General features: G+C 69.4%; 49 protein-coding genes (2 of these 49 running past the window's edge). 20 read left to right on the plus strand and 29 right to left on the minus strand.

All coding sequences use genetic code 11. The features are described from left to right. Positions 1-902: the 3' portion of an amidohydrolase family protein gene (locus ACQ3HB_RS01515; RefSeq protein WP_430917085.1), read on the plus strand. The gene continues 25 nt to the left of window position 1, outside the view; only the last 902 of its 927 coding nucleotides appear in the window; its start codon lies off the left edge, out of view; its stop codon occupies positions 900-902. A gap of 19 nt (positions 903-921) precedes the next feature. Here the strand turns inward: ACQ3HB_RS01515 and ACQ3HB_RS01520 are convergent, their stop codons facing one another. After that, positions 922-1755 (minus strand): alpha/beta fold hydrolase, encoded by an 834-nt coding sequence (locus ACQ3HB_RS01520; protein ID WP_430917087.1) that lies wholly within the window; start codon positions 1753-1755, stop codon positions 922-924. Between the two features lie 106 nt (positions 1756-1861). Here ACQ3HB_RS01520 and ACQ3HB_RS01525 point away from each other — a divergent pair, with 106 nt between their 5' ends. Next, positions 1862-2452, plus strand: a complete 591-nt coding sequence (locus ACQ3HB_RS01525) for a TetR/AcrR family transcriptional regulator (RefSeq protein WP_430917089.1) — start codon at positions 1862-1864, stop codon at positions 2450-2452. Positions 2453-2648: 196 nt separating this feature from the next. Here ACQ3HB_RS01525 and ACQ3HB_RS01530 read toward each other — a convergent pair whose 3' ends face one another. From ACQ3HB_RS01530 to ACQ3HB_RS01545, 4 genes are all read right to left on the minus strand, one after another. Continuing rightward, the gene (locus tag ACQ3HB_RS01530; RefSeq protein ID WP_430917091.1) at positions 2649-3722 is read right to left on the minus strand and encodes a substrate-binding domain-containing protein; all 1074 of its coding nucleotides are present in this window, start codon (positions 3720-3722) and stop codon (positions 2649-2651) included. Positions 3723-3831: 109 nt separating this feature from the next. Further along, positions 3832-4860 carry an ABC transporter permease gene (locus ACQ3HB_RS01535; protein ID WP_430917092.1) on the minus strand — a complete coding sequence of 343 codons (1029 nt, stop codon included), beginning with the start codon at positions 4858-4860 and terminating at the stop codon, positions 3832-3834. After that, entirely contained in the window at positions 4857-6554 is a 1698-nt protein-coding gene (locus tag ACQ3HB_RS01540; protein WP_430917094.1) for a sugar ABC transporter ATP-binding protein, read from the minus strand. Before ACQ3HB_RS01540 ends, ACQ3HB_RS01535 begins: the two co-directional genes overlap by 4 nt. Next, positions 6551-7633 (minus strand): NAD(P)-dependent alcohol dehydrogenase, encoded by a 1083-nt coding sequence (locus tag ACQ3HB_RS01545; RefSeq protein ID WP_430917096.1) that lies wholly within the window; start codon positions 7631-7633, stop codon positions 6551-6553. Before ACQ3HB_RS01545 ends, ACQ3HB_RS01540 begins: the two co-directional genes overlap by 4 nt. Positions 7634-7834: 201 nt before the next feature. On the opposite strand from ACQ3HB_RS01545, the gene ACQ3HB_RS01550 reads away from it, so the two are divergent. After that, positions 7835-8791, plus strand: coding sequence for a sugar-binding transcriptional regulator (locus ACQ3HB_RS01550; protein WP_430917098.1), 957 nt, complete (start codon positions 7835-7837; stop codon positions 8789-8791). A gap of 202 nt (positions 8792-8993) precedes the next feature. Here ACQ3HB_RS01550 and ACQ3HB_RS01555 read toward each other — a convergent pair whose 3' ends face one another. Further along, on the minus strand, positions 8994-10454 hold the full coding sequence (locus ACQ3HB_RS01555) for a rhamnulokinase (protein WP_430917100.1): 1461 nt from the start codon (positions 10452-10454) through the stop codon (positions 8994-8996). A 91-nt stretch (positions 10455-10545) separates the two neighbouring features. Further along, complete coding sequence (locus ACQ3HB_RS01560; RefSeq protein WP_430917102.1) at positions 10546-11349, minus strand: SDR family NAD(P)-dependent oxidoreductase; 804 nt, start codon at positions 11347-11349, stop codon at positions 10546-10548. Positions 11350-11660: 311 nt separating this feature from the next. Here ACQ3HB_RS01560 and ACQ3HB_RS01565 point away from each other — a divergent pair, with 311 nt between their 5' ends. The 7 genes from ACQ3HB_RS01565 (at position 11661) to ACQ3HB_RS01595 (ending at position 20664) form a co-directional block, all read left to right on the plus strand. Then, positions 11661-12419 (plus strand): DeoR/GlpR family DNA-binding transcription regulator, encoded by a 759-nt coding sequence (locus tag ACQ3HB_RS01565; RefSeq protein ID WP_430917103.1) that lies wholly within the window; start codon positions 11661-11663, stop codon positions 12417-12419. Between the two features lie 239 nt (positions 12420-12658). After that, positions 12659-14800: a bifunctional aldolase/short-chain dehydrogenase gene (locus ACQ3HB_RS01570; RefSeq protein WP_430917105.1), complete on the plus strand. Its 2142-nt coding sequence runs from the start codon at positions 12659-12661 to the stop codon at positions 14798-14800. Next, entirely contained in the window at positions 14797-16296 is a 1500-nt protein-coding gene (locus ACQ3HB_RS01575) for a rhamnulokinase (protein WP_430917106.1), read from the plus strand. The genes ACQ3HB_RS01570 and ACQ3HB_RS01575 overlap by 4 nt, the downstream gene beginning before the upstream one ends. A 9-nt stretch (positions 16297-16305) precedes the next feature. Then, positions 16306-17319: a 2-hydroxyacid dehydrogenase gene (locus ACQ3HB_RS01580; protein ID WP_430917108.1), complete on the plus strand. Its 1014-nt coding sequence runs from the start codon at positions 16306-16308 to the stop codon at positions 17317-17319. Between the two features lie 167 nt (positions 17320-17486). After that, on the plus strand, positions 17487-18407 hold the full coding sequence (locus ACQ3HB_RS01585; RefSeq protein ID WP_430917110.1) for a FadR/GntR family transcriptional regulator: 921 nt from the start codon (positions 17487-17489) through the stop codon (positions 18405-18407). 61 nt (positions 18408-18468) lie between these two features. Beyond that, positions 18469-19785 carry an alpha-hydroxy acid oxidase gene (locus ACQ3HB_RS01590; protein ID WP_430917112.1) on the plus strand — a complete coding sequence of 439 codons (1317 nt, stop codon included), beginning with the start codon at positions 18469-18471 and terminating at the stop codon, positions 19783-19785. A 231-nt stretch (positions 19786-20016) separates the two neighbouring features. Next, the gene (locus ACQ3HB_RS01595; protein ID WP_430917114.1) at positions 20017-20664 is read left to right on the plus strand and encodes an NAD(P)-dependent oxidoreductase; all 648 of its coding nucleotides are present in this window, start codon (positions 20017-20019) and stop codon (positions 20662-20664) included. A 66-nt stretch (positions 20665-20730) separates the two neighbouring features. Here ACQ3HB_RS01595 and ACQ3HB_RS01600 read toward each other — a convergent pair whose 3' ends face one another. The 5 genes from ACQ3HB_RS01600 to ddaH all read right to left on the minus strand — a co-directional run bounded on the left by ACQ3HB_RS01600 (position 20731) and on the right by ddaH (position 28041). Then, the gene (locus ACQ3HB_RS01600; protein ID WP_430917115.1) at positions 20731-21495 is read right to left on the minus strand and encodes a polyprenol monophosphomannose synthase; all 765 of its coding nucleotides are present in this window, start codon (positions 21493-21495) and stop codon (positions 20731-20733) included. 5 nt (positions 21496-21500) lie between these two features. Beyond that, positions 21501-23117, minus strand: coding sequence for a glycosyltransferase family 39 protein (locus tag ACQ3HB_RS01605; protein ID WP_430917116.1), 1617 nt, complete (start codon positions 23115-23117; stop codon positions 21501-21503). A gap of 223 nt (positions 23118-23340) precedes the next feature. After that, entirely contained in the window at positions 23341-25680 is a 2340-nt protein-coding gene (locus tag ACQ3HB_RS01610; protein WP_430917118.1) for a glycoside hydrolase family 3 C-terminal domain-containing protein, read from the minus strand. Positions 25681-25873: 193 nt separating this feature from the next. Next, positions 25874-27103: an ornithine--oxo-acid transaminase gene (rocD, locus tag ACQ3HB_RS01615; protein ID WP_430917750.1), complete on the minus strand. Its 1230-nt coding sequence runs from the start codon at positions 27101-27103 to the stop codon at positions 25874-25876. A gap of 38 nt (positions 27104-27141) precedes the next feature. After that, complete coding sequence (ddaH, locus tag ACQ3HB_RS01620; protein WP_430917119.1) at positions 27142-28041, minus strand: dimethylargininase; 900 nt, start codon at positions 28039-28041, stop codon at positions 27142-27144. 162 nt (positions 28042-28203) lie between these two features. Here ddaH and ACQ3HB_RS01625 point away from each other — a divergent pair, with 162 nt between their 5' ends. Further along, a complete protein-coding gene (locus ACQ3HB_RS01625) occupies positions 28204-28641 on the plus strand; it encodes an Lrp/AsnC family transcriptional regulator (RefSeq protein ID WP_422781892.1) in 438 nt (145 codons plus the stop codon). A gap of 107 nt (positions 28642-28748) precedes the next feature. Next, a complete protein-coding gene (locus tag ACQ3HB_RS01630) occupies positions 28749-29102 on the plus strand; it encodes a GntR family transcriptional regulator (RefSeq protein ID WP_430917121.1) in 354 nt (117 codons plus the stop codon). A 101-nt stretch (positions 29103-29203) separates the two neighbouring features. Here ACQ3HB_RS01630 and ACQ3HB_RS01635 read toward each other — a convergent pair whose 3' ends face one another. The 10 genes from ACQ3HB_RS01635 to ACQ3HB_RS01680 form a co-directional block, all read right to left on the minus strand. Further along, positions 29204-32992, minus strand: coding sequence for a proline dehydrogenase family protein (locus tag ACQ3HB_RS01635; protein WP_430917123.1), 3789 nt, complete (start codon positions 32990-32992; stop codon positions 29204-29206). A 162-nt stretch (positions 32993-33154) separates the two neighbouring features. Continuing rightward, the gene (locus ACQ3HB_RS01640; RefSeq protein ID WP_430917125.1) at positions 33155-34141 is read right to left on the minus strand and encodes a DNA-3-methyladenine glycosylase family protein; all 987 of its coding nucleotides are present in this window, start codon (positions 34139-34141) and stop codon (positions 33155-33157) included. Between the two features lie 146 nt (positions 34142-34287). After that, positions 34288-34845: an acyl-CoA thioesterase gene (locus ACQ3HB_RS01645; protein ID WP_430917126.1), complete on the minus strand. Its 558-nt coding sequence runs from the start codon at positions 34843-34845 to the stop codon at positions 34288-34290. Positions 34846-35010: 165 nt separating this feature from the next. After that, positions 35011-35667, minus strand: a complete 657-nt coding sequence (locus ACQ3HB_RS01650; RefSeq protein WP_430917128.1) for a GntR family transcriptional regulator — start codon at positions 35665-35667, stop codon at positions 35011-35013. A gap of 119 nt (positions 35668-35786) precedes the next feature. Continuing rightward, on the minus strand, positions 35787-36920 hold the full coding sequence (locus tag ACQ3HB_RS01655) for a bifunctional 2-methylcitrate synthase/citrate synthase (protein ID WP_430917129.1): 1134 nt from the start codon (positions 36918-36920) through the stop codon (positions 35787-35789). A gap of 200 nt (positions 36921-37120) precedes the next feature. Further along, positions 37121-38020: a methylisocitrate lyase gene (prpB, locus tag ACQ3HB_RS01660; RefSeq protein ID WP_430917131.1), complete on the minus strand. Its 900-nt coding sequence runs from the start codon at positions 38018-38020 to the stop codon at positions 37121-37123. Continuing rightward, positions 38020-39543 carry an MmgE/PrpD family protein gene (locus tag ACQ3HB_RS01665; RefSeq protein ID WP_430917133.1) on the minus strand — a complete coding sequence of 508 codons (1524 nt, stop codon included), beginning with the start codon at positions 39541-39543 and terminating at the stop codon, positions 38020-38022. Before ACQ3HB_RS01665 ends, prpB begins: the two co-directional genes overlap by 1 nt. Positions 39544-39563: 20 nt before the next feature. Then, positions 39564-40364 carry a GntR family transcriptional regulator gene (locus ACQ3HB_RS01670; RefSeq protein ID WP_430917134.1) on the minus strand — a complete coding sequence of 267 codons (801 nt, stop codon included), beginning with the start codon at positions 40362-40364 and terminating at the stop codon, positions 39564-39566. A gap of 143 nt (positions 40365-40507) precedes the next feature. After that, positions 40508-40933, minus strand: a complete 426-nt coding sequence (locus ACQ3HB_RS01675; RefSeq protein WP_430917136.1) for a helix-turn-helix domain-containing protein — start codon at positions 40931-40933, stop codon at positions 40508-40510. A 180-nt stretch (positions 40934-41113) separates the two neighbouring features. Next, the gene (locus ACQ3HB_RS01680) at positions 41114-42124 is read right to left on the minus strand and encodes a zinc-binding alcohol dehydrogenase family protein (protein WP_430917138.1); all 1011 of its coding nucleotides are present in this window, start codon (positions 42122-42124) and stop codon (positions 41114-41116) included. 71 nt (positions 42125-42195) lie between these two features. Between ACQ3HB_RS01680 and ACQ3HB_RS01685 the strand changes: the two genes are divergently transcribed. Continuing rightward, the gene (locus ACQ3HB_RS01685; RefSeq protein ID WP_430917140.1) at positions 42196-42606 is read left to right on the plus strand and encodes a winged helix-turn-helix transcriptional regulator; all 411 of its coding nucleotides are present in this window, start codon (positions 42196-42198) and stop codon (positions 42604-42606) included. 167 nt (positions 42607-42773) lie between these two features. Here the strand turns inward: ACQ3HB_RS01685 and ACQ3HB_RS01690 are convergent, their stop codons facing one another. The 5 genes from ACQ3HB_RS01690 to ACQ3HB_RS01710 form a co-directional block, all read right to left on the minus strand. Further along, positions 42774-43598 (minus strand): SDR family oxidoreductase, encoded by an 825-nt coding sequence (locus tag ACQ3HB_RS01690; protein ID WP_430917142.1) that lies wholly within the window; start codon positions 43596-43598, stop codon positions 42774-42776. Next, the gene (locus ACQ3HB_RS01695; protein WP_430917144.1) at positions 43595-44572 is read right to left on the minus strand and encodes an enoyl-CoA hydratase/isomerase family protein; all 978 of its coding nucleotides are present in this window, start codon (positions 44570-44572) and stop codon (positions 43595-43597) included. The genes ACQ3HB_RS01690 and ACQ3HB_RS01695 overlap by 4 nt, the downstream gene beginning before the upstream one ends. Positions 44573-44724: 152 nt before the next feature. Continuing rightward, positions 44725-45504, minus strand: coding sequence for an SDR family NAD(P)-dependent oxidoreductase (locus ACQ3HB_RS01700; protein WP_430917146.1), 780 nt, complete (start codon positions 45502-45504; stop codon positions 44725-44727). A gap of 68 nt (positions 45505-45572) precedes the next feature. Continuing rightward, positions 45573-46754 (minus strand): thiolase family protein, encoded by a 1182-nt coding sequence (locus ACQ3HB_RS01705; protein ID WP_430917148.1) that lies wholly within the window; start codon positions 46752-46754, stop codon positions 45573-45575. A 104-nt stretch (positions 46755-46858) separates the two neighbouring features. Beyond that, positions 46859-48328 carry a DHA2 family efflux MFS transporter permease subunit gene (locus ACQ3HB_RS01710; protein ID WP_430917150.1) on the minus strand — a complete coding sequence of 490 codons (1470 nt, stop codon included), beginning with the start codon at positions 48326-48328 and terminating at the stop codon, positions 46859-46861. 66 nt (positions 48329-48394) lie between these two features. On the opposite strand from ACQ3HB_RS01710, the gene ACQ3HB_RS01715 reads away from it, so the two are divergent. Next, a complete protein-coding gene (locus tag ACQ3HB_RS01715; RefSeq protein ID WP_430917152.1) occupies positions 48395-49000 on the plus strand; it encodes a TetR/AcrR family transcriptional regulator in 606 nt (201 codons plus the stop codon). Positions 49001-49139: 139 nt separating this feature from the next. Then, a complete protein-coding gene (locus ACQ3HB_RS01720; RefSeq protein WP_430917153.1) occupies positions 49140-50885 on the plus strand; it encodes a hypothetical protein in 1746 nt (581 codons plus the stop codon). A 70-nt stretch (positions 50886-50955) separates the two neighbouring features. Here ACQ3HB_RS01720 and ACQ3HB_RS01725 read toward each other — a convergent pair whose 3' ends face one another. After that, positions 50956-51534, minus strand: coding sequence for a TetR/AcrR family transcriptional regulator (locus ACQ3HB_RS01725; RefSeq protein ID WP_430917155.1), 579 nt, complete (start codon positions 51532-51534; stop codon positions 50956-50958). Between the two features lie 89 nt (positions 51535-51623). Here ACQ3HB_RS01725 and ACQ3HB_RS01730 point away from each other — a divergent pair, with 89 nt between their 5' ends. Then, positions 51624-52742 carry a zinc-binding alcohol dehydrogenase family protein gene (locus tag ACQ3HB_RS01730; RefSeq protein ID WP_430917157.1) on the plus strand — a complete coding sequence of 373 codons (1119 nt, stop codon included), beginning with the start codon at positions 51624-51626 and terminating at the stop codon, positions 52740-52742. Between the two features lie 153 nt (positions 52743-52895). Here ACQ3HB_RS01730 and ACQ3HB_RS01735 read toward each other — a convergent pair whose 3' ends face one another. Beyond that, a complete protein-coding gene (locus tag ACQ3HB_RS01735) occupies positions 52896-53429 on the minus strand; it encodes a YbhB/YbcL family Raf kinase inhibitor-like protein (protein ID WP_430917159.1) in 534 nt (177 codons plus the stop codon). A gap of 243 nt (positions 53430-53672) precedes the next feature. Here ACQ3HB_RS01735 and trhO point away from each other — a divergent pair, with 243 nt between their 5' ends. The 4 genes from trhO to ACQ3HB_RS01755 all read left to right on the plus strand — a co-directional run. Beyond that, positions 53673-54608, plus strand: coding sequence for an oxygen-dependent tRNA uridine(34) hydroxylase TrhO (gene trhO, locus ACQ3HB_RS01740; protein ID WP_430917161.1), 936 nt, complete (start codon positions 53673-53675; stop codon positions 54606-54608). A 142-nt stretch (positions 54609-54750) separates the two neighbouring features. Further along, positions 54751-55311, plus strand: coding sequence for an SRPBCC family protein (locus ACQ3HB_RS01745; protein WP_430917163.1), 561 nt, complete (start codon positions 54751-54753; stop codon positions 55309-55311). 72 nt (positions 55312-55383) lie between these two features. Next, a complete protein-coding gene (locus tag ACQ3HB_RS01750) occupies positions 55384-56337 on the plus strand; it encodes an L-lactate dehydrogenase (RefSeq protein ID WP_430917165.1) in 954 nt (317 codons plus the stop codon). Positions 56338-56455: 118 nt separating this feature from the next. Continuing rightward, a protein-coding gene (locus tag ACQ3HB_RS01755; protein ID WP_430917167.1) for an ABC transporter ATP-binding protein crosses the window boundary here: on the plus strand, positions 56456-56756 show its 5' end (the start). 680 nt of this gene lie beyond the right edge of the window; the window shows 301 of its 981 coding nt (coding positions 1-301); it begins with the start codon at positions 56456-56458; its stop codon lies beyond the right edge, outside the window.

Raw genomic sequence — 56756 nt, forward strand, 5'->3', positions numbered from 1 at the left:
TGCACGTCTGGGATCCCGACCTCCTCCACTACGCCTGGCTGGCGGACGTGCCGGCGCTCGACCGACGGATGGCGTTCACCGAACTCGCCGAGTCGCGGACCGCGGAACACGCGACCGTAAGCACTCAGCCCGTCGACGCGTCCGTGTTCGTCCAAGCCGACTGCCGCGATGACGAAGCGCTCGCGGAGGTCGACTGGGTGACGTCGATCGCGGTCGCCGGAGGCCCCGACGCCGGAGCCGACCTCCCCGAGCACGCCCCGATCACCGGCATCGTCGCGCACGCAGCGCTCGAACGGGGCGACGCGGTCTCCGCCCACCTCGACGCACTTCGCGAGCGCCCGCTCGTCGTCGGCGTCCGCCGTCTCCTGCAGTCGGAGCGGCTCGGCTTCAGTCGCGAGAACGGCTTCATCGCCGGCGCCCGCGCACTCGCCGATCGCGGCCTGACGTTCGATGCCGGGGTGACCGAGGACCAACTGGGCGATGTCACGGCGTTGGCCGATGCGGCACCGGATCTCCGCATCGTCCTCGATCATCTCGGGAAGCCCCAGCTCGGGGCGGGCCGGTCGGACGAAGCCCGGTCGGCGGGCCTGGCACGCTGGCGCGCGTGCCTCGCCGAGCTCGCGCAGCGCCCCAACACCTGGTGCAAACTGTCCGGCCTGCCGTCCCAGTGGCCCGATGTCTCCTGGACTCCGGCCGATCTCGAACCGTGGCTCGACACCGCGTTGGAACTCTTCGGAGCGCACCGATGCCTGTGGGCGAGCGACTGGCCCGCATCATCGATGCAGACCGGGTACGACCGATGGCTCGCGTTCATCACGGAGTGGTCGGCGTCGCTCTCACACGCCGAGCGCGATGCGATCCTCGGCGGCAGCGCGACGGACGTCTACCGCCTGCCGCGCTGAGCGCTCCGGCCGCGCAGGACTACTTCGCGAGGAACCCGAGCAGCACCTCGTTGACCTCGCGGTGGTGGGTCCACAGCATGCCGTGCGGGGCTCCGTCGATCTCGACGTACTCCGCGGACGGCAACGCCGCAGCGAACACGCGACCCGTCGCATCGATCGGGAGGATCCGGTCCGCGGTGCCGTGCACGATGAGCGAGGGCACGTCGATCGCCGCGACATCGCTCCGGAAGTCGGTCAGCCAAGTCGGCTGCGCCCACACGGACGCATAGGGCGATGCGTTGTAGGCGAGCTGCTGGTTGGCACGCAGCGCCTCGTCGCTCAGACGACTGCCGAGATTCTCGTCCGTGTTGAAGAAGTTCTCGAAGAAGCTCGTGAAGAAGGCGTAGCGGTCGTCGGTGACGGCGGCGAGGAGGCCGTCGAAGACGTCCTGGGGAACACCCGTCGGGTTGTCGTCGGTCTGCAGGAGGTAGGGCTCGAGCGATCCGAGGAAGACAGCCTTCGCCACGCGGTCGGAACCGTAGCGGCCGAGGTACCTGCCGACTTCACCGGTGCCCATCGAGAAGCCGACGAGGACGGCGTCGCGCAGGTCGAGCTGGTCGATCACGGCCTTCAGGTCGGCCGCGAAGGTGTCGTAGTCGTAGCCCACGGTGGGCTTGCTCGATGCGCCGAAGCCACGACGATCGTAGGTGATCACGCGGTAGCCGGCATCGAGGAGTGCAGCGGTCTGCTTCTCCCACGACGACCCGTCGAGCGGGTAGCCGTGCACGAGGACGACGGGCTGACCCGATCCGTGGTCTTCGACATACAGCTCGATGGGCGTGCTGTTCTCGGTTCCGACGGTGATGGTGGACATGGTGGATTCCTCTCGAAGTGATTCCTGAATGTGATGAGAACGAGCGTTCTCATCACTGATCACCACTCTAGAGAACGCTCGTTCCCAATGCAAGTACACTGAATCCATGAGCACAACACCCGTTGCGGATGAAGTCGCGGTCTCCCCGCTGCGCACAACGATCATCGACACCGCCGACCGTCTCTACTACGCGCGCGGCATCCAGGCCGTCGGGATGGACGAACTCCGCACGGCCGCCGGCGTCTCGCTCAAGCGCCTCTACGCCGAGTTCCCGAGCAAGGAGGAAATCGTCCTCGCCGTCATGCGGCATCGGCACGAACTCTGGACCGCCGGCGTGAGCGCACTCGTCGACGAGGCCGAAACGCCCAGGGACCGGCTGCTCGCGATCTACGACTACCTCGCCGGTTGGTTCAGCGAGGACACCTTCCGCGGCTGCGGCTTCATCAACGCGTTCGGCGAGATGGGCTCCGTCTCCCCTGCCGTCGCGGCGATCGCCCGGGAGCACAAGGCGTCGTTCCAGGCGTACGTCGCCGAGCTCGCCGCTGACACGGGCGCGGGCCCAGAACTCGCACCGCAACTCGCGATCCTCGCGGAGGGCGCACAGACGACGGCAGCGATCACCGGCACCCCGGAGGCGGCAACGCAGGCCCGTCGCGCCGCCGAGATCCTCATCGACGCCGCCACGACCCGCAGCTAGCTGCTGTTCACAACTCAGGAGCGTTGCGGCGCGTCGCCCCCGACATGCCGATGCCGGAGCGCGACACGCCGAGGCCGTCCTGAGTTGTGAACAGACCGAACACGAGCAACGCCCACAACACGAACGGCGGGACCGACGCGATGTGCGCCGGCCCCGCCGATTCTCCGGTCCCGCAGGACCTCAGAACTCAGAACCGCTACTTCTGGCCCGGAAGACCCTCGTTCGCGATGTCGCCCGTCTGCAGGTTGTCGTTCGTCATCTTCGTGAGGCCCTTGAGGAAGTCCTCGCGCTTCGACACGACGTGCTCGATCGCCTGGTCGACGTTGTCCTTCGTGATGGCGGGCATCAGGTAGACGGGGTTCTTCTTGACGTCGTCGCCACGGACCACGGCTGCCGCATACGCGACGCCGGCCGACAGCTCGACGGTGCCGTTCTGCAGCGAGGTGCCGATGAAGTCACCGCTCTTGACGGCCGCGAGACCGTCCGCGATGCCGTCGATGCCAACGATCGGGACTCCGGTCTTGCCGGCCTCCTTGAAAGCCTGCAGGGCGCCGAGGCCCATGTCGTCGTTCTGTGCGATGACGCCGGTGATGTCGTCGCCGAACGCCGAGATCCAGTTCTTCACCTTGTTGACGGCCTCGTCGCGCTTCCAGTTCGCGGTGTCCTTCGCGAGGACCTTCACGTCCGGGTACTTCGCGAGCACGTTGTCGATGCCCTTGCCGCGGTTGAGTTCACCGGAGCCGCCGAGCGGACCCTGGAGGATGATGACGTTGCCCTTGCCGCCGATGGCGTCCATCATCATCTGCGCTTCCTGCTCGCCGGCCGCGACGTCGTCCGGCTGCACGGAACCGGTGAGGTCCTTGCTGTCGAGCGATGCGTTGACGTCGAAGAACGGGATCTTCGCCGCCTTCGCTGCAGCGATCTGCGGCTGCAGCGAGTCGGCCTGCACGGGGATGACGACGATCGCGTCGACGCCGGCGCTCACGTACTGGTCGATCTGGCTGGCCTGCGTGTTGACGTCGAGTCCCGCGGAGTTCCACAGGATGTCGATGTTGTTCTCCTTGGCGTAGGTGTCGATGCCTTCCTTGCCCTCGGTCACGAACGACGACATGTCGTAGACGCTGACACCGATGGTGAGGTGCTTCTGGCCGCTGGCGTCGGTGCTGCCCGCGCCGGCGCTGGGGTCGCCCGCTCCGCAGCCGGAGAGGCCGAGCGCGAGGACGCCGGCGGCTGCGATGCCGCCGAGCCACATGGTCCGGTTCTTCTTCATGGGGATCTCTTTCCTGTGTGCAATGGGGGTGTACTCGGTGGTGCCCTTCGACAGGCTTGTGGACCGGTCCCGGCCGCTGCCTGTCGAAGGGCGCGACCGGGACCGGAAATTATCGACGTCGCTTGTTGGACCAGACGTCGACGGCGACGGCCGTCACGATGAGCGCACCCTTGATGACGTCCTGCCAGTAGGCGGGGACGGTGAGGATGTCGAGGCCGTTGTTGAGGGTCTGGATGAGGAGCAGGCCGAGGGCCGTGCCCCACACGCTGCCGCGACCGCCGAGGAGGCTCGCGCCGCCGATGACGACGGCGGCGATGGCGTCGAGTTCATAGCCCTGGCCGAGGTTCGGTGCTCCGAGGGTGACGCGGCTCGCGAGCATCACGCCGGAGATGCCGGCGAGGACGCCACTGATCGCGTAGACGCTGAAGAGCGTGCGGCCGACCTTCACACCGGCGATCTGGGCTGCGATGGGGTTGCCGCCGACCGCGTAGACGCGCATGCCGTATGCCGTGCGGCGCATGATGATCGCGAAGCCGATGATGCCGACGATCATGAGGATGACGGGGAGCGTGAGGCCGAAGATCTGCGTGTTCGCGATGCTCGAGAACGCGGGCGGCAGGCCCGTGATCGGCGCACCGTTCCCGGCGACGTAGGCGAACCCGGATGCCGCGGTGAGCATCCCGAGGGTCGCGATGAAGGGTGGCACCTTGATCACCGAGACGACGAAGCCGTTGATGGCGCCCGCGAGGAGGCCGACGCCCATGCCGGTGACGAGGGCGAGCCAGACCTGGTCGGGGAACGCCTTCGCGGTGATGCTGCCGTAGACGGCGGCGACCGCGATGACACTGCCGACGGACAGGTCGATGCCACCCGTGAGGATCACGAGGGTCTGGCCGAGCGCGATGAGGGCGAACGGAGCCGCGGCGATGAGGATCGTCGTGAGGTTCTCAGGGGTCCCGAACCGCGCGCTCCGGTAGAGGAAGAACGCGATGATGAGGAGCATCACGATGACCATCGCGTAACGGATGGCCAGGTTGCCGAACCAGGCGCCGCTGAAGCGCCTGGTCTCGCCCGGGAGGAGGCCTACGGCCTGGCCGGCGGGCACCGCCTGGTCGATGTCTGGGGCTGTCTTCGTCATGAGCGAGCGCTTTCTGGGTGCTGTTCGTCGTGCTGGGGGGATGTGGGTGGAGCTTCCGGTCCCTGAGCCTGAGCTTCCGGTCCCTGAGCCTGAGCTTCCGGTCCCTGAGCCTGAGCTTCCGGTCCCTGAGCCTGTCGAAGGGCAGGGGTCATGCCGGACGCGAGCCGGAAGATGCGATCCTGCACCGTAGGGTCGGCCAAATCAGCCCGTTCCAGTTGCGCGACGACCGTCTGCTCGCGCATCACGAGGGCGCGGTGCGAGAGGCTGAGGATCTCGGGGAGGTCGCTCGACGCCATGATGACGGCCATGCCGGACGCGCTGAGCTCGGTGATGATCCGGTAGATCTCACTGCGGGCGCCGACGTCGACGCCGCGGGTCGGTTCGTCGAGGAGGAGGACGTCGACTTCGTCGGTGAGCCAGCGCGCGAAGACGACCTTCTGCTGGTTGCCGCCGGACAGCGTCTCCATCTCCTGATCGAGTCCGCGGCTGCGGAGGCTGACGGATCTCATGCTCGCGCCGATCGCGTCCTTGCGGCTCTTCCCGTGGAGCCAGCCGAGGGTGCTGAACTTGCCGAGCCGCGGGAGGGTGCCGTTTGCGAGGATGCTCATCGAGAGCACGGCGCCTGCACCCTTGCGGTCTTCGGGGACGAGGGCGATGCCGGCGTCGATCGCGGCCGACGGGTTGCCCGTCCGCACGTTCTTCCCCTTGACCGTGATCGTGCCGGCCGTGACGGGTCTCGTCCCGAAGATCGCCTCGACGAGTTCCGTCCGGCCCGCGCCCACGAGGCCCGCGAGGCCGACGATCTCGCCGCGCTTCACGTCGAGGTCGAGCGGGGCGCCTGCTGGAGCGACCGCGAAGCCGCGGAGGCTGAGGACGGTCTCGGTGCCGGCCGGCGGCAGCTCGGGGAACAGGTCCTCGAGCTCACGGCCGATCATCGCGGTCACGATGTCGTCGTCGCTCAGGTCCACGAGCGCTTCGTCGAGGACGAGCCCGCCGTCGCGCAGGACGACGACCCGGTCGGCGATCTCCCGGATCTCCTCCATCTTGTGCGTCGTGAAGAGGATGGAGACGCCTCGGTTGCGCAGCTGTCGCATCACGCCGATGAGCCGCGCGACCTCGCGTTCGGCGATGGCGCTCGTCGGTTCGTCGAGCAGGAGGACTCGGGCGCCCGTGTTGGTCGCTTTGACGATCTCGACGATCTGGCGGAGACCGACCGGCAGGGAGCCCATGCGCGTGGTCGGCTGGATGTCCACGCCGAACGCGTCGAGGAGTTCGCGCGCCGTGCGGATCATCCGCTTGCGGTCGAGGAAGCCGAGCCGGTTCCGCAGTTCGCGGCCGAGGAAGATGTTCTCGTACACGGTCGTGTCGAGGACCGATGCGAGCTCCTGCGGGACGATCGCGATGCCGAGCCCGACCGCCGCGTTGGGGTTGCCGGACGGCAGTTCCTGCCCGCGGACGAGCACACGACCCTCGTCCGGCTTGTACTGGCCGGAAGCGATCTTCATCATCGTGGATTTGCCGGCGCCGTTCTCTCCGGAAAGCGCCGTGATCGTCCCGGGCTCCAGCGAGAGCGAGACGCCTTTCAGGACGGGGACGCCTCCGAAGGACTTCCGGAGGTCGACGCACTCGAGCATGACGGGCGCGTCGGAGGGCGCCGCGGCCTGCTCGTCGAGCGCGTTCGGGACGGCGTTCATCGTGACGGCACCACCATGCTCTTGAGGGTTGCGGGCGAGGATGCGGATTCGAGGGCGGCTTCGACGTCGTCGAGACCGAAGTGGCCGGTGACGAGGGCGTCGAGGTCGACCTTCCCGGAAGCGACGAGCGCGATCGCGGTGGGCCAGGTGCCCGCGTAGCGGAAGACGCCCGTGACGATGAGTTCACGGTTCTGGATGGTCGAGACCGGGAGGCTGACCTCGTCGGCGCCCATCCCGACGAGCACGGCGATGCCGGCGCCGCGGAGCGCCCCGATGCCCTGCTTGACCGCGATGGGTGAACCGGAGGCGTCGATGAACGCGTCGAACTCGGCGGTCGGGATGCCGTCGGCGATGGGATCGATCACGCGCGTCGCTCCGAAACGGAGAGCGACGTCGCGACGTTCTGCGACGGGATCGCTCACGACGATATCGGTCGCACCGAACGCTCGCGCGACCTGTGCCGTGACGATGCCGATGGGGCCGGCGCCCGCGATCAGCACGCTCTTCCCAGGGCTCACCCCCGCTTTCCTGCACGACCAGATGCCCACCGAGAGCGGTTCCATGAGCGCAGCCGCGTCATCGGAGATGCTGTCGGGGACCGCGTGCGCGAAGTCGTCCTGGATGACGGCGTATTCGGCGAACGCGCCGTGGATCGGTGGCGTCGCGTAGAACTCGATGCGCTCGCACAGGTTGTACTGGCCGGCCTTGCAGAATCGGCAGCGGCGGCACGGGTGCTGCGGTTCGATCGAGACGCGCTCGCCGATGCGGGCCGCGTCGACGTCGGAGCCGACCGCGACGATCGTGCCGGAGGCCTCGTGCCCCAGGATGAGCGGCTCCTCGACGACGAAATCGCCGATGCGGCCGTCGTGGAAGTAGTGGACGTCGGAACCGCAGACGCCGACGGAGGCGATGCGCACGAGCACCTGGTCTGCGTCGAGCGCGGGGACCGCGACGTCCGCGACGGTCAGTTCGCGCGTCCGTTCGAGGATGCTCGCCCGCATGTTCGCGGGTGCGGTGCCGGTGTGTGCGGTGCCGACTGGTGCGGTGCCGGTCGGTGTGCTCGTCGCCGGTGTGCTCATTGCGGTGTCCCTTTCGCGGCCTGGGCCGCCTGCCTCGGTGGAGGAGCGGTCGCACCGGGCTGGAGCGCCGGTGCTCACGGGTCACTCTAGAACAATTTCACGAATGTGATGCACCTGCGCTCAGATGAGCGGGTAGAGTGGAGCAAGCGTCCATCACGTGACGCGCAACACGACGACGTGTCGAACAGAAGCGGGGAACACATGGGGCCAGACGAACGAGTACGGATCGCCTACGCGGCGAAACGCCACTACGTCGACGGATTGAGTCGCGTCGAGATCGCCGACGAACTCGAGGTCTCACGCTTCAAGATCGCCCGCATGCTCGAAGCGGCGCGCGAGCACGGCATCGTCACGATCACGATCGAACCGCACGCCTCCGTCGACCTCGACCTCTCCATCGGCCTCCGCGACCGCTTCGGACTGGGTCGGGCCCTCGCCGTCATCACGCCGGAACAACGACCGGAGACCATCCAGGACCGGCTCGGCAGCGCCGCGGCGGAACTCCTCAACGAGATCGTCGTCGACGGCGACGTGCTCGGCCTCACCGCCGGCCGCACCCTCACCGCGACCGCCTCGCACCTCACGACCCTCGCCGACTGCGAGGTCGTCCAGCTCGCGGGCGTCGCAGCGGCCACCCCGGAGAACGGCGTCGAGGTCATGGGCAAGTTCAGCCGCGTCTCGGGCGGGCGGGCCCACGCGATCTTCGCGCCGCTCGTCGTCGACAACGCCACGACGGCGCGCGCCCTGCGCAGCGAACCGGGGATCCGGAACACGATGCGGCGCTTCGCGTCCGTCACGAAGGCCGTCGTCGCCATCGGGAGCTGGAATCCGCCGGACTCGCAGCTCTACGAGAGCGCCCGACAGGTCGGGATCCTCGACCAGCTCCTCGCGAAGGGCGTGCAGGCGGAGATCTGCGCGACCCTCATCGACCGCGACGGCAATGTCGTCGACGGCATCGAGGACCGCTCGATCGCGATCGCGACCGACCAGCTGCGGATGATCCCGGAGGTCATCGCGGTCGCCGGAGGCACGCTCAAGACCGCCGCCGTCGCCGCAGCGCTCCGCTCGGGACTCGTGACGTCGCTCATCACCGACGTCGCACTCGCCCAGCGACTCCTGAGCGAGCCTGAGCACGGCTCGGCGCGCCTCCGTCGCTGACCCCGCCCGGCCGCTGAGCCCGCCGAAGGTCCCGGCCGCTGAGCCCGCCGAAGGTCTCGGTCCCGGAACCCGCCGAAGGGCCCGGTCCCTGAGCCTGTCGAAGGGCCCCTTCCACCACAACTCCTTCAATCCGGCGACCACGATCAGCCATACCCCCGGAATTCCGGGCTTCCCGATCTCGAGCACGTCCGATTCGAAGGAGTTATGCGCGATCCCGAACGGTGGCGCCTGGGAAGACGACGGGCGGGAAACTCCGCCGCACGAGGTCGCGCAATTCGGCTATTCCGCCGTCGATCGCACCGATCGACCGCGCCTGCACCATGAGGTTGCCGATCGCCGTCGCCTCGGAGGGGCCGGCGAGCACGGGCAGACCGGCGCGCTCGGCGACCATCGTGCAGAGGAGCGCGTTCTGCGATCCGCCGCCGACGATGTGGATGGCACGGATGCGCTTCCCGGCGAGTTCGGCGGCCTGCAGGGCGACCCCGGCGAACGTCTCGGCGAGGCTCTCGACGATGATCCTGACCAGTCCAGCACGGTCCTGCGGCACCCGGCCGCCTCGCTCGACGAGCTGCGCACGCACTCGGTCGAGCATCGATCCCGGGCCGACGAACACCTGTGATCGCGGGTCGATGAGCACGTCCGCCGGGGCGAGCGCACCCGCGGCGGCGAGCAGCGCATCGGCTTCCCCACCGTCGCCTGGGCGCCCGACGCCCCACTCGCGGAGGCACTGATTGAGGATCCACAGCCCCGCGGAGATGTTGAGGAAGCGGTTGCGACCGTCCACGCCGCCCTCGTTCGTGAACCCGGCGAGCCGCGCCGCCTCGCTGAGGACGGGCGACCGGGTCTCGACGCCGACGAGACTCCACGTGCCGGAGGAGACGAACGCCACGTCATCGTCCGTCGTGGGGATGGCGGCGACCGCGGACGCCGTGTCGTGCGTCGCGACCGCGGTGACGGCGGTCCCCGCATCGATCCCGAACGCTGCAGCGGCCGCGCCAGTCACGTCGCCGTAGCCGCTGCCGGTCGCGATCACGGGTGCGAAGAGCCGACGTGGCAGCCCGAGCTCCTCGAGCAGACGGTCGTCCCAGCTCCTCGTCCGCCAGTCGACGAGGCCCGTGGTCGAGGCGTTCGTCCACTCCGATGCGACGACGCCCGTCAACCGGAACGCGATGGCATCCGGGAGGAGGAGCATCCGATCGGCGAGTTCGAGGACGCCCCTGTCCCGGTCGGCGACGAGCTGATATCTGGTCATGAGCGGGATGGCGCACTGCCCGGTCCGCTCGAAGAGTTCCCGCTCGGCGATGCGGTCGTGGACCTCGTGGAACGCCGTCAGGGTGCGCGGTTCACGCTGGTGATAGGGCGGTTCGAGGAGGCGGTCGTCGCGCAGGAGCGCGTAGTCGCTCGACCACGAGTCGATACCGATCGACGCGAACCGGTCGTCGCCGCGCAGCTCACGGAGCCCTGCGGCGGCATCGATGATGAGTCGATCGAGGTCCCAGTGCAGTTCACCGCGCTCGACGAGCGGTACGTTCTCGAAGCGACGGAGCCCCTCGATCGCGATCACGTCCGGTCCGACGCGGCCGGCGACCACTCGACCGCTCGACCCGCCGAAGTCCAGGGCCGCGACGCGCACCGGCGTTCCTGGGCGACCCGTGTTCGGCATGGCTCAAGCGTAGCCGCGCCGACCCCCGTCCCCTGAGCCCGTCGGCTGTCCCCTGAGTCCGTAGGCCCCGTTCCCCGAGCCCGTCGAAGGGCTAGACCACCGTGTAGCCGCCGTCGATCCGGAAGCTCTGCCCCACGACGTACGCGGAGCGATCGCTCGCGAGATAGACGACGAGGTCGCCGAGCTCTTCCGGCTGTCCCATCCGACCGGACGGGATCTTCGAGACCCACGTCTCGGCCATTTCGGGGTTCTCCGCCACGAAATCGCGTGTCATGTCGCTCGCGAAGTAGCCGGGGGCGATCGCGTTCACGCGAATCCCGAGCGGCAGCCATTCGATCGCGAGGCTGCTCGTGAGCATCGACACGGCCGCTTTCGAGGTGTTGTACGCGGCCTGCGTCTGGGGGATGTTGACCGCGAACGCGGACATCGACGACACGTTGACGATGCTCGCGACGCCGCGGTCCTCTCCCGGGCGGCCGGCGTTCGCGGCGACGAACGCCCGCGCGAAGGTTCGCGAGGCGAGGAAGGTGCCGGTCACATTGACCTCGAAGAGACGGTTCCAGTCGGCGACCTCGGTGTCGATGGCGGGCGCCCCGAGGGTCATGCCCGCGCTGTTCACGAGGATGTCGGCCGCGCCGAATCGTGCCGAGACGGCGTCGAACGCGGCGGAGACGGATGCTTCGTCGGTCACGTCGACGTGCACGCCGATCGCTTCGGCTCCCGTTTCGGCGGTGAGCCGGTCCGCAGCGGCGCCGACCGTGTCGAGACGGTCGAGGAGGGCGACGGATGCCCCGGATTCGGCGAGCGCTCTCGCCATGGCGTAGCCGAGTCCTCGCGCTCCGCCGGTGATCACGGCGATCCGCCCGGCGAGTACGGCTTCAATCATCGTTGACATGCCCTCAGTGTAGACACTTCGCTCATTCGACTCAGAAGCCCGCTCGTTTGAGCGCCTGTGCACGAAGAGATGTTCACAACTCAGGAGCATCCCGGCGTGTCGGCGTCATCTGGCCCCGCTCGAGCGCGACACGCCGCATCCCTCCTGAGTTGTGAACACGCCCGCAGATCGGGTGGCGAATGCGACGATGTGACATTCTGTTGGAACGCACACCATCGGACGTGGGCGGGGCAGAGCGGCTGCAGCGCGGAGCTGACAGCGGTCCCTGACCGAACGACGACACCAGGCACGACAGGCAAACGAGGATCACGATGGCGACGACCGGCACACTCGGGGCTGAGGACCGCCGCGCGCACCTGACGGTGATCCTCGAACGCGACGGCGCCATCCGCCTCGACGACGCAGCGCAGGAACTCGACGTCTCCTCGATGACCGTCCGCCGCGACCTCGCCGACCTCGAGACCGCCGGCATCCTGCGCCGAGTGCGCGGGGGCGCCATCCCGACCCTCCGGCCCAAGACGTTTACGGAGCGATCTGCGACAGGTGTCCGCGAGAAGGGGATCATCGCCGAGAAGGTCCGCTCGCTCATCCCCACCGACGGCGCGATCGCGGTCGATGCGTCGAGCACGGCTGGCGGCATCGGTCGCCTCCTCGGCGATTCCGCCCTCACGGTCGCGACGAACTCCTACCCGAACTTCCTCCTGGCGGGCGCGAACCGCGACGTCACAGCGATCCTCGTCGGCGGAGAGGCGGAGTCGCGCACGGACAGCTTCATCGGCCCGATCGCCTGCCAGGCCGCCGCATCGCTGCTCTACCGCCGCTTCTTCTTCTCCGCCGCGGCGATCGATCCCGTGATCGGCAGTTCCGAGGTGACGCTGGAAGAGGCGCAGGTCAAGCAGGCGTTCGCCCGCGCGTCCGATGAGACGGTCCTGCTCGCAACGTCCTCGAAGCTCGGGCAGCGGGCGATGGCCGTCGGCTTCCCACTCGACGGCATCGACCTCCTGGTGACCGAGCTCGACCCTTCCGACCCGCTCCTCGATCCCTACCGCGCGGCCGTCGACCTCCTCTAGCCGCCCCTCCCGCACAAGAGTTCCCACCACAGCCTCCGGCCGACCCCCTCCCTGTTCACAACTCAGGAGACGTGCGGCGCGTCGCGGCCGAATCGCCGCCGAACCGGCGCGACACGCCGGGATGCTCCTGAGTTGTGAACATCCGGGCCGTAATTCGTCATTGCAATGCGTGTTACTTCTTGTGATACTTAACACGAACCGACATGACGGGCGCCGCGTGCGCCGACGAAGGAGTACGAATGTCCGGCACCCCCGCGACCCCCGCCGCCGACGGAACCGCAGCGAGCGGCTCCGCAACGAGCAGCTCCGCAGCGAGCAGCACCGCAGCGAATACCACCGCAGCGAGCACCAACCCGACCGCCGCGGAACTCATCGCCCGCAGCAACCGTCTCGGCAGCGATGCCAAGAACACGAACTACGCGGGCGGCAACACCTCCGCCAAGGGCACCGCGATCGACCCCGTCACGGGCGAGCCGGTCGAGCTCCTCTGGGTCAAGGGCTCCGGCGGCGACCTCGGCACCCTGACCGAATCCGGTCTCGCCGTCCTCCGCCTCGACCGTCTCCTCGCGATGCAGGACGTCTACCCCGGCGTCGAACGCGAGGACGAGATGGTCGCGGCCTTCGACTACACGCTGCACGGCAAGGGTGGCGCGGCCCCCTCGATCGACACCCCGATGCACGGCCTCGTCGACGCACCGCACGTCGACCACCTGCACCCCGACTCCGGCATCGCGATCGCGACCGCGGCGGACGGCCCCGAGCTGACCGAGGCCATCTTCGGCGACAAGGTCGTGTGGGTCCCGTGGCGCCGCCCCGGCTTCCAGTTGGGTCTCGACATCGCCGCCATCAAGCAGGCGAACCCGCAAGCGATCGGCACGATCCTCGGCGGCCACGGCATCACCGCGTGGGGCGACACCTCCGAGGAGTCGGAGGCGAACTCGCTCTGGATCATCGACACGGCCGCCGCGTACATCGAGGCCAACTCGAAGCCGGAGCCCTTCGGTCCTGCGCTCGACGGCTACGCGGCCCTCCCCGAAGCGGAGCGCCGTGCGAAGGCCGCCGCCCTCGCCCCCACGATCCGCGGCATCGCCTCCGCGGACAAGCCCGTGGTCGGCCACTTCACCGACAGCGATGTCGTCCTCGACTTCCTCGCCAGCGCCGAGCACCCGCGCCTCACCGCCCTCGGCACGAGCTGCCCGGACCACTTCCTCCGCACGAAGGTCAAGCCGCTCACGGTCGATCTGCCCGCGACGGCGACCGTCGAGGAGATCATCGAGCGCCTCGGCACCCTCCACGAGGCGTACCGCGAGGACTACCAGGCCTATTACGACCGCCACGCGACCCCCGAGAGCCCGGCGATCCGCGGTGCCGACCCGCTCATCGTCCTCGTCCCCGGCGTCGGCATGTTCAGCTTCGGCAAGGACAAGCAGACGGCCCGTGTCGCCGGCGAGTTCTACGTCAACGCGATCAACGTCATGCGCGGCGCGGAAGGGCTGTCCACCTACTCGCCCATCGACGAGGCCGAGAAGTTCAACATCGAGTACTGGGCGCTCGAGGAGGCGAAGCTGCAGCGCCTGCCGAAGGCGAAGCCGCTCGCGACCCGCATCGCGCTCGTCACGGGGGCCGCATCCGGCATCGGCAAGGCCATCGCGACACGTCTCGCGGCGGAAGGTGCGGTCGTGGTGATCGCCGACCTCTCACTCGAGAAGGCGCAGGCCGCCGCCGCAGAACTCGGCAACACGGACGTCGCGATCGGCATCGCCGCCGACGTCTCGAACGAAGCAGCCGTCCAGGCCGCGATCGATGCCACCGTGCTCGCCTTCGGCGGTCTGGACCTCGTCGTCAACAACGCCGGGCTCTCGCTCTCCAAGTCGCTCCTCGAGACGACCGAGGCGGACTGGGACCTGCAGCACAACGTCATGGCGAAGGGCTCGTTCCTCGTCTCGAAGGCGGCGGCGCGCGTCCTCATCGATCAGAAGCTCGGCGGCGACATCGTCTACATCTCCTCGAAGAACTCCGTCTTCGCCGGTCCCAACAACATCGCCTACTCGGCCACGAAGGCCGACCAGGCGCACCAGGTGCGCCTGTTGGCCGCGGAGCTCGGCGAGTACGGTGTGAAGGTGAACGGGATCAATCCGGACGGCGTCGTCCGCGGCTCCGGCATCTTCGCCTCCGGGTGGGGCGCCAACCGCGCCAAGACCTACGGCATCGATGAGCAGGATCTCGGCGCGTTCTACGCGCAGCGCACGATCCTCAAGCGCGAGGTCGTCCCGGAGAACGTCGCGAACGCGGTGTTCGCGATCTGCACGCCGGACTTCAGCCACACGACCGGCCTCCACATCCCTGTCGACGCAGGCGTCGCAGCGGCCTTCCTCCGATGATCGACGGCACGAGCGGAGCATCCCGAGTGAACACGGCAGGCACGACCGGCATCGTCGCGGCCGTCGACCTCGGCGCGACGAGCGGCCGGGTCATGCTCGGCCACGTCGGCCCGGGAGAGCTCCGCCTCGTGCCCGTCGCACGGTTCCCGAACACCCCCGTCCGCACGCCGGACGGGCTGCACTGGAACATCCTCGAGCTGTACCGATCGGTCCTCGCGGGGCTGGGTTCCGCGGCCAGGCAGGCTCCCGATCTGCGCAGCATCGGCATCGATTCGTGGGCGGTCGACTACGCGCTCCTGCGGAACGGTCGGATGCTCGGTTCGCCCTTCCACTACCGGGACGAGCGGACGACGGCCGGCGTCGAGGCCGTTCACGAGACCGTTCCGTTCTCGGAGCTGTACCGGGAGAACGGCCTGCAGCACCTGCCGTTCAACACGCTGTACCAGTTCGCCGCAGAGCGGGCCGATGGGCTGCTCGACGTCGCGGACACGGCGCTCCTGATCCCGGACCTCATCGCCAATTGGCTGACGGGGGCGCGGGTCGCCGAGGCGACGAACGCGTCGACGACGGGCCTGCTCAGGCTGCCCGGGGCTGACGACGGGGCCGCCTCCCCTGCGTGGAACACCGAACTCATCGAGCGCCTGGGCCTCCCCGCCTCACTCCTCCCGCCCGTCGTTCGTCCCGGCGAACGCATCGGCATGCTCCTCCCGGCCGTGGCTGCAGACCTCGGCCTCCCCGGCACGACCCCGGTCACCGCCATCGGCTCGCACGACACCGCATCGGCCGTGGTCGCCGTCCCGATGACCTCGCCCGACGCCGCGTACATCTCGTGCGGCACCTGGGGTCTCGTCGGGGTGGAGCTCGAACACCCCGTCCTCACGGAGGCGAGCCGCGAGGCGAACTTCACGAACGAGGGCGGCGTCGACGGACGCATCCGCTTCCTCCACAACGTCATGGGCCTGTGGCTCCTGAGCGAGTCGGTCCGGACGTGGGAACGCGACGGCGAGACGATCGACCTCCCGGCACTCCTCGCCCAGGCGGCGGCGTACGGCGACGACGTGCCCGTCTTCGACGTCGACGATCCGCGATTCCTCACCCCCGGCGATCTGCCGGCCCGCATCGCCGCGTACCTCGGCGAGCGCGGGCAGAGCGCCCCCTCGTCCCGGGCGGGCATGGTGCGCTGCATCATCACGAGCCTCGCCGATGCCTTCGCCCGCGCCGTGCACACCGCCTCAGAGCTCTCGGGGGTGGACGTGCGCACGATCCACATCGTCGGCGGCGGCTCACAGAACACGCTCCTCTGCCAGCTCACCGCGGATCGCGCCGGGATCCCGGTCGTCGCGGGGCCCGTCGAGGCGACCGCACTCGGCAACGTGCTCGTGCAGGCACGCGCCGTCGGCATCCTCGCAGGCTCCCTCGAAGCGCTCCGCGACCTCGTGGTCCGAACGGTCACACCGACCAGGTACGCGCCGCGCGTGACCCAGGCGAAACGGTAGCGTCGTCGCATGACTGAGCAGCAGGCCCCCGCCTTGTCCCCGTCCGCCTCCCCGTCCGCCTCCGCACCGGCATCGGCATCCGCACCGGCACCGGCATCCGCAGATCCACGTCTCGTCGTGAGTGTGCCGTCTCAAGCGTTGCGCGATGCCGTCGGCACGGTTCCGGACGGCGTCGAGCTCCTCGTCTGGGATCTCGCCTCCGCGGCCCCGCGCGATGCGATCGACCTCGTCGTCCCGCCGTACATGAGCAGCGACAACCCGCTCGGTCGACTGGACGGCGTGCGGACCCGGCTGGTGCAGTCGCAGTCGATCGGCTACGACGGCGTCGAGCCGCTCCTCCCCCGCGGCACCGTGTTCGCCAATGCGGCGAGCGTCCACGAGGCGTCGACGGCCGAGCTGGCCGTCGGGCTCATCCTCGCCTCCCAGCGCGGCATCCCGGACTTCGTGCGTGCCGCCGAGACGGGCACGTGGGCGTTCGCGCCGCGGCAGAGCCTCGCCGACCGCCGCGTGCTCCTCATCGGGTACGGCGGCGTCGGAGCTGCGATCGAGGACAGGCTCCTGCCGTTCGAGGTCGAGGTGACGCGGGTGGCCTCGCGGGCCAGGTCCGACGACCGCGGCCCGATCCACGGCATCGACGAACTGCCCGATCTCCTCCCGGACGCGGAGATCGTCATCGTGGTCGTCCCGCTCACGGAGCACACGTCGGGTCTCGTCGACGACGCCTTCCTCGACGCTCTTCCGGACGGCGCCCTGCTCGTGAACGTGGCTCGCGGGCCCGTCGCCGACACCGATGCGCTCGTCAGGCATGCGACGTCCGGTCGGATCCGTCTCGCACTCGATGTGACGGATCCGGAGCCGCTTGGATCAGACCACGCGCTCTGGAGCTTGCCGAACGTCCTGATCTCACCCCACGTCGGCGGCGCGACGAGTGCGATGCTGCCGCGGATGGGTCGGCTCGTCAGCCGTCAGATCGCGGCGCTGCTGGCGGGCGAGGAGCCCGAGAACATCGTGCTGCGGACGTAGGCGCGCGGGCCGGAGCCGACCCGGAATCGGCCCGGCACGACCCAGCAATCAGGGGTTGCGGGCGCAATCAAACACGATAGGATTTGTGGTCTGACCACAGGTCGGGGCACCGGTCGAACACCGGTCCCGCCCCGGGTCCGACCACACCAACGACGGAGGGAACCACCATGAACGCGGAGCCGCGCGCCTGGGAGACCGTGCTTGCCAGCATCGAGTCCGACCTCCTCACGGGTGCGCTCCGCCCCGGCGACCGCCTCCCCGGGGAACGCCAACTCGCGACCGACCTCGGCGTCGGCCGCTCGAGCGTCCGCGAAGCGATCCGGGCCCTCGAAGTCCTCGGGCTCATCCGCACCCACACGGGGTCCGGTCCCACCGCCGGCGCCATCATCGTCGCGACGCCCTCCGGCGGGATGGCGACGCTCATGCGCCTCCAGGTCGCCGCGCAGGGCTTCGCCGTCCGCGACGTCGTCGACACCCGCCTCATCCTCGAGACCGCCGTCGCGCACAGCCTCGCGGCGGCGCATCGCACCCACGGGGCCCACAGGGCCGAAGGGGCCGGAGATGCCGGAGGGGCCGGAGCAGACGGGGTTGGGACGGGCGGGGCAGACACCGATGACGCCGACGCGCTCCCCGACGAGATGACGGGCTCCGCCACGAGCGTCCTCGGCGCCCGCTCCTCCGACCAGGGTCCCGACATGAGCCGGCCCGCTGAACTCCTCGCCGCGATGGACCAGCCGAACCTCACGGAGGCCGAGTTCCTCGCGCTCGACGCCGCCTTCCACGTCTCGCTCGCCGAGGCGGACGGCAACCAGGTCATCGTCGCGACGATGTCCGGCCTCCGCACCTCCATCGAGAGCTACGTCCTCGCGGCCGTCCCCCGCCTCGCGTCGTGGACCGACGCCGTCGAGCGCCTCCGCACCGAGCACCGCGACATCATCGCCGCGATCGAATCCGGCGACACCGTCCTCGCGCGCGCCACCGTCCGCGATCACATCGTCGGCTACTACACGGCCGCCAACCTCCCCCTCCCTACCTCCACCCCCACCACCCCATTCCCTTCTGCCGAGGGGTCACACATTGCGGGTTGAGCACGCTCAGACCCACAATGTGCGACCCCTCGGCAGATGAATTCAGAGAAAGTCAGAGAAGATGGCCATCGAACGTCGAGTACCGAAGCTGCACGATCTGCTGCCGCTCATGCAGTTCAAGAAGCCCGAGTTCAACGCGCGGAAGCGTCGACTCGCGGCAGCCACGACGATCGCGGACCTCCGCACGATCGCCAAGCGCATCACGCCCACCGCCCCCTTCGACTACACCGATGGCGCGGCCGAGGGCGAGATCTCGCTCGCCCGCGCACGCCAGGCGTTCCAGGACATCGAGTTCCACCCGAGCGTGCTCAAGAACGTGGCCCACGTCGACACCGGCTGGGACGTCCTCGGCGAGCGGGTCGCGCTGCCGTTCGGCATCGCCCCGACCGGTTTCACCCGCATGATGCAGACGGAGGGCGAGCGCGCCGGTGCGTCCGCAGCCGCCGCGGCCGGCATCCCCTTCACCCTGTCCACCATGGGCACGACCTCGATCGAGGATGTGCAGGCAGCAGCCCCGGGCGGACGCAACTGGTTCCAGCTCTACATGTGGAGCGAGCGCGAGCGGTCGATGGCCCTCGTCGATCGCGCCGCGGCGGCCGGCTACGACACCCTCGTCGTCACGGTCGACACCCCCGTCGGCGGTGCACGCCTGCGCGACGTCCGCAACGGCATGACGATTCCGCCGTCGCTCACCCCGAAGACCATCATCGACGCGCTCCCCCGTCCGGCCTGGTGGATCAACTTCCTCACGACCGAGCCCCTCGCGTTCGCGAGCCTCGACCGCTGGTCCGGCACCGTCGCGGCGCTCATCGACACGATGTTCGATCCGACGGTCGGGCCCGACGAGGTGAAGTACATCCGTGAGCAGTGGAAGGGCAAGCTCATCGTCAAGGGCGTCCAGTCCGTCGCCGACGCGAAGCTCGCCGTCGACCTCGGCGCCGACGCCGTGCAGCTCTCGAACCACGGCGGCCGTCAGCTCGACCGCGCCCCGATCCCGTTCCACCTGCTCCCGCACGTCGTCCGCGAGATCGGCAAGGACGCAGAGGTCCACCTCGACACGGGCATCATGAACGGCGCCGATGTCGTCGCTTCCGTCGCCTTGGGCGCTCGGTTCACCTTCATCGGCCGCGCGTACCTGTACGGCCTCATGGCCGGTGGCCGCGAGGGTGTGGACCGTACGATCCAGATCCTGTCCTCGGAGATCACGCGCACGATGAAGCTCCTCGGCGTCTCGTCCCTCGAGGAGCTCGAGCCGCGTCACGTCACGCAGCTCTCGCGCTTCACGACCCTGCAGCCGACCGCCGAGACGCTCGCCGCCGTCGCTGCGCCGGCCCGGAAGCCCGCGGCACGCAAGCCCGCGGTCGCCGCGAAGGCCTAGCCGCACACTCCCCACCCCGAAACCTCCGTTTTCGTGCAAGACGTGCCCTCGAGAAGGGCTGTATTGCACGAGAACGGAGGTTTCGGCGTTGGCGGCGGTGAGATCGATTCCACGGGTGAGGGTTTCCCCCGATGACCAGCGCCCCGGCCTCGACGACGATGGAAGGAGCAGTGTCGATCGGCAGTCCCAGCACCGAATGTGCCTGTGCTCGCACCCCAGGAAAGGAGCGTCTTGGCACATCTTCTCGTGCTCGGCGGCAGCGGCCGCACCGGGCGCCTCGTCCTCGAGGAAGCGCTCCGCCGCGGTCACTCGGTCACGGCGCTCGTCCGCGACGCCGGCCGGGTCGTGCCAGGCGAACGACTCACGGTCGTGGAGGGATCGCCGCTCGATCCTGAAGCGGTCGACGCCGCCAGCCGTGGAGCGCAGGCCGTCATCGTCGCCCTCAGCAACGGCAGCGCCGAGACGAGCCCGCCCGATCTCGTCACCGCATCCGTCCAGACCCTCACCGACACGATGCGCTCCCGCGGCATCCGCCGGGTCGTCCTGCTGTCCGCCCTCGGTTCGGGAGACTCCATCGGCAGCGTCCCGGCCCCCCTGCGCTGGGCGACCAGGATCATGCACCTCGGCACGGTCTACCGTGACCACGCCCACGCGGATGCGGATCTCCGCAGCTCCGGCCTCGACTGGACGATCGTCCGCCCGACGGTCCTCTCACCGAGCACTCGTCGTCGCCCGGTCGTCGCCGTGCAGGCCGGTCACTGGCCGACCTCGATCCGCATCAGTCGGACCGATGTCGCCGACTACCTCCTCGACGCCGTCGAGAACGACGCGCTCATCGGCGCCGCCCCCGTCATCTCCTCGGGGACCGCGGCGGACTGAACGGACACGGCGTCGCCTGCAGCAGCACGGGCAGCCGATGCCGCGAGAGCCGCAGCCGCAGCCGCGCTAGTCCGCTTTGGTGGCGATCGGCGCAGTCGAGGTGCTCTGCCGCCCGAACCGGGCCGGAAGGCCGCGCAAGCCCCATCCGGTGACGCGGATCATGGCCTCGACGACGATGCCCGTGGACATCTTCGACGTGCCGTAGACGCGCTCGGTGAAGGTGATGGGCACTTCGACGATGCGGAGGCCCTCTGTATAGGCGTGCCAGAGCATGTCGACTTGAAAGCCGTAGCCGTGGCTGTGCACGCTGTCGAGCCGGATGCGATCGAGCGCGTCGGCCGAGAACACCCGGTAGCCGCCCGTGATGTCCTTGACGGGGATGCCGAGCACCACGCGGGCGTAGCTGCTCCCGGTCCGGGAGATGGCTTTGCGGTGCGCCGGCCAGTTGACGACCGATCCGCCTGGCACCCACCGTGAACCGAGCACGACGTCGGCGCCATCGGACGCGGCGAGGAGCGCTGGGAGCTCTTCCGGTGCGTGCGATCCGTCCGCGTCCATCTCGACGAGCGTCGTGTATCCGCGTTCGAGGCCCCACGCGAAGCCTGCCTTGTACGCGGCCCCGAGACCTTCCTTACCTGCCCGATGCACAACGGACACGGCGGGGTCCGCGGCCGCGAGGCCGTCCGCGATCGCCCCGGTGCCGTCCGGCGAGTTGTCGTCGACGATCAGAACGTCGACGTCAGGAGTCGCGACGCGAACCCGTGCCACGATCCGCTCGACGTTCTCACGTTCGTTGTAGGTGGGGATGATGACCACCGTGGTACTTGTCATGCGTCCTATCCTCGAGTCATTTCATAGAGTACCGTCCGGTGCAGATGCACTTCGTGCGCGATGCTGAACCCCGCTGCTTCGAAGGCCGGGAGGATCTCCGCCTGCTGCTCGGGGGTCTTCGTGAACGACGGCGTCGCGATCGAGAGCCACACGGTGTCGTACCCGTCGACCAGATCGGTCGAGTCCGCGGCGGGAACCGCGACGTCCCACAGCCCGTCGGTGTCCTGGAACGGCGTGACGAGACCCACATCGACGAGGCCCGCGAACGCCTCCGGGTACATGTACTTCGCGAGGCGAGGCTTCCGCGACGCCCGCGTGTTGTCGTCGAAGACGATCGCCTGACCGGGCTTCGCCTGCTTGGCGATGACAGATGCGACGGACGCCCAGTCGGTTCCGCCGTTCTTCGCGAACGGCTCCCGCTGTCCCACCCAGGTGGGGATCGCCGCGGCGAGCACGGCGGCGGCGAGGACCGGGACGAGCCACTTCGCGCGCACCGTCCGCGCGATCGCGACGATGCCGACGGCGATGAGGATCGCGACGGCCGGTGCTGTGAAGGAGAGGTAGCGCGGCGAGTAGAGCGGTGTGAAGCGGTCGCCGATCGCGAGCAGCACCGTGGGGATGACGAGCCAGGCGAGGCCGACGACGAGCAGCGACGGGAGGCGCCTCGCCGCGGGACGGAACAGTGCGACGAGCTTCGACGGCTGCACGCGTCCGGCGCGGTGACGCAGCAGGACGACCGCCCCGATCACGGCGCCGGCCACGATGAGGGTCCACGAGATGATCGCGAGCGGCTTGTTGTCGAACCAGGGGCTCACGAAGATCCCGACGACGTTGAAGCTGGACCGGCTCGCGAGGAAGGCGATCTGCTCACGCTCCAGGTAGGAGATGATCACGACGGGCAGAGCGATGAACGCGCCCGATCCCAACGCGATGCCGGCGCGCAACCACGTCTGGCGGTCGGTCCGCATCACCAGCGCAACGACCCCGAAGACGAGGATGAAGAGGCTCGAGTAGATGAAGAGTGAACAGGCGAGGGCGAACAGCGCCCCGAAGGCGACCCACGGCATGATCCGTCGTTCACGCGCGGAGACCAGAGCGATGAACGCGACCATGAGCCAGACGACGAGCGCGATCGTCATGGCGTAGGAGCGAGCCTCCATGCCCATGTAGGTCACGCGCGGCAGGATGATGAACACGCCCGCTGCGACGAGCCCGACGGTGCGTCCGGCGAGTTTCGTGGCGAGGAGCGCGACGCCCATGGTCGCGATGCCGATGGCGATGGCGCTCGGGAACCGGACCGAGAACGGCGATGCGCCGAAGAGGTCGATCCAGACGTGGAGGATCGCATAGTAGAGCCCGTGGACGGCGTCGACGGTGCTGAGCATGCGGCCGAGCGACTCCCAGGAGCGTTCCGCCGACATGATGCTCGCCGCTTCATCGCCCCACAGGGACGGGATCCACGAGCCGGTCGCGGACACTGCGACGCCCAGGATGCCCAAGAGGACGAGCATCCGGATCGGCAGGCTGCGGGCGGCGCCCCACGCTGTCGTGGGTGTCCGGGGGATGGTTCGGTCGAGTACGGCCGTCGGCCCACCCACCTCGTTGCCTCGCGAATCGCTCACAGCTCATGACACGCCATCAGTCTGTACGACAGCTGTGCGAATGCCATGAACCGGAGGACGTTCAGATGGTAGGCCCGATCCGGACGCCTCCGGTTCACCGTGGTGGACGGCGCGTTTTCTGCGCCCGGATTCGGGTCGCAGCTCGTCGAAGTGGGACCCTTCGACAGGCTCAGTGATCGGATCCGGTCACTGAGCTCGTCGAAGTGTCTGAGGGACCGACCGTCTACGAGCCGTTGGCCGCAGCGACGAGCTGCGCGACACCGTCCTCCGTGATGGGGCTGCCGGGGAACGACGCGACGCGACCGAGCGGCATCGACGCCATCATCTTGACGATCGCCGGATCGCCGAACATCCCGGCCTCGTCCCCCGCACCGGCCGCGGCCTGCATGGCCTGGCCGAGGACCGCTCCGCCGACGGGGTGCGCGAGCCATTCGCCGATCGTCGACTCCGCGTCCAGCGGGAGGATGGGTTCATCACCGGCCAACTCGACGTCGGCAGCCGTGCGCAGGTCTCGAGAGGAAGCCCCGACCGCGAAGCCGTACACGCCCCGCTCGACGACCCAGCGACCGGCGAGCGGGTGGAAGACGGCGAGATCGGCGAGACGGACGTCCACGACGACGTCGCGGCCCTCCCCCGGCTCGAGGTCGACCGCTTGGAACCCCTTGAGCTCCCGGACGGGTCGGGCGAAGGCCGATGCCGCGACCGATCCGTACACCTGGACGATCTCGCGCCCGGCGACCGATCCCGTGTTGGTCACGGGGACGACCACCCGGACGACGCCGGCCGCTTCGTCGAGCTGCGCCGCTGCATCGCCGTACGCGAACGTCGTGTAGGAGAGGCCGTGGCCGAACGGGTAGCTCACCGCGATGTCACGCGCGTCGAAGTGCCGGTAGCCGACGAAGAGCCCCTCGCCGTAGCGGACGTGCCCGAACTCGCCCGGGAAGTCCAGGTACGCGGCCGTGTCCTCGATGCGCAACGGGATGCTCTCCGCGAGACGCCCGGAGGGGTTCACCGCGCCGAACAGCACGTCGGCGAGCGCGCCGCCGCCCGCCTGCCCGAGGAGCCAGCCCTCGACGATCGCGGGGACGCGGTCCGCCCAGCCGGACACGCGGACGACGCCTCCATTGGCGAGGACGACGACCACGTTGGCGTTCACGGCGAGCACCGCGTCGAGGAGCTCGGTCTGAGCGGCCGGGAGTTCGAGGTGCTCCCGGTCGAAGCCCTCCGACTCCTCCTCACCAGGAAGGCCGAGGAAGAGGAGGACGACGGATGCACCTCGGGCCGCGGTGACGGCCTCTGCTGCGAGCGCAGTGTCGTCGCCCACGACGTGGCCCGGCGTGGACTCGCCAATCGTGAAACCGGGTGCGAAACGGACCGTGCGGCCGCCCGCAGCGTCGCGGATGGCGTCGAGCGCCGCATCGAGCTTCGTCGGGTTGATCTGCGAACTGCCTGCACCCTGGTACCGGGGCGTGCGGGCGAACTCGCCGATGACCGCGATGTCGCCATCACTCGCGTCAGCGGCCGCCGCGCCGGCGAGCGGCAGGACGCCTCCTTCGTTGCGGAGCAGGACGATGCTGCGGCCCGCGGCCTCACGGGCGAGCGCATGGTGGGCGTCCGGGTCGTAGCTCGCGGTGTCGTCGGCGGCGGCGACCGCACGATCGGTGAGGCGCAGGAGCCGGTCCACGGCGGTGTCGAGCACGGACTCGTCGAGCGAGCCGTCCTGGACCGCAGTGACGACGGCCGCATCGGTCCGGCCGCCCGAGTACGGCATCTCGAGGTCGAGCCCGGCCGCGAGTGCCGGCACCCGGTGCGCGACGGCGCCCCAGTCCGAGACGACGACGCCGTCGAAGCCCCACTCGCCGCGCAGCACGTCCGTGAGGAGCCACGGGTTCTCGGCGGCGGACACGCCGTTGATGCGGTTGTAGGAGCACATGACGGTCCACGGCTGCTCGTCGGTGACGACCCGCTGGAACGCGCGCAGGTAGATCTCGCGCAGCGGACGCTCGTCGATGTCGGCGCTCACGCGCATCCGATCGGCTTCCTGGTTGTTGGCGGCGAAGTGCTTGAGCGATGTGCCGACGCCCTGCCCCTGGAGGCCCCGGACGAGCGCGCTGCCGAGCACCCCGCTCACGATGGGGTCCTCGGAGAGGTACTCGAAGTTGCGGCCGCACAGCGGGGAGCGTTTGATGTTGATGCCGGGGCCGAGGAGGACGGCGACGCCCTCCGCCTTCGCCTCTTCGCCGAGCGCCGCGCCGACACGTTCGAGGAGTTCGGGGTCCCACGTGGACCCGAGCGCGACGGCGGGTGGGAAGCACGTGGCCGGCACGCTGTCGAGGAGGCCCAAGTGGTCCCCGCCCTGCACCTGCTTGCGGACGCCGTGCGGGCCGTCGGTCAGATACCAGGAGGGAACGCCGACGCGCTCGACGGCCTTCGTGCTCCAGAAGTCCGCGCCGCTCGTCAGTGACGCCTTCTCCTCGAGCGTGAGCGACGCCGTCTTCGGGTGCGCGGGAGCCGGTGCGTCGCCCGTGGTCGGTTCGCTTCTGGTCTGGTCGGCAGCAGTCATCGCAGGTCCTCCATCGCGATCCCACCGGGACCGCATCGTCCGTCCCGTCGCTCGCCGACGGTGGAACGATGGTAGCACGCAAAACCGAACGCGTGCTAGGTTTTCACCGCCGGTGCCTGAGCCGGTCTCCGGTCCCTGAGCCCGTCGCCGGCCCCTGAGCCTGTCGAAGGGCCACGAACCCGCCGAGAAGGCATCACCCGCGCAGCACGGCCTCCAACTGGTCGACGGCCCAGTGCACGTCTGCCTCGGAGATCACGATGGGCGGGGCGAGGCGGATGGTCGACCCGTGCGTGTCCTTCGCGAGGAGCCCACGTTCCATGAGCCGTTCGCACACCTCACGCCCCGTGCCCTTCGCGGGATCGATGTCGATGCCGGCCCAGAGCCCGGCCCCACGCACCGCGACGACCCCGTGCCCGACGAGCGCGTCGAGCCGAGCGCGCAGGACGGCACCGAGTTCGCGGGCACGTTCCTGCGGATCACCCGTCGCGAGCATCCCCACCACGGCCCGGCCCACGGCGGCCGCGAGCGGGTTGCCGCCGAAGGTCGAGCCGTGTTCTCCGGGGTGCAGGACCCCGAGCACGTCCCGGTTCGCCACCACGGCGGACACCGGCACGATGCCGCCGCCGAGCGCCTTGCCGAGCAGGTAGACGTCCGGCACCACGTCGACGAGGTCGCAGGCGAATGTGGCGCCGGTCCGACCGAGCCCCGACTGGATCTCGTCCGCGATGAAGAGGACGTTCCGCCTCGTGCAGACCTCGCGCACGGCCGGGAGGTAGTCGGCGGGCGGCACGATGATGCCGGCCTCGCCCTGGATCGGTTCGATGAGCACGGCGACCGTGTTCTCGTCGATCGCCGCTTCGAGCGCCTCGGCGTCACCGAACGGCACGGTTCGGAACCCGGGGGTGAACGGACCGAAGCCGGCGCGCGCCGACTCGTCGTCGGAGAAGCTGATGATCGTCGTCGTGCGACCGTGGAAGTTCCCGGCGGCCACAACGATGTTCGCGAGCCCGTCCGGCACCCCCTTCACCCGATAGCCCCACGCGCGGGCCACCTTGATGCCGGACTCGACCGCCTCGGCGCCCGTGTTCATCGGGAGGACCATGTCCTTGCCGGCGAGCGCGGCCAGTTCGGTCACGAACGGCCCCAGCTGGTCGTTGTGGAACGCACGGCTCGTGAGGGTGATCCGCCCGAGTTGCGCGCGGGCGGCATCGAGCAGCACCTCGTTCGAGTGGCCGAAGTTCACCGCGGAGTACGCGGCGAGGCAGTCGAGGTATCGCCTGCCGTCGACATCGGTCACCCAAGCGCCTTCACCCGACGCGACGACGACGGGCAGCGGGTGGTAGTTGTGGGCCGCGTGCTCGTCCTCGAGGGCGATGAAGCCGCCGGTTCCCGCTTCGCGGTCCGTGGCGGACCCGATGTTCATCGGAGCGTGCGTCGCGGAGCCCGTCCGCACCTTGCCGCTCATACTCGGAGCTCCAGCGTGCAGCACTTCACTCCGCCGCCGCCGAGCAGCAGCTCGGACAGGTCGACGCCGATCGGGTTGTACCCGCGTTCCCGCAGTTGCGCCTCGAAGCCCGTCGCGCGTGCCGCGATGACGACGTTGCGACCGTCGGAGATCGAGTTGAGACCCAGCACCGCCGCATCCTCCGCGCTCACCCTGATGGCGTCCGGATAGCGTTCCTCGAGGATCCGGTTGCCCTCCTCGCCGAAGGCCTCTGGAAGGTAGGCGATGTTCGCGTCGGCGTCGTCGGTCAGCGGATCGAGCACCGAGATGGCCGTGTCCAGGTGGTAGAAGTTCGGGTTGACGAGCGTGAGGCTCACGACCTCTCGGTCGTAGATGCGACGCACCTCGTCGTGGCTGCGCGGATCGGTGCGGAATCCGGTGCCGGCGAGGATCGTGCCGCCGACGAGCATGATGTCACCCTCGCCCTCGTTGACGAATTCGGGTTCGACGACCCGGAAGCCCGCCTCGCGGAACCAGTCCATGTACGCGGGACCCTCGGCAGCGCGCTCCGGATGGGCGAACCGCGCCCCGTAGGCGACGCCGTCGAGCGTGAACCCGCCGTTCGCCGCGAAGACCATGTCCGGGAGGCCGTCCCGCGGATCGATGAGCTCGAGCGTGTGGCCGAGCGTGCGGTACGCCTCCTGCAGGGACTCCCACTGCCGCACCGCGAGTGAGGTGTCGGTCGGGTCCTCCGGATGCATCCAGGGGTTGATGCGATAGCTCACCGTGAAACGGTCCGGTCGGCACATGAGGTACCTGCGGGCGCTCGCGCTGCGATCGGGCGCCGCGACGGTTTCCGGGGCGATGCCCGGAGTCACGTCGGGGGCGGATTCGGCGGTGTCGGTCGTCGATGACATGTCGTCCTCCAGGAGGGCTGCTCGGGCGGACCAGGTCCTTGGCCCCGAGGGGCACGCCGTTGCCAGTGTTACACGCCGATCGAAGCGTTTTCATGAGAGAGCGCGCAAGAAAGCTGCGTATTAGCCGTGAACTACGCAAGAAATGAGCGTAGACTGGTGATCATGGACAACCTCGACCGCGGCATCATCGACCTCCTCCGACAGAACTCCCGAGCCGGCTACGGCGACATCGGTTCGGTGGTGGGGTTGTCGGCATCCGCGGTGAAACGCCGGGTCGACCGCCTCGTCGCCGACGGCGTCATCCAGTCCTTCACCATCCAGGTGGACCCCACCGTGGACGGCATGCAGACAGAAGCCTACGTCGAACTCTTCTGCCGCGGAACCGTTTCCCCCAGCGAACTGCTCCGCATCCTCTCCGGAGTGCCGGAGGTCGTCGACGCGGGAACAGTCACCGGAAGCGCCGACGCCATCGTCCACATGCGTGCGCGCAACATCCCTGCGCTCGAAGACGCCCTCGAGAAGGTGCGCGTCGCCCCCAATGTGGACCACACGCGGAGCGCGATCGTCCTCACCCGCCTGATCCACCGACACGTCGACTGATCCCACCCCACCCCACCCCCACATTCCGCCGAGGTGAGGCTTCCGGTTGTTCCCGGGCACCCAGAACAACCGGAAGCCTCACCTCACCGGCCCAGTACCCTCGAAGCATGGACTTCACGATCGACCAGACCGGCACCGTCGCCGTCTTCGAACAGTTGCGCACCCAGGTCATCGAAGCGGTTCGCGACGGCAGCCTCGCGGCGGGCGCCAAACTCCCGACCGTCCGCGGACTGGCCGACGAGCTCGGGATCGCACCCAACACGGTCGCGAAGGCGTACCGCGCCCTCGAAACGGACGAGGTCATCGAGACCCGTGGTCGCGCCGGGACGTTCATCTCCGCACACGGCGATGCCACGGAGCGCCATGCGCAGCAGGCAGCAGTGGCGTTCGCGGACCGCATCCGTCAGCTGGGAGTCTCCCCGGCCGATGCGCTCGCGCTCGTCGAGGCCGCCCTCCGCTGAGCCCCGTGCCCGGAGCCCCATCAGTACAGGGCCGTCAGCACAGGGTCATCAACACAGCGCCGTCAGCACAGGGCCGTCAGCACAGCGCCGTCAGCACAGGGTCAGATGACGCCCTGAGTCCAGGTTGTCGGCGTCCCGAAGCGGTGCGCGGTGATCGCGATCGCCTGTTCGTGGAGGAACGGCAGGAGCTCCACCCGGCCCGACTGGGTGACGGGGCCGGCGTAGATCGCGATCTCCGGGTCGCCGCCGAGCGCCTCGGCGAGACGAGCGGCGAGCGGTTCGGCCGCAGGACGCAGTGTCGCGGGGACGGCGGAGGCATCCACGAAGATGGTGTCCGACCCGGAGACGACGTCGTCGAACACGGGCTCGCGACGAGGCCCGACGATGCGGACGCGCGGCGCGAACGGCACCTGCTCGGCACCGTCGCCGACATCGATCGACGCGCGTGCGGCCATCCGTGCGATCCACTGCTCGTCGGTCTCGAGCGAGACGGGGATCTGGAGTTCGCTCAACCAGTCACGCACCTCACGGGGCAGTCGCCCGCCGAGGCTCACGGTGAAGCGTGAACGCGATCGGACCGCGGCGATGAGCACACGGAGCGCGTCGCCCAGATCGGCGCCGGCGGCCATGCGGACCGAGACGGGGACCGGCCGGTATCGGAAGAGATTGCGCTCGACCCCGAGCTGGGAGACGTCGCGCACCTCGCCGTACTCCGTGCCCCACACGATCGCGTCGCTCAGCGCGGATCGTCGCAGGACGTCGAACGCCTCGTAGGTGAGCGAGGGCTGCGCGGCTTCGATGAGCTTGGCGATGCGCGTGTCGAGCCCGCGCAAATGCAGGGTGCGACTCGCGGATCCCGGATCCGGAAGCCAGTCGCCGAGCCCGATGAGATAGTTGGGACCGCCCGCCTTCGCGCCGGCGCCGACCGATGACCGCTTCCAGCCGCCGAACGGCTGCCGCTGCACGATCGCACCCGTGATCCCGCGGTTGACGTACAGGTTGCCCGCCTGGACGGCGTCGAGCCACTCGGCGAGGTCCGTGTGGTCGAGCGTGTGCAGCCCGGCGGCGAGGCCGTACGGGGTCGCGTTCTGGGCGGTGATCGCCTCGGCGAGCGTCGGCACGTGCATCACACCGAGGATCGGACCGAAGTACTCCGTCAGGTGGAACGGCGATCCCTGCTGCACGCCCGTGCGCACACCGGGCGACCACAGGCGTCCGCTCGGCTCGCCGCCGGTCACGGACGAGTCGTCGAGGAGCGTCGGCTCGACGAGCCAGTGCTCGCCGAGGCGCAGCTCGGTGAACCCGGAGAGGAGCTTGGGACCGGCCGGTTCGATGATCGGACCCATGCGGGCGGCGGGGTCTGACGGCCATCCGACACGAATCGACCGGACCGCGTCGGCGAGCTGACGCAGGAAGCGTTCGGAGCGGGCGACGGATCCGACGAGGATCACGAGCGACGCCGCCGAGCACTTCTGCCCGGCATGTCCGAACGCGCTCTGGACGATGTCCGCGACCGCGAGGTCGAGATCGGCGCTCGGGGTGACGATGATCGCGTTCTTGCCACTCGTCTCCGCCAGGAGCGGCAGCTCGGGCCGCCAGCTGCGGAACAGTGCAGCCGTGTCGAACGAACCCGTGAGGATCACACGATCGACGGCGGGATGGGTCACGAGGTGCTGACCGAGGCCGTCCTCGGCGACGTCGACGAGTGCCAGGACATCGCGCGGGACTCCGGCGTCCCAGAGCGCCTCCACGAGCACGGCGGCGCTCCGCCGGGCCTGCGGGGCCGGCTTCACGATGACGCCGCTACCGGCGGCGAGCGCGGCGAGGATGCCGCCGGCCGGGATCGCGACGGGGAAGTTCCACGGCGGTGCGATGACGGTCAGGCGCGACGGCACGAACCGCGCCCCCCGCATCTCGTCGAGTTCGCGCGCCCTGGCCGCGTAGTAGTTGGCGAAGTCGACGGCCTCGCTGACCTCCGGGTCGCCCTCGGCGATCGTCTTGCCGGTCTCGCTCGCCATGACCTCGATGAGCTGGGTGCGGCGGGACGCGATCTTCCTGGCCGCGGCCTGGAGGACGGTCGCGCGGTCCGCGGCCGGACGAGCGCCCCAGCGGGCCCCTGCCGCGATGACCGACGTGATCGTGCGGTCGAGAACCGCCTGGTCGGTGACGACCGCCGCGTCGATGACCGCCGTGCCGAGCGTGGAGCCGGGCACACGCCGAAGCAGCGCGCCCGCCCATTCGCGGTTGCGGGCGAGCGACGGATCGGTGTCGGGCGTGTTCGCGAAACCGACAGCACCGTCGAGGATCCCACCGCGCTCGGAGCGCGAGAACACGGCCGTCTCGACGAACCCCGTCGAGGTCAGGACGCCGTCGGAGTGCGAGCCGCGGTCGAGGTCGAGCACCTGCTTGGTGAGGTCCTCCGCCTCGTCCTCCGCGACGGGGTCACGGAAGCGATCATCGCCATCGAACCGCACCGGTTCGATCTCCTCCGACAATCGATCCTGCGTGCGGTTCGGGGTCGGCACCTCGCCGTACGTCTCACGCAACGCCTCCACGGAGGCGAGGAATCGGCGGCGTTCACGCGCGAAGAGCGTCGGCTTCGACGACAGCTCGAACACGGCCGACATGAAGTTCTCGTGGCTCGCGTTCTCCTCGAGACGCCGCACGAGGTACGCGATCGCGACGTCGAACTCCTTGGGGTCGACCACGGGCGTGTAGAGCAGCACCTGCCCGACCTCGCGTTTGATGGCCTCGACCTGCCCCGTCGCCATGCCGAGCAGCATCTCGAAGTCGACGCGATCCGTCACTCTGCGGTCGTTCGCGAGCAACCAGGCGTAGGCGATGTCGAACAGGTTGTGTCCCGCGACGCCGATCCGGACGGCCGCCGTGTGCTCGGGCGTGAGCGCCCACTGCAGGACCCGCTTGTAGTTGGTGTCGGTTTCGAGCTTCGAGGCCGTGGTGGCGAGCGGCCAGCCGTGGAGCGCGGCGTCGACGTGCTCCATCGCGAGGTTCGCGCCCTTCACGAGGCGCACCTTGATCGGGGCGCCTCCGCCGGCCACCCGGTGCTTCGACCATGCGGTGAGCTGCATGAGTGCTTCGAGCGCGTCCGGCAGGTACGCCTGCAGGACGATGCCGGCCTCGGCGTCGCGCAGCCGCGGCTGGTCCAGCAGCGTCGTGAACACGGCGATCGTGAGGTCGAGGTCGCGGTACTCCTCCATGTCGAGGTTGATGAACGTGCCGGACGACATCGCCTCCTCGACCACGGGTGTGAGGCGCTCCACGATACGGGCGACGGCTTCGTCGAACGACCACATGGACAGCTGGCTCGCGATCGACGACACCTTGACGGACACGTAGTCGACATCGGGGCGTTCGATGAGGGTCCGCACGCCGGCGAGGCGCTTGGCGGCTTCCGCCTCCCCCAGCACGGCCTCGCCGAGGAGGTTGAGGTTGAGGCGGGACCCGTCTGCCCGGAGCGCCGTCATCGCGGCCCCCAGGCGGTCCGGCCTGGCGTCGACGACGAGGTGCCCGACCATCCGCCGCAGCACGTACCGCGCGATCGGGACGACCGCCCACGGCACGACGGGGCCGATGACGCCGCCCGCGCGGATCGCGAACCGCAGGTGCCACGGAAGGAAGCTCGGGGTGAGTCGGGCGACGGCTGCGAGGTTCGTGCCGGCGACGAAGTGGTCCTCCGGGCGCATGACGCCGTCGACGAAGCCCACCGTGAAGGCCAGCCCGTCAGGGTCGCGGAGGACGTCCGCGAGACGCTGGGCGGCGGGGTCCGTCGGAGCCTTGGATCCTTCGTCCACCCATCGGCTCGCGAGCGCGATCGCCCGGTGCTCGAGCCCGGTCACTTCGGGGGACGCATCGTCCGGAACGTTCGCCATGGTCCCAGACTATTCGGTGCAGCCCGGGAGACCCCTTCGTGAACCGCCAGTCCGGTCACTGAGCCTGTCGAAGCACCGCGGTCACTGAGCCTGTCGAAGCACGCCGGTCACTGAGCCTGTCGAAGCACCCCGGTCACTGAGCTTGTCGAAGTGTGAGCCGCCTCAGTGCCGCCGGTGATCCTGGATCGTGATCTTCGGCCCGCGCCTCGGCTTGTGGATGCCGCTCCGGCCGATGAGTCGTAGCACCCGCTGACGGTGGCCGGCCCAGGGCGCGAGGAGTTCGAGCATCGCGTCGTCGTCCACGGGAGCGCCCGTGAGCGCCACCCCGACCGACGACGCCAGGTGGTAGTCGCCGACGCTCACCGCATCGGGATCGCCGTGCGCGCGCAACGCGACCTCCGCTGCCGTCCACACGCCGATGCCGGGCAGGCTGCGGAGCCGACGCGACGCCTCGGCGGGCGGTTCGTCGATGGTGCGCTCGATGGCGTCGGCGAGGCGGGACGCGCGGACCACGGTCTCGGAGCGCTGCGGGCCGACACCGGCCGTGTGCCACTCCCAGCTCGGGATCATGCGCCAGGTCTCTGCGCCGGGTGCGACGACCATGCCCTCCGGCGCGGGTCCGGGAGCCGGTTCGCCGTGCGTGCGCACGAGTTGCCGCCATGCGCGCCAGGCTTCGAGCGCGGTGACCTTCTGCTCGAGCACGGCGGGGACGAGCATCTCGAACACGAGCCGGTTGCGGCTCAGACGGAGCCCGGGGTTGCGTCGGAGGACTTCGGAGAGGAGCGGACTCGTCGAGACGTCGAGGTCCGTCCAGTCGTCGTGGGCTCCGAGGAGCGCTGGAACGCCGTCGATCGCCCATTCTGCGCCCGGCCCCCACGCGGTCGCCTCGATCCCACCCGCCGACCACAGGCCGACGTGCAGGGTCGCGCCGCCCGAGGGCGTGCGCATCGTGAGCCACACGCCCGTCGGCGTCCGGCGGAAGCAGGGTCCGTCGCCGCCCCTCGCGATCAGCTGCAGGGTCGTGTGGACGTCGATCGGCTCGGCGGGCCGGTACCGCGTGCTCGCGCCGTCGGCTCGCTCGCGCCCCCTCGGCGTCGCGGCGCCCGCCCCGTCGGCGCCAGCTTCGGTTCGGATCGACAGGATTGACATCCCTCTCACCCTACGTCCGCCCTCCGACATCCCACCCACCCCACCCACCCCACCCACCGCACCTCTTCTGCCGAGGGGTCGCAAAGTGCGGGTCGGCGTCGTCCGCACCCGCACGTTGCGACCCCTCGGCAGAAGGTGAGGGAGGGCTACCAGTCGGAGGGGGCCGGGGCCTTCGTGGGCGGGAGCGCGACGTCGACCGCCCACTGCTTCTGCCAGTCCGGGACCGACACGTCCGCGGGCGGCGGACCCGTGACCTCGAGGAGCTCGGCGATCGACACCGTCCCGCCGGACTTCTTGAGGAACCGTCCGCGCACGAGCGCCTGCGTGTACACCTCACCGCCCACGACCGCCCGGTGCTCGATGAACACGCCCTTGTCGTCGTACCCCGTCACCCGCGACTCCACCGTGAATCGCTGCCACAGCTGCAACGATTTCCGGAAGGTGATGCTCTCGCTCGAGACGACCGGATACCAGCCGCGGGCGTTGAACTCGTCCCACAGCCCGTTGCGGATGAGCAGGTCGAAGCGTCCCAGGTCGAAGATCGACAGGTACACGCCGTTGTTCATGTGGCGGAGGAAGTCGAGATCCGTCGGCAGGACGCGAACCCGGATCCGGCCGACGTCCCAGTGCCCGATCGACTCGCCGCGACGCAGCCGACGACGTGACGTGAAGAACAACCACAGGGTGCGGAACATGAGATGCATGGCTCGGATGCTATCGCCGCAGGCCGCGCCGATTCACCTCGACTGTCGAAGATGCACAACAGCTGCCGCATGCGATGCCCCGGCGTTGTCCCGGGTCACCAGAGGGCGACGTCGGACGGGCCCGGTCCGGGCCCCGACGTCACGAGGTGCGTCAGTCGTGCGACGTCAGGCAGGGAGCGACGTGGAGAGCTGGAAGACGTGCTCGACCGCGAGTTCCGCAGCGACGGCGTCGTCCGCGAGGATCGCCGCGCGCAGTTCCGGGTAGCCGCTGTCGAGCGCGTCCCACTCCTCGGTCGCCTCGGTGCGCGTGACCGACAGTCGGTACGCCAGGCCGTTGACGATGTCGCGGGTCGCGGTCACGAGGACGGCGTTGGGGCAATAGGAGACGAACTCGTCGATCATGTCCCAGGAGACGCGGTCGTGCGCTTCGGCGTCGCGCTTCTCGACCGTCGCGATCGCGGCGTCGATCGACTTCACGATGGCGGTGCGCTGCTGCTTCGAGAGCGCGGGGACGGTCACGCGAACGACGCCGCCGACGAGGGCGCCGAGCGTCTGCAGGAGGTACACGCGGTCTTCGGGCGACGGCTGGGCGACGCGGGTGTAGCGCTGCGGGGCCATCTCGATGAGACCGAGGCGGGCGAGGTCGTTGAGCGCCTCGCGGATCGGGGTGCGGGACACGCCGAGCCAGTCCTGCAGCTCCTGATCGTTGAGGTTCTCACCCGGCTTCAGCGTGCCGTCGAAGATCGCTGCTTTGATCTGCTCGGCCGCCGTCTCCCGGAGGGACTTACGCTCGAACTGCGGCTGACCGGACGGTACTGGCATGGGAGATTCCCTCTCGTGGAGTCGCTGGTGTCGTGTACATCAGCGTACTCCTCAGATCCGTCACGTGGTGGACAACCGACGTGCTTTTCGTCACCTGGTGGCGACTTGTGATGCGGCTCTCAGCCGAGGTGCCGCTCCTCCGGTCCGACGTACTCCGACAACGGCCGGATGAGCGCGTTCGATGCGAGCTGCTCGGCGACGTGCGCCGTCCAACCGACGACCCTCGAGGCCACGAAGAGCGGCGTGAACGTGGGGGTGTCGAAACCGATGAGGTTGTACGCGGGGCCCGACGGATAGTCGAGGTTCGGCTTGATGTTCTTGCGCGACACCATCGCGTCCTCGAGCGTCGTGTACAGCTCCAGGACGTCGGGGCGGTCGTAGTGCTCCGCGAGACGCTCGAGCGAGGCGCGCATCGTCGGAACCCGCGAGTCGCCGTTCTTGTAGACGCGATGCCCGAAGCCCATGATCTTGCGCTTCTCGGCGAGCGCGGCCTCCAGCCACTCGACGGCGTGGTCTGCGGTCCCGATCTCGTCGAACACGTGCATGACGGCCTCGTTCGCACCACCGTGGAGCGCACCCTTGAGCGCGCCGACGGCACCGACGACAGCCGAGTACAGGTCGGCGAGCGTCGAGGTGATGACCCGAGCCGTGAACGTGGACGCATTGAAGGAGTGCTCCGCGTACAGGATCATCGACACGTTGAACGCCTCCACGACGACGGGATCCGCTTCCTCACCGAAGGTCATGAACAGGAAGTTGGCGCTGTAGTCGAGGTCGTCGCGCGGCGGGACGACGTCCTGGCCGCGACGACGGCGCTGGTCGTAGGCGACGATCGCCGGCAGCTTCGCGTACAGACTCACGGACTTGCGCGAGTTGGATTCCGGGCTCGCGTCCTCGGCCTCCGGATCGTTCGCACCGATGACGCTGATCGCGGTCCGCACGACGTCCATCGGGTGGCACGTGGTGGGCAGCAGGTCGATGGCGGCCTTGACGTTGTCGTCGAGCGCACGCTGGCCGCGCTCGTCTGCTTCGAACGCCGCGAGCTGCTCATCGCTCGGCAGTTCACCGTTCCACAACAGGTACGCGACCTGCTGGAAACTGCACTGCGCGGCGAGCTCCTGCACGGGGTAGCCCCGGTAGAGGAGCGAGTTCGTCTCCGGATTGACCTTCGAGACCGCGGTGACGTCGACGACGACCCCCGCGAGACCCTTCTTGATGTCGCTCGTCGCGTTCGTGGTGCCGGTGCCCGTCATGTCTGCTCCTTTGCTGAATCCGTGCTGATGATGCTGTGCCCTTCGACAGGCTCAGGGACCAGCAGGCCGGTCACTGAGCTCGTCGCCCTTCGACAGGCTCAGGGACCGAAACCCCGGTCACTGAGCTTGTCGCCCTTCGACAGGCTCAGGGACCGAAACCCCGGTCACTGAGCTTGTCGAAGTGTCTCACGGTGCGATGACTAACGGTTGACCGTGAAGTTGAAGACCGAACCGTCGAACCGGTTGTAGCCCTCGTAGTCGATCAGTTCGTAGAGATCGGCCCGATGCTGCATCTCTCCGAGTTTCGAGGTGAGCGATCCCTCCTCGGTCACGGTGTCGAGCGCCCGACCGGCCGCCCCCATCGCGATCCGCAGCAACGACACCGGCCAGATGACGATGTTGATGCCCACGTCTGCGAGCTGCTGCGAGGTGAACAGCTCGCTCTTGCCGAACTCGGTCATGTTGGCGAGGATCGGCACGTCGACGGCCGCGCGCATCGCCGCGAACTCCTCGAGCGACCGCATCGCTTCGGGGAAGATCGCGTCCGCCCCGGCGTCGACGAGCTTCTTGGCCCGGTCGATCGCGACGTCGAGTCCGTCGACGGCGGCGATGTCAGTGCGCGCCATGACGAGGAAGTTCGGGTCCCGGCGTGCGTCGACAGCGGCCCGGATGCGGCCGAGCGCCGTGCCCTCGTCGACGACCTGCTTGCCGTCGAGGTGCCCGCAGCGCTTGGGGTTCACTTGGTCCTCGATGTGCGCGCCGGCGAGGCCCGCGTCCTCGAGTTCCTGGATGGTGCGCGCCACGTTCATCGGCTCGCCGAAGCCGGTGTCGGCATCGACGATCGCGGGTAGTTCGGTCATGCGGGCGATCTGCTTCGCGCGGCCGGCGACCTCGGTGAGCGTCGTCAGCCCGATGTCGGGGAGCCCGAGGTCCGCGGCGAGCACGGCGCCCGAGATGTACACGCCGTCGAAGCCCTTCTGCTCGATGAGGCGCGCGGACAGCGGATTGAACGCGCCGGGGAAGCGCAGCAGCTCGCCCGTCGCGAGCCGTTCACGGAAGGCGCGACGCTTGTCGGCCGGTGTCGTCTGCGAGTACAGCATCAGAAGAGTCCCGTCGGGTGGGGTGCGGCGGCCAGCACACCGGGTGCGGCCTGGATGGTGAGGGCGGCGACCTCGTCGGCCGTCAGTTCGGGAAGGCGCTCGGCGAGGCCCAGGAAACGCTCGATCTCGTCCGGTTCGAGGACCTCGGCGGCGAGGGCGCGGAACTTCGCGATGTAGTCGGCACGGGCGAAGGGGCGGGCGCCGAGTGGATGCGCATCGGCCACCGCGATCTCGTCGACGATCGTCGTGCCATCGGTCAGCGTGATCTCCACGCGGCCGCCGAAGGCCTTCTCGGCCGGGTCGATCGAGTGGTAGCGGCGCGTCCACTCCGGGTCCTCGGCCGTCGTGATGCTGTGCCACAGGGCGACGGTGTCCGGACGGCCGGCGCGCTCGGGCGTGTAGGAGTCGACGTGGTGCCACGCGCCGTCCTGCAGCGCCACGGCGAAGATGTACGGGATCGAGTGGTCGAGGGTCTCGCGCGACGCCGTCGGGTCGTACTTCTGCGGGTCGTTCGCCCCCGAGCCGATGACGTAGTGCGTGTGGTGCGAGGTGTGGATGACGATGCTCTGCACGGCGCCGTCTGCGAGCAACTCCGGGTGCTCGTTGTGCAGCTTCCGCGCGAGGTCGATCCATGCCTGCGCCTGGTACTCGGCCGAGTGCTCTTTCGTGTAGCTGTCGAGTATCGCGAGCTTCGCCTCCCCCTCGCCGGGCAGTGGCACCTCGTAAGAAGCGTCGGGGCCGTCGAGCAGCCACGCGATGACGCCGTCCTCGCCCTCGTAGATGGGTGACGGGCTCGTCTCGCCGCGCATCGCCCGATCGACGGCTTCGACCGCCATCTTGCCGGCGAATGCGGGGGCGTGCGCCTTCCACGTGGAAATGGCGCCCTTGCGGGACTGGCGTGTGGCCGTCGTCGTGTGGAGGGCTTGGCCGATGGCCTGGTAGATCGTGTCCTGGTCGAGGTGCAGCATCGTGCCGATGCCGGCGGCGGCCGACGGGCCGAGGTGCGCGACGTGGTCGATCTTGTGGGCGTGGAGGCTGATGGCCTTCACGAGGTCGATCTGGATCTCGTAGCCGGTCGCGATGCCGCGCACGAGGTCGGCGCCCGTCGAGCCGACGTGCTGGGCGACGGCGACGATGGGCGGGATGTTGTCGCCCGGGTGCGAGTACTCGGCCGCGAGGAAGGTGTCGTGGTAGTCGAGCTCGCGGACGGCGACGCCGTTGGCCCAGGCCGCCCACTCCGGCGAGACCCTGCGTGCCTGGTCCGGGCCGAAGACCGTCGAGCCGTCGCCGCCCGTGCTCACGGGGTGCGCGAGCGCTTGGGCTCTGGCCGAGGAGACCGGCTTCCGAGTGAGGGATGCCGCCGCGACGGCCGCGTTGTCGATCACCCGGTTGATGATCATGTCGACGACCTCCGGAGCCACCTCGACGGGGTCGGTCGCGACGCGCGCGAGCTGCCAGGCGAGCTGGCCCTCCTTCGCGAGGTTCTCGTCGCTCCGGTGGACGCGCAGGTGGTGCTGGATCATGGTGATTCCTTTCGGGCCGCTCACGCGGACTGTGCGATGCTCGTGCCGGTCGCCGGGTCGACCCCGGTCACTGAGCCGGACCCGGTCACTGAGCCGACCCCGGTCACTGAGCCGACCCCGGTCACTGAGCCGGACCCGGTCACTGAGCCGGACCCGGTCACTGAGCCGGACCCGGTCACTGAGCTTGTCGAAGTGCGGACGGCATGGATGCTGCTGAGGCTGTGGTGGAGGTGGACGTGGGTCGCGTGGGCGGCGAGCTCCTCGTCGCCGGCCGCGATGGCTTCGGCGATGAGGCGATGCTCGGCGGCCGCGGCGAGCAGGCGCGCGGGACGGTCCTGCGACAGACGGCGAACCCGATCGAGGTGTGCGCGGAGGTTCCCGAGCGCCTGCGTCAGGTACGGATTGGCGGCGGCCGCATCGATCGCACTGTCGAACCGGCTGACGAGCTCGTAGTAGTCGTGTCGTGCATCATCTTCGGCGAGGAGGGTCGCTGCATCGGCGAACTCTGCGGCGAGCGCCCGGAAGACCGCGGGGTCGCGCCGCTCGGCCGCGAGTCGCGCCGCTTGTTCCTCGAGTGCGCGGCGGACGCGGAAGAGGTCGTCGATGCGGTCGGTCGACACCTCGGTCACGACGAGTCCGCGGCCGGGCGTCGAACCGACGAGCCCTTCGGCGCTGAGCCGGGAGAGCGCTTCGCGGAGCGGGGTCCTGGAGATGCCGAGGCGGGTGGACTGCTCGACTTCGGCGAGGACCGTTCCGGGACGGAGGTGGCCGGCGATGATCTCCTCGCGGAGCGTGCCGTAGGCGCGATCACTCGCTCGCACTCGGACCTCCTCGCGACTTCTGACCGCTCTATTGTATACAGAACGCCGCCCGGGCGCCACGCCTCAGCTCTTTTTGAGGCTCTCTGTATACACGGGCCTCCTCCGCCGGACACACCCTCCCGCAGAAGGGGTCGGATCGGAGGCTATGCGGCGAGCAGTGCGGCGTTCGGAGCAGAACGCTCCGCCAGCTCGGAGACCTCGGCGGGCCCGGCGAGCGTGTGCTCGTCGCCGGCACCTTCGCCGGGCACGGACGGCAGCGCGACGAGGTGACCGCGCGATGCATCGGCTCCGGTGATCGTGGCACCGACCCCGGCACCGACGAGGTCGAGCGACGCCTCTGCGCCGGACTCGATGCGATCGGCGATCTCGAACATCACGAGGTCGAGCCGGGTACGGAGTGCGGCGGCGATGGTCGCGAGCACTTCCGACGAGGCGTCCTTGCGGCCCCGCTCCAGCTCGGAGAGGTAGGGCGTCGACACGTTCGCGTCACTCGCGACGTCGTGGAGCGTGCGTCCCTGATCGGTCCGGAGCGAGCGCAGCACGTCTCCCAGAGCTTCCCGCACCAACATGCCGATCCCCTTCCCGCATCCACGGGACCCGCCTGTTCGGAACCGGGTCCGTGCTGATCGGTTTCACCCTAACCCCGGCGTCGGACCACACTTCGATGCGACATTCTGCTCGTGGCGGACAGAGCGACCCGCCCGGACCCGCCCATGGCGCACCCGCAACACCCGAGTGCGCCGCCGAACTCACTCGCGGGCGACCACGACCTTGCCGACCGTGCGACCCGATTCGACGAGCCGATGCGCTTCCCGCAGGTTCGCGGCGTCGAGGCCGTGCAGGGTCGTGCTGAGCGTCGTGCGGAACCGTCCGGCGTCGACGAGCTCTGCGACGCGGTCGAGGAGCCGATGCTGCTCGATCATGTCGTCCGTCTCGTACAGCGCCCGCGTGAACATGAGTTCCCAGTGCCACGTGATGCTCTTCGATTTGAGCGGGCGGATGTCGAGTCCGTCCGGTTCGTCGATCGCGGTGATCTCGCCGCCCGGGGCGACGATCGCAGCGAAGGTGTCGATCATCCCGGCGGAGAACGGGGTGAAGACGTACCGGACGCCCTGTGGCGCGATCTCGGCGAGCTGGGCGACGAGGTCTCCGTGGTGGTCGACGACATGGTGTGCACCGAGCTCGCGGACCCATGCCTCCGATTCGGGCCTCGACGCCGTCGCGATGATCGTCACGTTCGTGAGTTCCCGCGCGAGCTGGATCATCGCGGAACCGACGCCGCCCGCACCGCCGAGGACGAGCAGGGTGTCGTCGCTCTGCGCGGTGAGTCGGAAGCGGTCGAAGAGCGCCTCCCACGCCGTGATGCTCGTGAGCGGGAGCGCGGCGGCCTCCGCGAACCCGAGCGATGCCGGCATGCGACCGACGATGCGTTCGTCGACCGCGTGGAGATCCGCATCGGTCCCCTGCCGATCGATGGATCCCGCCGAGTAGACGCGGTCGCCGACCGCGAACAGGGTGACGGCATCACCGATCGCCTGGACCGTCCCGGCCTGGTCATAGCCGAGCACGCGCCACTCGCCGCCGGGGTCGGAACCCGCCCGCTGCTTGACGTCGACGGGGTTCACCGACACCGCCTCGACGCGGACGAGGACGTCGTGCGGTCGGAGGGTCGGGACGGGGAGCTCGATGTCCTCGAGGCTCGCTGGATCGGTGATGGGGAGGTTCTTCCGGTACGCGACGGCGTGCATCTGTTCGGTCATGTCGCGAGCGTACGCCGGGGGTGGTGGTTACCCGCAAGGGGACTTGGTTCCCTTCGGGTACCATGGCGATCGTGAAGGATGAGGCACCGACCGAGAACCACGCAGCGGACTGCGATCGCAACGACGTCTACGCCGCCGCGTGTCCGTGCCGCGACATGCTCGATCTCATCGCCAACAAGTGGACGGCGCTCGCGATCGGCGCCCTCGAGGACGGCACGCTGCGCTTCGGCGAGGTCAAGCGCCGCCTGGAGGGCGTGAGCCCGAAGGTCCTGACGAGCACGCTGCGGAAGCTGGAGGAGAGCGGCCTCGTGGAGCGGACCATCGTCCCCGGCGTACCGTTGCACGTCGAGTACTCGCTGACCGAGCTCGGCCGCAGCGCGACGGCCCCGCTCGCCCACATCCGGTCCTGGGTCGAGCAGAACATCCATCAGGTGCCGGCCTACACGGGACATCCGGCTCAGCCCGCACCCCTCGACCGGTAGCGTCCGCCCCGCGCGTCCGCCCCTGACCCCGGTGCCCGCGTTCACAACTCAGGAGCGAGGCGGCGCGTCGTCCGCGACACGCCGCCTGCGGAAGCCGACACGCCGAGGCCGTCCTGAGTTGTGAACACGCACGACCCTTCGACAGGCCACCGAGGGGACGCCGCCGCTTAGAGGAAGATGTCGGGGAAGAGCTCCGACTCGTCGACACCCGGCGAATACTTCGACAGGTCCGTGACGCCCGCGGCGGCGAGGACGTCCTCGACGAGCAACGACTGTCCCGTCAGCTCGCGCGACGGACGGATGAGCACCTCGTACGCGGCATCGGCGTAGATCTCGGGTGTGCGGCTCTTCGCGAGCATCGCCTCACCGCCCAGGATGTTGCCCACCGCCGCGGTCTTGATCGTCGTCTTCGGCCAGAGCGTGTTCGCCGCGATGCCGTCGCGCGCGAACTCCGCCGCCATCCCGAGGGTCGCGAGCGTCATCCCGTACTTCGCCATCGTGTACCCGGTGTGCCCGCCGAGCCACTTCGGGTCGAGGTTGATGGGCGGCGAGAGGGAGAGGATGTGCGGGTTCGCGGACTCCTTCAGCTGCGGGATCGCGGCCCGGGACAGCATGAACGTCCCGCGCACGTTGACGTCCTGCATGAGGTCGTAGCGCTTCGCATCCAGTTCGAGCGTGCGGGAGAGGTTCAGCACGCTCGCGTTGTTGACGACGATGTCGATGCCGCCGAACTCGCCGATCGTCTCGAACACGGCCCGCTGGATGTCGTCGTCGTTCCGGACGTCGCCGAGGATCGGCAGTGCCTGTCCTCCCGCCGCACGGATGGCGTCGGCGGCGGTGTGGATCGTGCCGTCGAGACGCGGATCGGGCTCACCGGTCTTGGCGAGCAGCGCGATGTTGGCACCGTCCTGGGCGGCGCGGATCGCGATAGCGAGGCCGATGCCGCGGCTGCCGCCCGACATGAGGATCGTGGTTCCGGCGAGGGTCGTCATGCGTGCTCCTGGTGATCGGCGCTGGCTGCGGGGTACGGGTGCGGTTTGGGTCGTGCGGATGGCGATGGCGCTGCGGAGACGGCCGGCGCGGGCGCTGCAGGCTCAGCAGGCGCTGCAGGCGCTGCAGGCGCTGAAAGCTCAGCGGCCAGCGGCGCCGCAGGCACCGTCGGGGCGGGCTTCGCCGAAGCCTGCTGCTGCTTCGACGCGGCCGCGAACGCGCTGATGCGCGCTTCCGCGTCGGGAGTCTCGATGGCGGCGCCGATCGTGCGGGCTTCGTCGTCGAGGGCGTCCTGGTAGCTGCGCCCGACGCCGCCGCGCAGCAGGCGCCTGGCCTGTCCGAACGCGCCCGTCGCCCCCTGGATCCAAGACCGTGCGATCTCCCGTGCACGGTCGGCGAGCGCGTCTGCCGGGACGACTTCGGTCACGAGCCCCCAGTCGAGCGCTTCTACAGCGGAGAGCGTGCGCGGGGTGAGGACGAGTTCGAGCGCCCTGCGCATCCCGATCGCCTCCGGGAGGAGCGTGCTGACGCCGCAGTCGGGGGTGAGGCCGATGTCGGCGTACTTGCTCACGAACTTCGCCCTGTCGGATGCGACGATGACGTCGGCGACGAGCATGAAGCCGAGGCCGCCGCCGGCGACCGCGCCCTGCACTGCTGCCACGATCGGCTTGCCCGCGTCCTGCAGGAAGCGGTGGCCCTCGTGGATCGTGTCGGCGAGGTCCGTGACCATCACGCCGCGACCCGCGCCGGATGCTGCTCCGAGTCCCGCCATCTCGAGCACGTCGCCGCCAGCGCAGAACGCGGGGCCGTTCGCGTCGAACAGGACCGCGCCGATGTCATCGCGACGGGCGATCTCGGCGGCGATGTCCCGCCACCTCGTCGCCGCGTCCGGGTTGATCGCGTTCAGCCGGGCGGGACGGTTGAGCGTGACGTGCGCCACTCCCCCGTCGACCTCGAACAGGATGCTGTCGCTCATGCGATTCCTCTCGTGCGGTTGGTGTTGCTGTGCTCATGGCCCTTCGACACGCTCAGGGACCGGGGAGGCGCTGCCGGACATGGCCCTTCGACACACTCAGGGACCGGACCATGCGGTCCCTGAGCGTGTCGAAGGGCCCACCCCTACCCCGCTCACCTCGGCGCCATCCGGATGGCGCCGTCGAGTCGGATGGTCTCCCCGTTGAGATACCCGTTCTCGACGATCTGCAGCACGAGCGCCGCGTACTCGTCGGGTCGGCCGAGTCGCGCCGGGTACGGGACCTGCTCGCCGAGCGACGCCTGCGCCGCCTCCGGGAGCCCCGCGAGCATCGGCGTCTCCATGATCCCGGGTGCGATCGTGACGACGCGGATGCCGTAGCGCGCGAATTCCCGTGCGATGGGGAGCGTCATCGCGTGCACCCCGCCTTTCGACGCGGCGTACGCAGGCTGCCCGATCTGGCCGTCGAACGCGGCGACCGATGCCGTGTTCACGATGACGCCGCGGTCCGTCCCCGGCCCGCGCTCGTCGTTCGCGGGCTCGTTGTGCTGCATCGCGTCGGCCGCGAGCCGGATGACGTTGAACGTGCCGACGAGGTTGATGCGGACGACCCGCTCGAACGCGGCGAGGTCCGCGGGTCCGTCACGGCCGAGCACTTTGGCGGGCGGTGCGATGCCAGCGCAGTTCACCAGGATCCGCAGCGGGCCACGGGAGGTCGCCTCCTCCACCGCCGCTTGCACCTGCGGGCCGTCGGTCACGTCCGCGGGAACGAACGTCGCGAAGCCGCCGAGCTGTTCGGCGCGCTCCACCCCGGCAGAACCGGGCAGGTCCACGATGACGACCCGCGCGCCCGCACCCGCGAGCCGGGTCGCCGTCGCCAGGCCGAGGCCGGAGGCTCCACCCGTGACGATGGCCGATGCGCCAGTGATGTCCATGCTGTTCCCCTCGTCGTGCGGTGTCGGTCGTGCGTCGGAATGGTCGTCGATCGCTTCGACGGAGCCCGCTACAGCCGCTCGATGATCGTCGCGTTGGCCATGCCGCCGCCCTCGCACATCGTCTGCAGCCCGTATCGTCCGCCCGTCGCTTCGAGCTGGCCGAGGAGCGTCGCGAGGAGCTTCGTCCCGGAAGCGCCGAGCGGGTGGCCGAGCGCGATGGCGCCGCCACGCGGGTTGAGCTTGGCGTCGTCGACCCCGAATTCGCGCTGCCAGGCGAGCGGGACCGATGCGAACGCCTCGTTCACCTCGAACGCGTCGATGTCGTCGATCGAGAGCCCGCTGCGATCGAGGATCCGCCGGGTGGCGGGGATCACTCCCGTGAGCATCTCGAGCGGATCGCTGCCGACGACCGCGAAGGAGACGAATCGGGCGCGCGGTGTGAACCCGAGCTGCGCGGCGCGTTCCTCGCTCATGATGAGGGCGGCCGATGCGCCGTCGGTGAGCGGCGAGGAGTTGCCGGGCGTGATGCGCCAGGCGATCTCCGGGAAGCGGTCGGCGAGCGCGTCGGAGAAGAAGGCGGCGGGGAGTCCGGCGAGGCCTTCGACGGTCGTCGTGGGGCGGACGGTCTCGTCCGCCGAGACGACGGCCCCGTCTGGCGCTGTGACGGAGACGACCTCGCGATCGAAGCCGCCCGACGCCCAGGTCGCTGCGGCGCGCTCGTGCGAGCGCGCCGCGAAGGCGTCGAGTTCATCGCGGTCGAGGTTCCACCTGGCCGCGATGAGTTCGGCGGACACCCCCTGGTTGACGAGCCCCGCCGGGTAGCGTTCGCGCAGCATCGTCCCGAACGGATCCTGCCCGCCGGCCGCCGCACCGATGGGGAGCCGACTCATCGACTCCACCCCGCAGGCGATCACGACGTCGGTCGTCCCGGCGATGATGCTCTGGGCCGCGAACGTCGCCGCCTGCTGGCTGGAACCGCACTGCCGGTCGATCGTCGTGCCGGGCACGGTGTCCGGGAAGCCGGCGCCGAGGACCGCGTTGCGCGCGATGTTCGCCGACTGCTGACCGCCCTGGGTCACGCAGCCGGCGATCACGTCGTCGACGACGCCGGCGTCGAGGCCGTTGCGTTCCACGAGCGATTGGAGGGTGAGGGAGAGGAGGTCCGCCGGGTGGAAGCCGTTCAGGGCCCCGCCCTGCTTGCCTCTGCCGGACGGTGTGCGAATCGCATCGACGATCACTGCGGTGGTCATGCCAGACGTCATGTGCCCCTCTCCCTCGAAGTCTCCCTCCAGGGTAGGCCCGCCCTCTCCCGCGCGTCAGGTCCTTGTAGCTTTCCTCCGAAACGCCCAGGGAGTCACGGCGCGGGGACGGGCGCGAGCGACGAAGCCTCGGCGAGGCCGACGTCGGCGGCTTCGGCGGGATCGGTGTCCGAGGACGGGGCCGTCACCTCGGGTGGACGACGCCCGGCGGGCAGGAACACGGCGACGATCGCGGCGAGCAGGACGGCGGCGGCACCGACGAAGACGGCCGGGATCGCCGCATCGACGTAGCCGGCCGGGGTCAGCTGACCACCGGCGCCCGTGAACACGGCGGCGAGCACGGCGATGCCGAGCGCGACCCCGATCTCACGGAGCGTCGAGTTGGTGCCGGACGCCTTCGCGCGATCGTGCGCGGTGACGTTCGCGAGCACCGCCGTCGCGCTGGGCGCGAAGGTGAGACCCATGCCGAAACCGGCGAGGAGGAAGCCGGGGAGCATCGTGGCGAAGGCGGCATCCGGTGTCATCGAGAAGGCGAGCCACCCGAGGCCGGCCGCGGTCGACAGGAGCCCGGCGACGATGAGCGCACGCGTCCCCACCCGCGGCGCGACGAGCCCGGCCAGCGGCGCGATGATCATCGGCAGCCCTGTCCACGGCAGCGTCATCAGGCCGGCTTCGAGCGGCGTCTTGCCCTGCACGATCTGGAGGAACTGGATGAGGATGAACGTCGAGCCGAACGCCCCGAAGCTGAACGCGAACCCGACGACGTTCGCGACCGAGAAGCTGCGGTCGGCGAACAGCCGGAGCGGCAGGAGCGGAGCCGATGCGACGCGCTGACGAACGACGAACGCGACGAGGAGGACGGCGCTTCCGATGAGGGCGATGAGCACTTCCGGGCTCGTCCAGCCCGCGTCGTTGCCACGGACCACGCCGTAGACGATGCCGAAGACGGCGAGACCGGCGAGTCCGGTGCCGATGACGTCCGGGCGAACCTTCGCGCCGAAGCTCTCGCCGAGCCCGAACCAGACGAGCGGGATCGCGATGATGCCGAGCGGCACGTTGATCCAGAAGATCATCTGCCAGTTCCAGCCGTCGATGATCGCACCGCCGATGACGGGGCCGAGCGCGACGCCGAGACCGGAGACGCCGCCCCACACGCCGATCGCGAGGGTGCGGAGCCGATCCGGGACCGCGCCGATGAGCAGCGGGAGCGACAACGGGAGGAGTGCCGCGGCGCCGAGGCCCTGCGCGGCCCTCGCGATGATGAGCAGGAGCGGGTCGGTGGAGAGCGCTGCCGCCGCTGAGGAGAGCACGAAGATCGTGATGCCGATCTGGAACGTGCGGCGGCGGCCGAAGCGGTCTCCGAGGGTCACGGCGAGCAGCATGAAGGTCGCGAAGCTGAGCGTGTAGGCATTGATGATCCACTGCAGTTGGTCGACGCCGGCGCCGAGTTCTTCGTGCAGGACGGGGAGGGCGTTGGTGACGACGAGGTTGTCGAGCGTCGCCATGAACATGGGGAGCGAGGTGGCGAGGATGGCGAGCCATACCGGCGCTGATCGTCTGGTCACGGGAAGATTCTTTCGTTGTGGTTATCGGATGATTACTTCAAGTAATCAGCTGATACTATGACACACATGGCTGAACAGCAAGCACGTCGTATTCCCGCAGCAGAACGACGCGAGCTCGTGCTCCAGGCGGCCGGCGTCGAGTTCGGCCGGACGGGCTACGCGGGCACCACGACCGACCAGGTGGCCAAGGCCGCCGGCATCAGCCAGCCCTACGTCGTGCGGATGTTCGGCACGAAGGAGCAGCTGTTCCTGGAGACGCTCGAGCGCGCCCTCGCCGCCCTCCTCGGGGAGTTCCGTGCGGAGATCGCGGCCCACGCAGCATCGGGAGAACCGGCCGACACCCTGCCGGGGCGACTCGGACGCGCCTACGTGCAGCTCGCGAGCGACCGCGGCATCCACCTCGTCATCATGCAGGGGAACATGATGGGCGACGAGCCGGTCATCGGCGCGTGCGCCCGTAAGGGGTTCCTACGGGTCTACACCTTCTTCCGCGACGAGGTCGGGTTCAGCCCGGAGGAGGCGACGACGTTCCTCGCCCACGGCATGCTCTTCAACACCCTGCTCGCCGTCGGGATGCCGGAGCTCCGTGAGGAGAACCCGGTCGCCGCCGAGTTCGTCGAGGCGGCGTTCGGCCCGAAGCTCGACGTCCTGGTGCGTGCCGCCGGCGCCTGACGCCCAGCGCCCGTGACGCCTGACCACCCGGGCCCGACACCGACGTCTCCGCCGACGCCATCGCCTTCGCCTTGGCCTTGGCCTTGGCCTTGGCCTTGGCCTTCGGAGGATGTCGAGCGGGATTCGTTATGCTCACGCCGTGGCCAACGCGCACGCCCCAGGCGTCCCCTCCCCCGATGCGGGTCGGTCAGCAAGCACCCCCGCCGGCCGCCGCGTCGGCACACGCGTCACCGTTCGCATCGCGCTCGAAGCGCTGGGCGTCCTCATCGTGGTGGCGTTCGCGCTCATCGCGGTCGCCCACGTGCTCCAGACGCAACGGGCACCCGTGCTGCTCTCCGACGGCGACAGCGTCATCCTCCCGATCATGCTGCGCTCGTTCACCGAGGGCGAACCGCAGTTGTGGGCGATGTCCGCGGTCCTGTTCGCGTTCCCCGAGATCCCGCTCTACCTGCTCTCGGCGGCGATCGGTCACACGCCGCAGCTCGCGTTCATCGTCAACGCCGCCGTCAACGTGCTCGCGGCCTACGGCGCGCTCCGCCTGCTCATCCGGTTCGTCGCACCGAAGCTCGCACCCACGCTGCGGGTCGCTGCGGGAATCGTGCCGATCGGCTGGCTCGTCCTCCTCGTCTCGCTCGAGCACACGGCCCTCCGGGACAGCTTCGAGCTCGCCTCGCTCTTCCTGACGACGACGTACTACTCCGGCTCGACCCTCGGCCTGCTGGTCACGATCGCGCTGCTCACCGGCATCGTCGGCCGTCGCGACACCCGGGCGATCGGTCTGCTCGTCGCACTCGGTGTCTTGACCGCGTTGTGCATGTCCTCCAATCCGCTGCACGTCGTCTGGTCGGTGGCGCCCGCGATCGGCACGGTCCTCATCCTCTCGTCCGTCCGACGCGCACCGTGGCGCACCTCGCTCGTGGTGATCGGCGTCCTCGCCGCCGGCACGGTCGTCGGTCTCGCCTTGCGCATCCCCTTCGCCCGCAACATCTCGACCGGCCTGCAGGGGTACATCCGACCAGACGGCTGGCTCGTCTCCTCCGAGTACTACGGGGCGCGCCTCGGCGACACGACCACATCCGCGAGCGGCGTGATCGAGATCATCCTCGTGATCCTCGCCGCGCTCGTGACGATCGTCATGGCCGTCCTCGCGATCTCGCGCCGCTGGGACCGCCGGACGACGACCGCCCTCGTCGCCGCAGCACTCGCCATCGCCACGACCTTCCTCGCGATGATGACGCTCGGCACGGAAGCCGCCCGCTACTTCGCGCCGGTCTGGTTCGGGGCCGTGGCGGCGATCGCGGTCGGAAGCGCTCACGCGGCGGGACGCCTGCAGGGGTGGTGGCGGACGCAGAGTGTCCCCCAGGCCGCGGTGACCGCATCGAACGGGCGCAGGTCCACGGTCCGCACCGCCGCACTCGCCGTGGCCGCAGTGCTCGTGATCGGCACGCTCGTCGGCGGGGGTGCCGCGATGCGATCCATCGCGGCCGATCCTGATGCGCAGCGGTTCGACGGCGCCGCGTGCGTGTCCGAGTGGGTCGACGGTCGCGACATCACGGGAGCCGGCCAGTTCTGGACCATCCGCGGCTTGCAGGCGTACGGCGGCCCGGACGTCCGACTCCTCCAGATCGACGCCTCGTTCCACCCGTACCTGTGGATCACGAATGCGGCCGATTTCACGGGGCAGGACGTCTCGTACCTCGTCGTCGACGACCAGTCGGCCTGGTACCACCCGCTCGAACAGGACCTCGGCGAGCCCGCATCGCGCATCAGCTGCGGCGGATTCACGATCCTCGACTACGGCGGGACGCCCGGGGAGGCGAAGCTGACGACGCTCATCGGCGACTCTGCCAGGCAGCAGCGGGCCGAGCGCGGCCTCGAGCACTGATCCCTCTGAGTCACCGATCCCTCTGAAGCCGCTGGCCTACTGGCCCCGCTGCGTCGCACATCCTCCGTTTTCAGGAAGACGTCGATGCCGAGGTGACGGCGCCGAGCTCCTCGAAGACAGCTGAGATGACCTCGGTCAGGGGCTGATCGGTCCCGCTCGTGATCCACTCGTCGAACGCGACCCGGAAGACGAGCGCGCCGGACTCCGCGGCGAGCGTCGCCGCCGGTTCTGCGATGCCGCGCTCGTGCAGTGCATCGACGAGCACCGAGGCGAGCGACGCCATCTTGAGCAGCTCGCGCTCGCGCAGCTCAGGCGTCGCAGCGACGACACGATGCCGGAGCAGTGCCCATGGACGACGACCTCCAGCGAAGAACGCGGCCCCCGCAGCGACGGCGGCCTGCACGACGAGCAGAGGCGCGGCGTCCGCTGCCGCCGCTGCCGCACCATCCGCGAACGCCTGCCGCACCTGATCCTGACCACCGAAGAGGACTTCGCGCTTGTCCGCGAAATGGCGGTAGAAGGTGCGCTCGGTGAGCCCGACCGCTTCGGCGATCTGCGCGACCGTCGTGTCCTCGAATCCCTGCTCGGCGAAGAGTTCGAACGCGGCCGCCTGCAGACGGTCCCGCGCTTCCGGCTTCCATCGCACCATGGGTCCAGCTTAGTGACGTCAGTTCCTGTCATCAGGAGTATGGTGATGACAGTGGCTGACATCAGTCACCCGAATCAGGAAGCCGCCCGATGCCATCCAACTCCGCCGCCAAGCTCCTCCGGACGCGCACACCGCTCGAGGTGCAGGACGCGCCGTACCCCGCTCCGCAACCCGATCAGATCGTCATCCGCAACCGGGCGATCGCCGTCAACCCGGTCGACTGGTCGCTGCAGCTCGCCGGCACGATCATGTACCGGTGGCTCTCCTACCCCGCCGTCCTCGGATCCGATGTCGCGGGCGACGTCGTCGAGATCGGCTCGGCGGTGACGCGCTTCGCCGTGGGAGACCGAGTGCTCGGACAGGCGGTCGGCACCGACAAGGACAGCGACTCCCCCGCGGAGGGCGCGTTCCAGCACTACACGGTCGTCCTCGAACGCCTGGTATCCCCCATCCCGGAAACCCTGTCGTACGAACAGGCGTCCGTCCTGCCGCTCGGCATCTCCACCGCGGCGTGCGCCCTGTTCCAGAAGGATCTCCTCGCCCTCCGCCACCCGTCGGCGACCCCGCTACCGACCGGGGAGACGGTCCTCATCTGGGGCGGATCGACGAGCGTCGGTGCGAACGCGATCCAGCTCGCCGTCGCCGCCGGCTACGAGGTCATCACGACCGCCTCACCGAAGAACGCGGCCTCCGTGACCGGCCTCGGCGCATCCCAGGTGTTCGACTACGGCAGTCCGACGGTCGTCGCCGATGTGATCGCCGCCCTCCGAGGGAAGACGCTCGCTGGAACGTTCGCGATCGGCAAGGGCTCGTCCGAGCGGTGCGTCGACATCGTCCGCGCGGTCGACGGTCGGAAGTTCATCGCACTGGCGAGCACGCCTGTGACGTTCGAGTCCGTTGCCGGCGGCGGACGCGTCGGCCTGAAACTCGTCCGCGTCCTGACACGGATCGGCGCGTCGATGGCCGCACTGCTGCTGCGATGCCGCATCCACGGCATCGGCACGAAGTTCGTCTTCGGAACCACGCTCAAGCACAACGAGGTGAGCCGGCTGATCTACGAGGAGTTCCTCCCGAGTGCGCTGGCGGAGGGCCGGTACGTCGCGTTCCCTGAACCGCTCGTCGTCGGCCACGGTCTCGAGGCCGTCCAGGTCGCGCTCGACACCCAGCGGAAGGGTGTCGGCGCGCGCAAGGTCGTCGTCACGCTCTGAGCGGCGGCGCACGGTGAGCGACGTCGTCCCGCCCCAGCCCCGGTCCCGGCCCCTCCAAACCTCCGTTTTCGTGCAATTCGGCCGTTTTCGAGGGCACTTCTTGCACGAAAACGGAGGTTTGGGGTTGGGTGTGGGTGTGGTTCGGGGCGCGGGTCAGACGGCGCCGAACGCACCCGTCGCGGCGAGGATCGCACGACCGAGGGTGTGGAAGTGCAGGTTGAAGCCGAGCACGGCGGGCGTGGACTGCGGGTCCAGGTCGAGGTGCGGGACGTCCACCGCGTGGACCACGAAGATGTAGCGGTGCACGCCGGTGCCCTCGGGCGGTCCGGCGCCGACGAACTGGGCGAGCCGCAATTCGTTCGGGAGCGTCAACGCACTCGGCGGCAGCGCGGACGAACCGGGGGCTCCGGCACCCGTCTGCAGCTCGGTCACCTCGGCGGGGATGTTCGCGACGGCCCAGTGCCAGAAGCCGCTCCCCGTCGGCGCATCGGGATCGAAGCAGGTGACGGCGAAGCTCTTCGTCCCCTCGGGGAACCCGCTCCAGCGGAGATTCGGCGATCGGTCCTCACCGCCCGCATCAGCGCCGTACTGCGCACGAGGCAACGGCGAACCGTCGGCGATGTCGTCGCTCTCCACAGTGAATTCAGGCACCGGGTCGAGCAGCGTGTAGGGATCGTAGGCGAACATGGACGCTCCGTTCTCTCCCCTCCACCCTACGAGGTGAGCCTGTGCGCACCAGGGGTTGCGGCGGAGACGCAATGTCGGCAGGCAGCGGAGGCGATGCCGGCAGGCGGCGAAGGCGATGCCGTGAGGCCGACGAGCAGGGCGCTTCAGGCTGCCACCCGTGAGGCCGACGAGCAGGGTGCTTCGGGCTGCCACCCGTGAGGCCGACGAGCGGGGCGCTCCAGGCTGCCACCGTAAAATGGCCCGGTGGCCGTCCCGAAGATCCTCCTCTACTACGCATTCACCCCGATCGCCGATCCCGAGGCGGTCCGGCTGTGGCAGCGGGACCTGTGCGAATCGCTCGGCCTCCGGGGTCGCATCCTCATCTCCCAGGACGGCATCAACGGGACCGTCGGCGGCGAGCTCGACGCGTGCAAGCTCTACGTGCGGAAGACGAAGGAGTACACGGCGTTCGCCGGCCTCGACGTGAAGTGGAGCGACGGCAGCGGGTTCGCCGAGGATGACCCGATCCGCACGGACAAGCATCGTCCGGCCCCCTGGCGGCGAAGCGCCGACTTCCCACGGTTGAGCGTCAAGGTGCGCGACGAGGTCGTCTCCTTCGGCGCCCCGGGTGAACTGCGGGTCGACGAGCACGGCGTCGTCGGCGGCGGCACCCACCTGCAGCCCGCCGAGCTCCACGCACTCGTCGAAGCGCGCGGCGACGAGGTCGTGTTCTTCGACGGGCGCAACGCCTTCGAAGCGGAGATCGGCCGCTTCAAGAACGCGATCGTGCCCGATGTCGAGACCACGCGGGACTTCGTCGCGGAACTCGACAGCGGCCGCTACGACCACCTCAAGGGCAAGCCCGTCGTCACCTACTGCACGGGCGGTATCCGCTGCGAGGTGCTGTCGGGGCTGATGGTATCCCGCGGGTTCGGCGAGGTCTACCAGCTCGACGGAGGCATCGTCCGGTATGGCGAGACCTTCGGCGACGACGGCCTCTGGGAGGGCTCGCTGTACGTCTTCGACAAGCGCGGCTCCCTCGACTTCAGCGACCACGCGGCCGTCATCGGCCACTGCATGGTGTGCGATGCGACGACCAAGCACATGCAGAACTGCGCCGATGCCTCGTGCACGGCCCAGCTCGTCGTCTGCGAGGAGCACGCGGATTCGACGCCGACGTGCCCTGCGCACACGCCGTGATCGTGGCTGCCGGCCCGGTCCGTGAGGTTGTCGAAGGGCACTTCGACAGGCTCAGTGACCGGGAGGAAGGGCACTTCGACAGGCTCAGTGACCGGGAGGGTGGGCACTTCGACAGGCTCAGTGACCGGGAGGGTGGGCACCCATGACCGTCCACTTCACCTGCCGCACGGAACTGCCCGTTGCTCCGGAGCGGGCGTTCGAGCTGTCCCGATCGATCGACGCGCACCTCGGCTCGATGGCGGACACCCGCGAGCAGGCGGTCGGCGGTGTGACGTCCGGGCTCATCGGCGACGGTGAGGAGGTCACCTGGCGGGCACGCCACTTCGGCGTGACCTGGTCGATGACGAGCCGCATCACCGCCTTCGACGCCCCGCGCAGCTTCACCGACGAGCAGGTCCGCGGACCGTTCCGTTCGTTCCGGCACGTGCACACGTTCGTACCGGTCCCTGAGCCCGTCGAAGGGCACTTCGACGAGTTCAGTGACCGGGATGGTGGGCGCTTCGACAGGCTCAGCGACCGGAAGAGAGGGCGCTTCGACGAGCTCAGCGACCGGGCGGAGTGCACGCTCATGATCGACGACGTCACGTTCACCGCACCGTTCGGCCCGATCGGTCGTCTCGCGGAACGCATCGCCCTCGCATCCCATCTCCGACGCCTCATCGAATCGCGCAACGCCTGGCTGTCGGACCACGTGCGTCGGTGACCGGCCCGCATCCTGCCCGGACGTGCGGCGAATCGCCAGGATGGCCCACGCCGATGCTGCCAGGATGAGCACATGAGTGTGCGCGCGAACTCCAAGCTGGCCATCGTCGGTGCGGGGAGCGTGGGGGCTTCACTGGCCTATGCCGCGCTCATCCGCGGCAGCGCACGTCAGGTCGCCCTGTACGACATCGATGCCAAGCGGGCCGCCGCCGAAGTGCTCGACCTCGCGCACGGCACCCAGTTCATCGGTTCGAGCAGCATCGCCGGCGGCGACGACATCACCGTCGTGGAGGACGCGGACGTCGTCGTCATCACTGCCGGCGCCAAACAGCTGCCGGGCCAGACGCGACTCGACCTCGCGAGCACCAACATCCGCATCCTCGAACAGGTCCTCCCGAAGCTCGTGGAGCAGGCGCCGAACGCCGTCTACATGCTCGTCACGAATCCGTGCGACGTGCTGACGGTCGCCGCCCAGCGCATCACCGGGCTCCCCTCCTCCCGAGTGTTCTCCTCCGGAACCGTCCTCGACACCTCGCGTCTCCGCTGGCTGCTCGCGGAACGCGCAGGCGTGTCGACCTCGGCCGTCCACGCCCTCATCGTCGGCGAGCACGGCGACAGCGAGCTGCCCCTGTGGTCCTCCGCGACGATCGGCCCGGTCCCCATCGCCGACTGGGTCCTCCCCGACGGCTCCACGTTCACGGAAGCGCAGCTCGACGACATCGCGACCGACGTGCGGACCGCCGCGTACCGGGTGATCGAAGGCAAGGGCGCGACGAACTACGCGATCGGCATCTCCGGAGCACGCATCGTCGAGGCGATCCTCGGCGACGAGAACGTCATCCTGCCGGTCAGCACGGTCCTCGACGGGTACCACGGCGTGAGCGGTGTGGCCCTGTCGGTTCCGAGCATCGTGAACCGGTCGGGCATCGCGAGCGTCCTGGACGTGGCGATGTCGGAGCGCGAGGAAGCGCAGTTCGCCGCCTCCGCAGAGGCCGTGCGGGCCTCGCTGGCGTCGCTCGGCCTCTGACGGGCGCGACTCCGAGGACCGGATGCGTCCGGTTTCGTGGGGTTCCTGGCGCGTCGTGGAACACGCCGTTAGCCTGGGGTGAGGGCGCGGATCCGGCCGCACCCGCGGAAGGAACCGGATGCCTGTTGGAGCGACGATCGAGTTCGCGGGCCTCACCAAGCACTTCGGCCAAGTGCGAGCCGTCGACGATCTGAGCTTTACAGTCAGGCCAGGTCGGGTCACCGGCTTCCTCGGACCAAACGGCGCCGGGAAGACCACCACCCTCCGGATGCTGCTCGGCCTCGTGCAGCCCACGAGCGGCACGGCGACCTTCGGCGGCGTCCGCTACCGCGACCTCCCCGTCCCGGCGCAGACGGTCGGAGCGGCGCTGGAGGCCACGAGCTTCACGCCCGGCCGCACCGCGCGGAACCACCTGCGGG

The sequence above is a fragment of the Plantibacter lichenum genome, from assembly GCF_050587525.1.
Lineage (GTDB): Bacteria > Actinomycetota > Actinomycetes > Actinomycetales > Microbacteriaceae > Plantibacter.

Excerpts from the sequence above, each read along its gene's own strand:
- ACQ3HB_RS01545 (WP_430917096.1), bottom strand. The coding sequence starts at position 7,633 with ATGAGCACACCGGCGACGAGCACACCGACCGGCACCGCACCAGTCGGC.
- ACQ3HB_RS01665 (WP_430917133.1), bottom strand. The coding sequence starts at position 39,543 with ATGATCCAGCACCACCTGCGCGTCCACCGGAGCGACGAGAACCTCGCG.
- ACQ3HB_RS01550 (WP_430917098.1), top strand. The coding sequence starts at position 7,835 with ATGGGGCCAGACGAACGAGTACGGATCGCCTACGCGGCGAAACGCCAC.
- ACQ3HB_RS01585 (WP_430917110.1), top strand. The coding sequence starts at position 17,487 with ATGAACGCGGAGCCGCGCGCCTGGGAGACCGTGCTTGCCAGCATCGAG.
- ACQ3HB_RS01695 (WP_430917144.1), bottom strand. The coding sequence starts at position 44,572 with ATGAGCGACAGCATCCTGTTCGAGGTCGACGGGGGAGTGGCGCACGTC.
- ACQ3HB_RS01530 (WP_430917091.1), bottom strand. The coding sequence starts at position 3,722 with ATGAAGAAGAACCGGACCATGTGGCTCGGCGGCATCGCAGCCGCCGGC.
- ACQ3HB_RS01715 (WP_430917152.1), top strand. The coding sequence starts at position 48,395 with ATGGCTGAACAGCAAGCACGTCGTATTCCCGCAGCAGAACGACGCGAG.
- ACQ3HB_RS01520 (WP_430917087.1), bottom strand. The coding sequence starts at position 1,755 with ATGTCCACCATCACCGTCGGAACCGAGAACAGCACGCCCATCGAGCTG.
- ACQ3HB_RS01675 (WP_430917136.1), bottom strand. The coding sequence starts at position 40,933 with ATGTTGGTGCGGGAAGCTCTGGGAGACGTGCTGCGCTCGCTCCGGACC.
- ACQ3HB_RS01560 (WP_430917102.1), bottom strand. The coding sequence starts at position 11,349 with ATGTCAACGATGATTGAAGCCGTACTCGCCGGGCGGATCGCCGTGATC.
- prpB (WP_430917131.1), bottom strand. The coding sequence starts at position 38,020 with ATGCTGTACTCGCAGACGACACCGGCCGACAAGCGTCGCGCCTTCCGT.
- ACQ3HB_RS01690 (WP_430917142.1), bottom strand. The coding sequence starts at position 43,598 with ATGACGACCCTCGCCGGAACCACGATCCTCATGTCGGGCGGCAGCCGC.
- ACQ3HB_RS01650 (WP_430917128.1), bottom strand. The coding sequence starts at position 35,667 with ATGCCAGTACCGTCCGGTCAGCCGCAGTTCGAGCGTAAGTCCCTCCGG.
- ACQ3HB_RS01630 (WP_430917121.1), top strand. The coding sequence starts at position 28,749 with ATGGACTTCACGATCGACCAGACCGGCACCGTCGCCGTCTTCGAACAG.
- ACQ3HB_RS01725 (WP_430917155.1), bottom strand. The coding sequence starts at position 51,534 with ATGGTGCGATGGAAGCCGGAAGCGCGGGACCGTCTGCAGGCGGCCGCG.
- ACQ3HB_RS01570 (WP_430917105.1), top strand. The coding sequence starts at position 12,659 with ATGTCCGGCACCCCCGCGACCCCCGCCGCCGACGGAACCGCAGCGAGC.
- ACQ3HB_RS01645 (WP_430917126.1), bottom strand. The coding sequence starts at position 34,845 with ATGCATCTCATGTTCCGCACCCTGTGGTTGTTCTTCACGTCACGTCGT.
- ACQ3HB_RS01565 (WP_430917103.1), top strand. The coding sequence starts at position 11,661 with ATGGCGACGACCGGCACACTCGGGGCTGAGGACCGCCGCGCGCACCTG.
- ACQ3HB_RS01625 (WP_422781892.1), top strand. The coding sequence starts at position 28,204 with ATGGACAACCTCGACCGCGGCATCATCGACCTCCTCCGACAGAACTCC.
- ACQ3HB_RS01745 (WP_430917163.1), top strand. The coding sequence starts at position 54,751 with ATGACCGTCCACTTCACCTGCCGCACGGAACTGCCCGTTGCTCCGGAG.
- rocD (WP_430917750.1), bottom strand. The coding sequence starts at position 27,103 with ATGAACATCGGGTCCGCCACGGACCGCGAAGCGGGAACCGGCGGCTTC.
- ACQ3HB_RS01575 (WP_430917106.1), top strand. The coding sequence starts at position 14,797 with ATGATCGACGGCACGAGCGGAGCATCCCGAGTGAACACGGCAGGCACG.
- ACQ3HB_RS01635 (WP_430917123.1), bottom strand. The coding sequence starts at position 32,992 with ATGGCGAACGTTCCGGACGATGCGTCCCCCGAAGTGACCGGGCTCGAG.
- ACQ3HB_RS01610 (WP_430917118.1), bottom strand. The coding sequence starts at position 25,680 with ATGACTGCTGCCGACCAGACCAGAAGCGAACCGACCACGGGCGACGCA.
- ACQ3HB_RS01540 (WP_430917094.1), bottom strand. The coding sequence starts at position 6,554 with ATGAACGCCGTCCCGAACGCGCTCGACGAGCAGGCCGCGGCGCCCTCC.
- ACQ3HB_RS01600 (WP_430917115.1), bottom strand. The coding sequence starts at position 21,495 with ATGACAAGTACCACGGTGGTCATCATCCCCACCTACAACGAACGTGAG.
- ACQ3HB_RS01535 (WP_430917092.1), bottom strand. The coding sequence starts at position 4,860 with ATGACGAAGACAGCCCCAGACATCGACCAGGCGGTGCCCGCCGGCCAG.
- ACQ3HB_RS01700 (WP_430917146.1), bottom strand. The coding sequence starts at position 45,504 with ATGGACATCACTGGCGCATCGGCCATCGTCACGGGTGGAGCCTCCGGC.
- ACQ3HB_RS01555 (WP_430917100.1), bottom strand. The coding sequence starts at position 10,454 with ATGCCGAACACGGGTCGCCCAGGAACGCCGGTGCGCGTCGCGGCCCTG.
- ACQ3HB_RS01590 (WP_430917112.1), top strand. The coding sequence starts at position 18,469 with ATGGCCATCGAACGTCGAGTACCGAAGCTGCACGATCTGCTGCCGCTC.
- ACQ3HB_RS01730 (WP_430917157.1), top strand. The coding sequence starts at position 51,624 with ATGCCATCCAACTCCGCCGCCAAGCTCCTCCGGACGCGCACACCGCTC.
- ACQ3HB_RS01525 (WP_430917089.1), top strand. The coding sequence starts at position 1,862 with ATGAGCACAACACCCGTTGCGGATGAAGTCGCGGTCTCCCCGCTGCGC.
- ACQ3HB_RS01680 (WP_430917138.1), bottom strand. The coding sequence starts at position 42,124 with ATGACCGAACAGATGCACGCCGTCGCGTACCGGAAGAACCTCCCCATC.
- ACQ3HB_RS01735 (WP_430917159.1), bottom strand. The coding sequence starts at position 53,429 with ATGTTCGCCTACGATCCCTACACGCTGCTCGACCCGGTGCCTGAATTC.
- ACQ3HB_RS01640 (WP_430917125.1), bottom strand. The coding sequence starts at position 34,141 with ATGTCAATCCTGTCGATCCGAACCGAAGCTGGCGCCGACGGGGCGGGC.
- ACQ3HB_RS01750 (WP_430917165.1), top strand. The coding sequence starts at position 55,384 with ATGAGTGTGCGCGCGAACTCCAAGCTGGCCATCGTCGGTGCGGGGAGC.
- ddaH (WP_430917119.1), bottom strand. The coding sequence starts at position 28,041 with ATGTCATCGACGACCGACACCGCCGAATCCGCCCCCGACGTGACTCCG.
- ACQ3HB_RS01705 (WP_430917148.1), bottom strand. The coding sequence starts at position 46,754 with ATGACCACCGCAGTGATCGTCGATGCGATTCGCACACCGTCCGGCAGA.
- ACQ3HB_RS01655 (WP_430917129.1), bottom strand. The coding sequence starts at position 36,920 with ATGACGGGCACCGGCACCACGAACGCGACGAGCGACATCAAGAAGGGT.
- ACQ3HB_RS01580 (WP_430917108.1), top strand. The coding sequence starts at position 16,306 with ATGACTGAGCAGCAGGCCCCCGCCTTGTCCCCGTCCGCCTCCCCGTCC.